Genomic DNA, 48491 nt, shown 5'->3' with positions numbered 1-48491 from the left:
CAACGGTTCCAGCTTCGGACCACGACGCGGTGCTGGCACACCCGAAGAAGCACTCATGCATGAACTAACGACGAATCTCGGGCGCAGGACACTAGTTGGTGGAGGGCAGAGAAGCGGGTTGGCAAGCCTTCAAGCGGGCGAGGCGCTCCCGCGCCTGGTCGGCGATGGGGGCGATGTGCCGGCCGATCGAGGTCTCCGCATAGTCCTTCAGCAGGTACTGCCGATTCTTCAGCTGTGTCCCGCCCAGCCCGTCAACCAGCGCCACCAGCTGCTTGGTACGGGTTACGTACCACTCCAGGGCCGGAGCATCAGTGGTCAGACCGCTGGCCACCTCACGTCCCAGCTGCAGCAAGAAGTAGAGGTGCTCTGCCACTCAATTCGTCCCAAGAACCTGCGTCTTGCGCACCAATCCCCGTTCCACCAGAGGAGCCAGGGCCTCATCCAGCTCCTCGAACGCCCCGAAGCGGTGCCTCAGCATGGGGAAGCGTCGGAGGTCCGGTTCCTCAGAGCCAAGGATCTCCTCAGCCAGATCCAGCAGGCCGCTGTCGTCCGGATGCGTCTCATACTCGTTCATGAGTTCGTACGCCAGGTAGTCGGGATAGCGGAGCCAGAAATCCAGCTTCTGCAGACGCACCTGCGTCCGCACCACTCCCACTGCCGTGTCAGGGCAGTCGAGGCCGGCAGGTACCGGCTGGGCCGAAGCGTTGATCAGAAGCAGCAGCCGTACTGCGTCCTGCCACCGGCTCGCCCGACGGACACCGTCTGCCAAGACCATCAGCCCCCAATTCGGTAGATCAGCGCACCCATCATCCCAGCCCGGCCACTTTGCCGCGCCCACGTTGCCGTACCCCGAGCCTCCAGGAACATCACAAGTTCACGAAGTGGGGAAGGTGCGCAGGAATCCACCGGGCCTGGCGCCCTGGCGTTCGCGGCCCCCTCGACGAGACTGTGCGTCCACGATGCCGCTCGCAGCTGCATACGTTGGCCGCTACTCGTCGTCGGGGATCTCCTCCATGACCTGCCCGAGGTACTTCCGGGTGACGCGGTAGCGCTTTGGCTTCGGCTTCGGTGGTAGGGCCCAGCCGTTGGCCTTCGCCTCCGCGATGGAGTCAGCAGCCCATCCCCGCATGACGCTGATCCAGACTGAGTCAGATGCTCGATGTCCCCAGTAGCGCTCGAAGAACCAGTCACTCCGGCGGCCATCTGTGATCTCGGCCTGGACCAGGTCAAGGTGATCCAGCAGGTCCGAGCAGACCTGCTGTGCTTCTTCGAACGCGCCTCGGAGCGTTTGGCTATTCCGTCGCCTCGTTCGCAGCGGCCAGCGCTCCCTGAACTCCCTCTGCACCGCCCATTCGATCGGGGTCTTGTCGTTCTTCGTATCGTTGCACCTGTCGCAAGCCGGGACCATGTTGTAGTAGCTGTCCAGCCCACCCCTGGACCAAGGTATGACGTGGTCCATCGTCTCGGCCGCGCCGCCGCAGTAGACGCACCTCCCGTCATTCGCCGACAGGACCATGAGCCAGACCCACGTGGGGTGCTTCTTCCTCCCCACCCCTTTGCCCCCTGAATCAGACACTCGAAGCGTTCGCCGCGCGGGCAGCCTCGCTGCTGTCCTCTAGGATCGCCGCCGCACCATCCAGAGGACCGCCGGTTCGGCTGAGGGAATACGTGCTCGCGGTTGCCGTCACTGCACCCTCCAGTCCGGCTTGAAGCCGGGCCGGTCAGCGAAGATCTCGGCGGCCATGCGGAGCAGCGGCTCGCACTCCGCTCCGTCGATGGGACAGGCTTCCACGGGGATCGTCTCGCCGTCCTTCTCCGCCGCCACGAGTGCGGGCTCGTGCTGTTTGACAGTCCACCGCAAGTAGTCGAGAAAGCTGAGCGCGTGGACTGGGTCGTTCAGCACGACGAAGGTGGCCCTCTCCGGGGTACCTGCGTCGAAGTTAGGGCCTTCCGGCCCCGCGAGGATGAGCGTCGAGAAGTCCGGGCCGACGCCCTGCCACCACGATGCCGGCCATTCGCCGTCCAGGTTGGCTTGCACCGCGTGCGCGATCTTCCCCTCTGCGACGATGCACTTGACGACGAAGTCGTGCACTTCCTGCAGCGAAGCCACCGCTGCCTCCTTCTGATCTTGGGGTACTGAAGCCACCAGTGCGACAGTGAAGAACAAACCGGAACCGTTCGTGCGAGCGGCCGGTGTGGTTCAGCGGATACGAGCCCTGGCTCTCGCCTGGGCGCGCGCGAAGGTCGGCCTTGCGAGATCGAGGGTGTTCCCGAGAACCGTGACGAACCCGTTCACCTGCTGCCGGGCAGCCTGCTCCTGGTCCGTGGGCAGCTCAAAGATGTCCGCCATGGCGCCGGCCTGCGAGGCCCAGTCGGTGCGAACACCCTGGTACTCCTGCCAGTTCATCCGGTGCTCCTCGCGAGCGCGACGGAGGAGGTGCTCCGGCGCTCCCTCGAAGGCCAGGATTGCGTTGACCTGCAACTGGAGTTCCCACATCGCCACGGCCTGGTCCGTGGTGATGGGCGCGGCCGCAGGACCGAAGCCGCGAGCGATCTCGGGGAGTCCCCGCGACCGCCACGGACTGGCGACGGTACTGAGAGCGTCCGCGATGTTGTCGAAGTCCGGCCTGCGGCTCTCCTCCCCAGCGCGGATCCACTGCTCCGCGATCCGACGCTGACCGCTGGTCGCCGCCGGATCCGCGAACTGAGCGACGACCTTGTTCGCGATGCTCCTACGGCGCGGTCCGGAGCCGATGCCGACGCTATGCGCCCAGGTCCGAAGTGCCCTACGGGCTTGGACGTCCGGGACGACGGTGTCGTTCATGCACCAGGCGTACAAGACCACGGGGATCATGGTCCGGTGCGGTACCCGGGCGAGTGGTGACCTGAGCTTGGCCGCGTTCAGCTCGTAGAACAGCCGACGCTGCTCCGGCGGATAGAGCCGGCGGTCGCTGCCCCGCTGCGTTGTCTTACGGAAGAGCGGAGGCGCAAGGAGACCCACCTCGACGTAGTCGGTGACCGTCCGCGGACTCACTTTGATTCCCAGGGAGCGGGCATCCTCCACCAGGTCGTCAGCCGTCCCGGCCGACCACTCCCCCGGCTGGTCTGTCATGGGCTGGAACTTACACCGGGATTGAGCCGTTCGAGCGGGATTTCTCAGGCTTCGCTGCCCCAGAATAGGGAGCAACGAAACGCCCTCGCGCCGCTCCCTCTCGCAAAGTCGGCGGCACGAGGGCCTGGAACCCAATGGAGGGCCCATGTACCACCGTACGCGCTATCCCATCCGCCGCCGACCCATCCGGGACCGCCGTCCGGCATGGCGGAAGGGCATCCTCACGCACCTCCTCCGTGTCGCCGGGGGCGCCGCTGTGACCACGACCGTCACTGTGGCGGTCAACCACCTGATCCGCTGAACCGACGACTCCCCGGGGCGACCCAGAAATCGTCAAACAGCCGGCGGCGGGGGCCAAAGCGTTGGATTCCCTCGAATACCCTCGGGCGTCGCGTAGCCATCACCCTGCCAGTCCCCTCGCAGCGTGGAGACGATCTATACGGCGAGTCCCTCAGCGCGGGTGGCTCAGTGGTCACGTTCGCAGTCGACCGGACTCTTGTACCCGGACACACCGTGCAGCCGAAGGGTGTTGCAGAAGTCGGCAACGCAGGTGGCGATCCGGATCCTGGCCTCGCCGCCGGTGCGGAATGCTATCGGTTGAAGCACTCGACTCTGGCAGCGCTATTGAACGCCTCACTCACGGCGTCACGGCGCGTACCGCTCCCCCGCGCGACTAGGCAGTGCGCCTCCGGTGCCTCCCTGTGATGACAACCAACGTCCCCTACAGCCAGGGACTCCACGCTACGCGAGGACCTCACATTCGCGAGGAGCGCGCCCAGCAACGGGATTGGCTCTCCGTGTGGCCCACTACTCAGGCACTGGGCCAGGTGCTGTGCAGCAGCGACTTGGCGCTGGATGGACAGTGACTGCACGGCCACGGCATCCATCGCAGGGGGCATTGTGTATTCAGGTCAGAACGTCAACAGACAGCCGCCGGCAGGTGCTCTGGACACTCTCAGGCTCCGCTCGGCAGAGATGTTCGTCGAGGTGCAGCGCGCGGACACCAAAGCGGCCGCGCTCTTCGGAGTGGCCGGTGGCCTGCTCGCGGCTGCAGTGGCCTGCACCTTGTCCGACAGTGCCCACCGGGCCGGATGGCCCCTGCTCGCACCCTTGGGAGTGCTGTCCCTGCTACTGATGGCCGCTGTCATTGCGGTGCTGGCAGCATTGCGCCCGGCACTCGGCTGGCGTTGCGACCCGCCCAATCCAGTGGAAAGGGGCGTCGACAACCACTCGGGTGCCTTCGGCTGGATCCAGTCCTTGGACGAGCAGGGGCAACTTCGAGCCGAGGCGACGCGTTTGGTCATGCTACGGACCCTGGCGCGGCGCAAGTACTGGCTCATCAGACTGGCCGTGGACCTCACCGTGGCCGCTCAAGGTGTGGCCGGATCGGCGCTATTGATCACCCTTCTCACCCTCTGACACTATCCCACCACCGTCAGTCATATCTTCTTGGGGGAGCATGTATCAGCCGCACCGTGCACTCATCGGAGAACAGCTCTGGTCGCAGATGCTCGACCTCGCTCCCGCCCATCTCCGTCCCGCGCGTAGTGTGCTCCTACGCCAAGGCGATCCAGCTACCCACGTGATCCTCCTGGACACAGGATCGACTCTCGTGACCTTGACGGGACCGGGCGGTGACCGCACACTGCTCGCGGTCCGGGGGCCGGGCGAACTGCTCGGCGAACTGGCCGTACTGGACGCGGAGCCCCGGTCCGCCTCAGTGATCGCTGCCGAAGCCTGCCGTATTCATCTCATCCCTGCGTCCGATTTCCTCGTCTTCGTCGAAGACCACGGTCTGCTCACCTCCCTGCTACGCCACGCGATCGCCCGTGTAAGGGAGTCGGAGGAAGTGCGGCTGGAGTTCGCCACCGCCGACGTCCCGCTCCGTCTCGCCGGAGCCCTCACCCGGCTGGTGCGGGCGGGGGCGCAGACTCCCGGCGGGCTGAGCGTCCGGCTCACCCAGGCAGAGCTCTCCCAAATGATCGGGGCGTCTCGCAACGCCGTGGGCTCAGCCATCAAGCCGTGGAGAGAGCACGGATGGCTGGAAACGGAAGCCGGAGGCGGGCTGCTGATCCATGACATGCAGGCCATCGAGGAAGACGCCCGCCACGCGACGTGACCGGCCTTACGGCGCCGGTGCCAACTGCTGGGCACCGGCAAGGGCGCCGCCACATCAGCATGGGGCCTTCCCGATCGACGCCCACGTCCAAAAGGCAGGTCCGACCGTGTCCTATACCGTCTCTCCACCGTCCAATGTCCCGCCGGAGCACGCACTGCTGGCAGTGGACATGCAAGGCTACAGCCAGATCCCGGAAGTCCGGATGGCGCCGGTCCGTTCCGACCTGGACCTCGTGCTCACCACCGTCCTCGCCCAGAGCGGACTCGAACCTCCTCATCCCGCAGACCCCGCCTTCAAGGACACCGGGGACGGCGCCATCTTCGTACTACCAGCGGGTGACGTGGCCCGGCTGGTTGACCCGCTTCTCGGGCACTTGCACTCCGCTCTCGCCCGCTACGACCGCGAACGCCTCGCAGCCTCTCCGCCGCTGAGGCTGCGGGTCGCAGTCCACGTCGGTCCCCTGTCCCTGCCCGATCACCGCGGCGCCGCCATCAACGAGGTATGCCGACTGCTGGACAGCACACCGCTGCGTACCGCACTGTCCGCCGCGCGCGACCACGACGGCTTCCTCGCGGCCGCCGTATCGGACCCCGCCTTCCGACGGACAGTGCGCGCCGGCCGGACGTCCGAACTGGAAGTGAACCACTTTCTGTCGACCATCGCTCATGTCGAAGGCAAGCCGGACTTCGCCGAGCCGTGCCACCTGTACGTGCCGCGCCTGGTCCCGCAGCTGCTGGCGCCCTACATCTCCGCCGTCTCCTCTCTGGCGACAGCTCAGGACGCAGAGCCGGGCACGACTCCGAAGCCCGGCTCCGCCCAGCCGCCAGCCCCGGCCGCTGCGCCGGCTCGGCCCCCTCACGGTCCCGCCCCGGTGTTCCAGTTCAACGGGGCCATGCAGGACACGACGGTCGCCCAGGAAATCCAGGTCCTGCGCATCGACCGGCGTGGCCGTTGACCTCGCTGTCCCTCTCTGCATCAGCCCTGCACAGAAAGGACCTGCACCCGTATGTCCGACGACCCTATGCGCCCCACACCCGACCTGGACGAGTTCCATGCACCGGATGCAACAGCACCCGTGCCTCACAGCGGAAGCCGCCAATGGCCGGGCTTCCCATGGCAGGCGGGCACGCCGACGACGGCTTCCGCCGACAGCTCCGGCCCGCCCGACACCGCACCTCCGCCTCCGGATCCAGTCCGGACGGCTGTGCAGCAGTCCACGCCAGTGTCACCGGAGCTGGTACTACCGCCTCCCGTCGCATCGGTGGCGGTCCATCAGGCCGATGTAGTGGCCGGTACCGTCCACACGCTCCACATCGAGAAGCGTACGCGTGACGTCCTGGACGGGGTCGACCTCGACCGGAACGAGATCCGTCAGCAACCGTTCGTGCGCGACAACGAATGGAGCAAGGCCTGGGGCAAGGCGGTCGACCCGGTGACTTCGCGCCCCCACTGGCGTGTTCTCCTGGTCGTCGCACCGGGCTCTTATGGCTCCACCACCTTCGCCCTCCAGCTCCTGGCACGCCACACGGGCGACCAAATCGACCTGGTCAAACTGGATGCGGACTGGATGACCCCCAAGGTCGGCAGGCTGCCGCTCGCCGAACAGCGTGCCTATCAACTCGACCTCAAGGACCCGGACCGCGACCGCCCGTCAGCCGACTTCGTGTCCGCTCTCGACCGGTACGCCCAGGACCTCGAGGCCTGCGACTCCTACCTCGTCATCAATGTGGCGGAGGAACTCTACGACCACGGAATCCTCCTGCCCGGGTCAGGCGTGCACGTCGTACGCCTGCACACCCCGCCGCCCGCGCGTCAGGTCGTAGAGGCCCATCTACGCGCGCATGACTGCCCAGGGCTAACCCCATACCTGGCTGCTCTCGATCCTGCGAGGGTTTCGCTCGACGGGCTCGACGCGGTCGAAGCAGTGCGGGCCACCGACACCGTCATCACCGCATGGCAGGAGCATGAGCGCGCCACCCGCACTACCGTCCCTGTCACCGACCCGCACGCAGTGGCATCCGACAGCGAGCTCGCGGAACGGATGACGGATGCACTGTCCGACTGGCGCGACAAACTCGACCACCTCTTCGGTGAGACGGCGACCATACACGGCGGGAAGGAATCCTCTCTCACCTTCGACGACCGCTGTCTGCTGCTGGCTCTTGCCGTCCGGCAGTCCTCATCTCTCCCGGAGGTCGCACGGACCGCACGCACGCTGCAGGACACCATCACCTCGGCCGATCCAGGACGGACCGCATTCGGCACCGGCGCCCAGGCCGTCTTCGCCGGTCGGGGGCTGCGCCGCCGCGTCATCGACGTGGGCGGTGCCGTCAACTCCCACGACGCGGTCACGTTCGATCGGCCCGGCTACGGGAAGGCGGTCCTCGCCTACGTCTGGGACAACTACGAGGTCATGCGTCGGCCGCTTTTGCAGTGGCTGGTCAAGGATGGGGGCCCCTCTGTCGCGGCGGAACACACCGTCGACGCCCTGTCAGCTCTGATCCTCCGTCACGGGTCGTCCGAACATCTCAGCCTGCTCGGCAGCGTCGCCGGCGGAGCGAAGAACGACCTGCTGCCAGCCGTGATGCTCCGGGCCGTGCACGACGAACACATCGGCAGGCGCGCGTGGAGCACCCTGTACCGGTGGGCGGGCACTCAGGAGTTCGCCGGTTCGGTCGTCGCCATCTGCCGCCGCATCCTGAGCGATCCGGAGGCCAGCCCCTCCATGGCCAAGATGGCCATGGTGCGGCTGCGCCGCGTCGTTCACACCTCGGGTGCGGAGGACACCCGAGACACGATTCTCGACGTGTTCACCGAACTGTCCGGGCAGCCCGGCGGGATCGAACGGTTGGCTGAGGAGGTCCACGCCTGGCAGGACGCAAAGGCAAGCGGCCGGGCCGGCGGCCTCGCCTTCCTGGCCATGATGTCGGTCCATCAAGGACCGCTACCTCACCTGCTGACAGATGGTGAGGCACTGGGCATCGATGTGGACCGTGCTCTGCGGGATCTTCTCGGCGACATGGACACTGCGCCGGACGTGATCCCTCGCCTCACGGCATGGATCGCGGCGTGCGCCTCCGATGCGAGTGCCTACGGCGAGGTGGTCGCCCGACTCGTTCCCGTACTGCGAGGACAGCGCATGTTCCAGGCGGCCATGGACCTGATGCAAGCGCTGACAGATGTCCGCACGGCCACCGGCGAGAACGCCGCCGGGGACTTCTACCAGCACCTCGTGGACAAGCGGGTCCACCCCCTGATCAGCATCGACGGAATGGGAGCCCCGGCATGAGGCCGTTCTGGCGCCGAGGCGCACGAACCACCCGATGCCCTGCACCGAGGCAGCTGCCCAGTGCCACCGAAGGCATAGCCTTCGAGGCTACGTTCACCATCATCTGGCGTCCGTCGTGGAGAGGTCGGCCGAACCTCGAGGAGCTGGTGCGGGAACGCACCGTCACCGACGCGGCGAACGTCCTGCTGCGCATGCCGGCCACTGACCTTCAGACCGCGCAGGACACGGTGAACGCCATGCTGGGCGAGCCGAAGCGGTGCCGTACAACTCACTACCGCCTCCTGTACGTGCACACCGACCTACGACTGGCGGCGGCCTTCCGCGAGATCCTGGCACAGCGCCGGGAGGACGAGGAACGGGTGCGGCGGCTGCGCTTCCTCAAGGACAACCTGTACGAGCACCCGTCACTGCTGCTTCTGGACCGCATCGAGCGGCACCCCGGCTCCCTGGATCCCCGGCAGGTTGCGGACTGGCAGCGCGTGGCACGGTCAGTGGCCGCGTCCGAGGAATGGTGGCGCCCACTGCTCGAGCAGTGGGAACTCGTGGGCCGCGGCTTCACAGACACCGAGATGCAGAACCGGGCGATCCTCGTGCTGCACGACGCACTCGCAGCCCTCACTCGCGGGGATACGGAGCGTGAAGAAACGGCACATCCGTCCGGACGCGCCCATCTGCGCAGTACGGGGTGAGCGAGATGAAGCTGACACTGTGGCGCCTCGTTCTCGCCCCCGTGACCAGCTGGCGGGCACGTCGTCTGCAACGCGCGCACCCCGGTACACCATTCGACGCAGCCTGGCGCAGCGCACGCATGCTGTCGGCGCCCGACGAGATGGTCTACCGGTTACACGGTCATGCCATGACCCCACTCGAATGCGACAGCGACATGACGGCATGGGAAGACCGATGAGCTCAGGCTCCTTGGGGGACACCAGCGTCGTCCCCCAAGGAGCATCACCTACAGCTCACCGGTCAGGAACCACCTTCCCGGTCACTTCCGGCGGAATGCTGCATCGATGGCGACTCGGGGGTCCAGTCCAGGAGATCCGCGTGTATTGAGCCGTGATGGACTTGCTCGCGTTACCTGTCCGGTGTGCATAGGCAGCTGGCGGCATTGAGTCCGCGACCGGGTCAAGAACCTGGCTTCCGCATCCCCAAGCTGGGCCGTGCCTTCTTGACGGGTTGCCAGTTGATCAGTCGCCCCTCCAAGGTGCCGTCGATGGCACACGCAATGAACCGTCTATGTGCCGTCTGGAACGAGCCGAGCTCGTCTGGCGGTCCCGCCAGGCGAGCAAGTGCGGTACTCACAAACCGGTGATGGTCATCGCCAGCTCACACGCTCCCCATGCGTCATCAGACTCGCATCGAAGGTGCAGGTGATGTCGATGTCCGGCAGAACGTACAACGGCGGTACCACAGTGCCCTGGTAGTCCCCCAGCGCACACACAGCGCGTTGCCAATGCCCGTCCTGCAGGTATCTCAGGGCGCGCTGGTAGACACTGCGCGCACGCTGCCCCTGCAGCACGCGCTCCGGGAGGGCATCCCACTGGATGCCGTGGCGCACCTTGTACAGCGACGCTTCGAAGGCCACTCGCGGTGGCACCACACGCAACCTCTTCCGCGGCCCTGGGAAGCACGAGGCCAGCTGGGCCCACTGCTCATCAGTCAGCGGCGGAGGCACCGCACGACGGTGCTCGTCGAACCACGCCTCAAACGGGCATCCCGCACCCCGTACCGCACCCCGTACCTCCGTGACGGTACGCACCTCAACGTCCAGCAGGTCCAGGAGCTCGAACCGCTGCTCAACGCTCAGCAGGTCCAGGCGACGCCGCACGTCCAGGCCGTTCTCCAGTGCTTCCTTCGCTCGGGCCTCCTGCTGCTGCGCCGCCGCCAGGCGACCCGCGACAGCGTCGCGCAAGTGACGCAGCCGCTGGTCGCTGCCGACGGCGTCGTCTCTGATCTCGGCGAGGGCCGCCACAAGCTCATCCTCGAAACACGATTCGTCGCCGTCTCCTGAGGAGACGGCTCCAGCCAGCGCGACGAGCTTCTTCCTCCTCACCCGTCGACTGCGCTCGATTCGTGCGTCGAGATCCACGAGGCGCGCGCCGAGCGACCTCGTCTGACCGGGAACAAGGCCAAGCCACTCATCCGCTACCACCCGGAGCTGGACACAGTCGGCGAGAAGCTTGGTGATCTCACGCCACACCACGTCCTCAAGCGGGCCCGCCACAATCTCACGACAGCTACAGGGCGGGTCGAAGCGACGGCCGGTACACCGATAGGCGGTGCGGCCGCGGCCTTCCCTGTGCGCCCCGGTGTAGTGATGACCACACAAGGAGACGACCCGGCCCGACAACAGGTAGTCCCTCTGCTCCTCCCGCACGTGGGCGCGACGGGCAAGCTCTTGACGCACCTGCCGAACACGAGCCGCTGGCAGCGGCATCGGTACGGGGATCCGCGCAGCCTCCTCCCGCACCAACGTCCCGTCGGGCCCCCGGCGGACATGGCCGGCCCGGGGATGCCGGGTGAAGCGAAAGACGACGTACCCGTCCAGGGCCGTTTGCCGGAACACACGGGCAAGGTTCTCCCCTGTCCACTGCAGGCCTCGTGCCGTGACGTACCCCAGTGCGTTGAGGCTCTCCGCGGCCTCTGCCGCGATCTGTCCCTCATCGGCGATCAACCAAGCGGCGACTTCGAGCACCTCCACTCCCTGGGCCCGCAGGGTGGGCGCCTCGTTGGATCCCCGCGCCGCCAGCATCAGCCAGAACGGTGCCACTCCCCCGGGCCAGCCACCCGCAGCCAGCTTCATCTCCCGGCCACTCAGGGTGCGCTCCAGGATCAGTATGTGCTCCAGCTCGGCCACGTAGGCGAGCAGGCTCAGCTGGATGCCGAACATGGCGTGCTCGCTGTCGATGCGGCCGTCCGCAGTCGCCACGCGGACTCGCCGCCCTCGGCCGGTCTCGATGTCCGTGGTGTCGTAGACCCAGCGGTGGATCTCCCTCATCGTGCGGCCGATGCGGTCCAGCTTTCCAAACACCACCACGTCGTAGCGACGTTGCACGAGATCCGCGTCGAGCACCGTCAAGTCCGGCCGACGCGCCAACTTCCCCGATACAGCGCCATCGGTATACACCTCGTAGGCATACCGCGCCTTCCCCACTGCGAAGTCAAGCCAGGCAAGGCATTCCTCCAGCTGGGCATCGAGGCCATAACCGCGCAGCTGCTTGGCTGTCGAGACCCGAAGATAAAGGGCTACACGAATGAGGGGGATTTGCGTTTCACCAATCTCGTTCACTCTCCCCAAGTCGAACCAAGCGGCATGAAAGAGCTAGGGGGCGCCGAGCCAACGAGGTACATCCACCGGTCACCCTTCAGGCAGGCAGACGTCCGGATCGACATCCGCCCCGCTATCGCCGAGAAGGATCGCCGTCAACCGCCGCCGCTCCTCCGCACCGAACGGACGCGCTTTCAAAATCACGTTTACTACCGGCGGCCGGCAGCAGCCATCGGTCAGACACTTCTCGACGTGCATCGACTCGCCGCCCCTTTACCGCACACAGGGAGATGGATGGATTCCACTACATAGATCGCTTGCGCAACGGAGAATCGGTTGAGGTGAGCTTCCGGTTCGCTGCCATTGGCATCCACTTCATGCCCACGCACTTCTCGCACTACACGTCTTCGAACCCGTCTGGCACGATGTCGAATGCAAGGCCGGTGGGCGCGAACATAATTCGTTTCCTGTTCGATCCTTACACGTGAAAGGTTCCCGCACCCACGTCAAGCGCGCCGACGGGACGCAGGGCTGACCGGCAAGGGGAGCCAGCGGCAGCGCGCAGGAGCCGGTGCCCGTGGAGTGTGGCAGCTCAGCCGTCCACCCACTGGTCGTTGACGTCGTGGATGCTCCAACCTTGGCCGACAAGCGCCTCCGCGTAAGGCGCGGCATGCTCCCGATGGGTTGCCAGAACGAGCAGGTGGGTGGGGCGGGTTGCCCCCACGAAGATGAGCTGCGCCGCGCGCTGCACGGTCACCTTGGCCCGTTGGATATCTCCCCCGACAAGCAGTTTAAGCGTCTCGTGGACGTCGTGCTTACTGCCTCGCCTGTCCAGGCACTCAAGAAGCAGCGTTGCGGCGTGGGTCTCTCCCTTGGCGCTCTGGATGGACCCGGCCACTGAAGTCACCTGTAGCGTCACATCCGTTTGCTCCCGCTCAGCTATCACGCCCACGACCTCGCTCTCCACGCGTGGTGTGAATGTCAGACCTTCGGCCAATGTGGCGGTGTCCCTGAATGGCGACTGGATGATTTCAGGCACGAGGTCAAGGAGGCGTGCGGTCGCAGAGTTCCAAGCGGATTCATTGACGTCGCAAGCCCCCATGAGCAGATCTCGCAAGACCAGCCGGAGCCGGCCGCCTGCCGTGGCCATGGAGCGTTCGAGCCGGCTCAGCGGCGGTAGGGGGACTGTGAGCGCGGGTCTCAAAGCTGTACGAACCCCTTCCCACAGCTCGGCCACGGCTTCGTGATCGCCGCCGCCGGCCACCCACCGTGCTCCTGCAGTGCGAACGGTACTGATCAGGTCCCTCTGCGCCGGTACTCGTCCGGCTGGAGCATGGTTGGGAAGGTAGCAGCTGAGGGACTGTGGGTACGCGGCCGTCGTTCCCTTGCTCAGCCGCGCGCCGAGCACGCGGGGCGGGTTTCGGACGAGTACCTCACGTGGGACGAGCGCATTTGCCATGCGCTCGAACGCCGGTACGACCTCGAGAACGGAACGGTCGTCGAAGAGGAGGAGGCCGATCTGGGTGTCTCGGCCTGCACCATTGATCCGTTGCCGTCGGCGAAAGGTGAGATCGCTCGCCAAATCCGCGATCTTGGGTCCGAATCTCCGGCTGACGGGCAGCTCCGCGGCCAGTAGGGCTGGAAACGCTGACGCCCTCACGGAACCCGTCGCCCCGTCCGCGAAGATCCCCTGGTTCACGTCCCCCACGCGCTGAACGACGGCACCGGAAGCGAAGACCAGGTCCAGCAGATGTTGTTGCACATCACTGGTGTCCTGCATCTCGTCCAACAGCACGAACGGGAAACGCTCCGCTACCGCTGCAGCGATCGTCGGGTTCCGGGCGAGATACCACTCGGCGATCGCGTACATGTCGTCGTACCGGAACACTCCTTCCTTGGACAACTGCTGCTTCAGACGGACGTACTGCTTGCCAGTGGGAGTCGTTTCCGGGTCGGCAGGCACGCGGCCGCCCGGGCCGGTCACCTTCAGCTTTCCGGCCTCGCAGACGAAGACCCCCTTGGCGGCGATCTCGACCCCATTGCGGCGTCGGCCCAGGAAGTTCCGCAAGGTGGTGAACGCGGGCCGCTCCAGCAGACGCAGGGCCGCGGCCTCGTAGGCTTCGTCATCCACAACCTGCACTTCGTGCCCCAAGGCACGCACGGCCGGCAGGGCGAGATACGTGTTGGTGAAGGACTGAATCGTCCCGATGAAATGGGGATACTGCAGGAACCGCCGGCCAGCGTGAACTGCCATGAGACGGTCGGTGATCTCGTCCTTGGCCGTATTCGTGTGCGAGAGGACGCAGATACCCCGAGTCGGGGACGTCCATGCATTCGCGAGGAGGGCCAGCTTGAGGCCGATCAGCGTCGTCTTGCCGGAACCAGGCGCCGCCTGGAGATCCTGAGAGATCTCGCTCTGCACGAAGTCCCATTGCTCCGTGTATGGCAGGTCAAGGCCAAGCACCTGGGCAAGCGCTTCGACCTTGTCCTTCGCGAGGGCATCAGACCGATAGGAAGTCGTCACCGATTCACCTCGCCGCAGATGTGGTCGAACGCGTCAACGAGGTAGGGCGGGAGGTCGCCTTCCGTCAGCGTCGTGGATTCCAGAAGGTCAGCTGCGTGTTGTGCCGTGATGGTCTTACTGGCGTTGCTCAGTTTCAGGGGTTCGTAGATCCGAAGGGCGACGGCCTCCAGCGAGGCCCCGTTTGCCTGCCAGGTCTCCACCTCCTGCCGCGCGGCATCGGTCAGTGTCTTGAGCTTTTCAGCGCCTGGCCACGAACTCTCGGAGGAACGTGCGGCACGGACCGCTTGGTGCATGAGGATGGCCATGGGCCAGGACGCCACCGCGAGGTCGTATTCCAGAGTCCAGTGATCCGAGACGCAAGTCTTCACCGGGCCGTCGTCACCGACCTTGAGTCCGGAGACGTGCTTGTCAATCTCCGCCTGCGTCATGTCCGCCGAGCAGCGCAGCTTGCCCCTCATCTCAGCGGGGGTGTCCTTCGGCACAAGGTCCCGGTCCCGGATACAGACCACAGGGACGGGAATCTGTCGGCCCTGCCGTTGGAAGATCCTGCTGTAGCGGAACAGGCCCACGTGCCCAACGTTCACGACGCTGATGCCGTGCTCATTGAACGATCGACCCATGGCCCTTGCAAGGGCCGGCAGGAAGATAGCCTCAGCATCACCCTCGACAACGGCGACGCCGCGGGCAAAGAACATGTTCGCCTTGGTCACGTCCAGGAAACGGGACAAGAAGGCATAGTCTCCGTCGTCCAGTCGGGTGCACTCTGGTGCCAGACTGAAGGTGCGGCCGCGGGCAACCAAGGTGAGGGACTCGACCGGCATGGCCGAGGCCAGGTTGGGACTGTGTGTGGTGAGGATGACCTGGACGGGAGCCGTGCTCGATTCCTCGGTCTCTTCTGCCCGCTCGCGCAGCAGGTCCATGATTCGGGTTTGTAGCTGTGGGTGCAGGTGTGCTTCCGGCTCCTCAATGAGCAGTAGCGGCGCGATGTCGCCCTTCCCGAGCAGCAGGAGCTCCGCGGCCATGAACAAGGCATTGTTGTAGCCCAGGCCCCGTCGGGTCCATTCGTCGGAGGCCGAGAACAAGGCCAGCTCCAGCCGCTCCAGCGCCCTGGGCAGCGTTGCGTCGCCGGCAACCCCGATCTTCCCTCGAAGTACGTCCGAGCCAATCGCAAACTTCTGCAGGTAGGCGGTGTTGATGTCTTCTCGGGCCGCAGCGACGGCGGCGTTCTGCCCGATGTGATGTTCGGCGCGGCGGAGAATCCCTACGAGGGTGGAAGCCGAGTCGTTCTCCGCGTCGAAGTCGTCCTTGCCCTGGTCCTTCATGGCCGGGTAGCTGGCCAGGATCTGAGACAGCCGAGACCCCCGGCCCGACCTGAGTTCAGCCTCGGCGTCTCGAAGCGGGCGAAGGTAGGTGGCTTTGAGAAGCTCGCGCGCCGCCCCATCCAGTGCGGGGCCCTTTCCTTCGGGTCCTGTGCGCGTGGTCACCGACACACGGTTTCTCAGCGGGTCCATGAGCTGGGCCTTGAAGGACACGTACAGGACGGCGTTCCCCTGACCGTCGTTCGTGAGCAACTCCAAAAATGCGGCCTGCTCATCTGTGGAGAGGTTCTCGAACCGGCAGGTGATGGTGAACGTGTCCTCGCGGCCGCTGTCGCCCGCATGGAAGTCGTCCCGCGATATCCGGTAGAAGTCTGCCGCCGCAGTCTGCAAGCACAGGCGGATCGCGTCGACGATCGCGGTCTTCCCGCTGTCGTTCTCCCCCACCAGGACATTTGTCCCGGGGCTGAACGAGATGTCCAGCGATTCGTCCGGCCCGTCACCGTCTAAAGCTGCTACGCCAAATATTCTGAAGTTCTCGGCACGCAGTCGCGCCAGGTACATGGCCGCCCCCGTCGAAGAGGTCCGCACCAGAGTCGGCGCAGGCGAAGTGAAGCGCCTCCCCACCCGTAAGCGGACTACCCACCGATCATATGCTCAGCCGTACAGCTGGTGGGGGAGATCTCGGCTCCACGCATAGTGGGTAGTCGCTGCCTGCGACACCGAGTCAGCGGCCGGGTCGAAAGCCTGGCCTCCACATCCCCGGCTAAGCCTCGATCCACCGAGGGGCGCCTTGTGGATAAGGCTCGTGAAAGTAAGAACGTGCCTTGTGACCTGCGATGATGGGAGTTCTTGAGGCTTCCAGCACGCACAATCAGCAAGGCACTTCTGAGATGCAAGTTTCTCATACACCAGCGGCGGTCTCGGCTGCGTTCGATGACCGGAGTCTGGTCGCGCATGCTGGGCTGGTTTCGGTGATGTGGCTGGCCGAGCGGTGCGGTCTGTCCCGGCTGGTGACGGAGAAAGTGAAGCTGACCCGGGCAAAGAACGGTGCGGGTGCGGCAGCGGACGCCAAGGTCACCAGCATCGTGGGCGGCATGGCCGCAGGCGCGGACAGCATCGACGACCTCGACGTGCTGCGCCACGCTGCTATGCCGACTGTGTTCCGAGGGTCCGCGCCCCGTCCACCCTGGGCACCTTCCTCCGCTCCTTCACCCATGGTCATGCCCTGCAACTCCACGCTGTCCACAGAAGGTTCCTCGGTGAACCGGCTGCGCGCACCCCGTTGCTGCCCGGCTCCGGAGAGAAGGCGTTCATCGACGTCGACTGCCGAGTAGCCGAGGGGATTCTCACCCCTCGGTTCTCTCGACTCGGAGATCATTTACGGGGCGGCCCTTGGGGCCGACTCCCTAGTCGGCCCCGCGCCCCCGGCGAGAGTCAGCTGAACGACGGGATGACGTGGGAGCCGTACGCGTCGATGGTCGTCTCCCGGGCGTCGTGCATGTTGTAGACGGCGAACTGGTCGACGCCGAGGTCCCTCAGGTGCTGGAGTTTCTCGATGTGGGCCTCGGCGGGGCCCAGGAGGCAGAAGCGGTCGACGATCTCGTCGGGGACGAAGTCGGCGGACGGGTTCCCGGCGCGGCCGTGGTGGCTGTAGTCGTAGCCCTGGCGGGACTTGACGTACTCGGTGAGCTCCTCGGGGACCATCGAGGAGTGCTCGCCGTAGCGGGAAACCAGGTCGGCGACGTGGTTGCCGACCATACCGCCGAACCAGCGGCACTGGTCGCGGGCGTGCTCCAAGTCCTCACCGACGTAAGCGGGGGCCGCCACGCAGATGGTGATGGCATCCGGGTCCCGGCCGGCAGCGGCGGCGGCCTCGCGGACCGACTTGACCATCCACTCGGTGAGGTAGAGGTCGGCAAGCTGGAGGATGAACCCGTCGGCCTTCTGCCCGGCCAGGGCCAGCGCTTTGGGGCCGTACGCGGCCATCCAGACGGGCAGCTTCCCGTCCTTGATCCACGGGATCCGCAGCGCCTTGCCGTCGACAGTTGCCTCACGGCCCTCGGCGAGGTCGCGGATCACTTCGATGGCCTCTCCCAGCCGGGCCAGGGTGTTGGGCTTGCGTCCCGCGACGCGCATCGCCGAGTCGCCGCGCCCGATGCCGCAGACGGTCCGGTTGCCGAACATGTCGTTGAGGGTGGCGAAGGTGGAGGCGGTGACCTCCCAGGTGCGGGTGCCCGGGTTGGTGACCATGGGACCGACGACGAGGTGTTCGGTGTGTTCGAGAATCTGGCTGTAGATGACGAACGGCTCCTGCCAGAGCACCGCCGAGTCGAAGGTCCAGCCGTAGCGGAAGCCGTTGCGCTCGGCGCGGCGCATCAGGCCGACGACGGCCGAGGCGGGCGGGTCGGTCTGGAGGACGAGTCCGAAGTCCATGACGGGTGCTCCTAGTCCAGGTACTGACAGGTGGCGCGCGGGGTGTACATTCCGTGACCGGCCCGACCGGTGAACTTCCTTCCGTCGATGACGACTTCACCGCGCGAGAGAACCGTTTCTACCCGGCCGGTGATGCGCTTTCCTTCATACGCCGAGTAGTCCACGTTCATGTGATGGGTCTCGGCGGAGATGACCTGCTCGGCGTGCGGATCGTAGAGGACGATGTCGGCGTCGGAACCCGGCGCGATGGTGCCCTTCTTCGGGTAGAGGCCGAACATCCGGGCCGGGGTCGCGCAGGCGATCTCGATCCAGCGGCGGCGGGTGAGGTGACCGTCCAGGACGGCCTGGTGGAGGAGGTCCATACGGTTCTCCACCCCCGGCAGCCCGTTCGGGATCTTCGAGAAGTCCCCGCGTCCCAGCTCCTTCTGACCGCGGAAGCAGAACGGGCAGTGATCGGTGGAGACCACCTGAAGGTCGTTGGTCCGCAGCCCCCGCCACAACGCCGCCTGGTGCTCCCTGGGGCGCAGGGGGGTGGAGCAGACGTACTTCGCGCCCTCGAAGTCGGGCTCCTCCAGGTTGTCGGTGGAGAGGAACAGGTACTGCGGGCAGGTCTCCCCGAAGACGGGCAGCCCCTTGTCCCGGGCGGCGGCCAGCTCGGCCACGGCCTCCTCGGCCGAGACGTGGACCACGTAGAGCGGGGAGCCGGCCACCCGGGCGAGCTGGATGGCACGGTGGGTGGCCTCGGCCTCCAGGAGGACCTTGCGGACCTCGCCGTGGTGGCGGGGGTCGGTCTCCCCGCGCGCCAGGGCCTGTTCGATGAGGACGTCGATCGCGATGCCGTTCTCAGCGTGCATCATGATCAGCCCGCCGTTGCCGGAGGCCCGCTGCATGGCACGCAGGATCTGCCCGTCATCCGAATAGAAGACCTCCGGATACGCCATAAACAATTTGAACGAACTAACGCCTTCTTCGACGAGTCCGTCCATTTCCTTGAGTGTGTGTTCATTGACGTCCGACACGATCATGTGGAATGCGTAATCGATCGCGCATTTTCCATCGGCCTTGGCGTACCAGGCGTCCAATCCCGCCCGGAGCGAATGCCCTTGTGACTGCACCGCGAAATCAATGATCGTCGTCGTCCCACCCCAGGCTGCGGCTCGCGTCCCGGTCTCGAACGTGTCCGACGCGAAGGTTCCACCGAACGGCAGCTCCATGTGCGTGTGCGCGTCGACCCCACCCGGGATCACATACTTCTGGGAGGCATCAATCACGCGATCGGCAGTCCAGTCCTGGCTACCCGTGGTCGCCATCGCCACGACACGGCCGTTCTCGATCAGAACATCCGCGTGCAACTCTTCGGCAGCAGTAATCACAAGGCCACCGGTAATGAGAGTTCGAGTCATGTCTGAGAAATCCCTTCCCCTCGCAATGCGGGACTCGGAAGGCCGCCGACCGGAACGCCGCAATGAAGGCGGTGTACCGGTCGGCGGCAGAAGCCAGTACGACGCCAGCAACCCACGCCGCTACGCCTTGCGTCGTTCACCCCGCGACACGGGTGCACGCGGCGTCCGCACCCACTAGGTCTCCGAGTCGCCGTGAAGATCTCTGGTCACGCGAGCCAATGAAACCCTTGAAGGAGGTGACGCCCTCCGACACCAGCAGGTCCATCTCCTTGAGCGACGACTCGTTCACATCGGAGAGGATCATGTGGAAGGCGTAGTCGATGGCACAGTTGCCGTCGGCCTTCGCGTACCAGGCATCGAGCCCTTCGCGGACCGCGCGGCCCACGGACTGGATGGCGAAGTCGACGATCGTGGTCGTGCCGCCCCAGGCGGCCGCGCGGGTGCCGGTCTCGAAGGTGTCGGCGGCGTAGGTGCCGCCGAACGGCATCTCCATGTGCGTATGCGCGTCGACACCGCCGGGGATGACGTATTTGCCGGTGGCGTCGATCCTCCGGTCGGCGCTCCAGCTCTCGGCCGCGTCGGTGCCGTGCGCCGCGAGTGCGGCGATGCGGCCGCCCTCGATGAGTACGTCGGCATGGATTTCGTCGGACGCGGTGATGACGAGACCACCGTGGATGACGGTGCGGCTCATGTACCCCTCCTCACTCTGGCGGAATGGGTCTACGCACGTAGACATGGTGCGTGGTGAAGAACGTAGAAGTGGGTTACCCACTGTGGCAATACCGCTGCGGCTAACCGCTGAAGACGTTTCTGTTTCACCCGCCTGGCACTCCACCGGCCCACAGCACGACGCGGCGCGGCGCCGTTCCCGGGTGGGGAGCGGTGCCGCGCCGCGTCGCGTACGTGCGCCGCCGACGGCGACGGGTGACGTTCGAGGGGCCCTGGCTAGCGTTTGACGCGGATCAGCTTCCTGTTGGCGAACTCGTCCATGCCGTACCTGCCGAGTTCACGGCCGATCCCGGACCGCTTGATGCCTCCGAAGGGGAGCTCGGCAGCGGTGCCGGGGGCGTCGTTGATGTACACCATCCCGGCTTCCAGGCGGTCGGCGATTCGCAGCGCTTGCTCCTCGTCGTCGCACTGGACGACCGCGCCGAGGCCGTACGGGCTGTTGTTGGCGAGCGCGATCGCCTCTTCCTCGTCGGCCACTCGGTGGATGAGCGCGACGGGGCCGAACAGTTCCTCGTGGAAGGCGCGCATCCGGTCGGTCACCCCGGTGAGGACCGTCGGCTCGTACCAGGCGCCGGGTCGGTCGATGCGGTGGCCTCCGGTGAGGACCGTCGCGCCGTGTGCCACCGCGTCGTCGACCTGGGCGGCGAGACCCTCGACGGCGGCGACGGAGGAGAGCGGGCCCAGGAAGGTGGCGGGGTCGGTGGGGTCGCCGGGCTCGACCGTCCGCACCGCGGCGGTGAACTGCTCGACGAACGCGTCGTGTTGCTCGTCGAGGACGATGATGCGCTTGGCGGCGTTGCAGGCCTGGCCCGCATTGCCGAACCGGCCGATGAAGGCCTGCTGGACGGCGCGGGTCAGGTCGGCACCGCCGAGCACGAGGAAGGGGTCGGAGCCGCCGAGCTCCAGTACGACCTTCTTCAGGTGCCTTCCGGCGATCTCGGCGACCGCGGCCCCCGCCCGCTCGGAGCCGGTCAGCGAGACGCCCTGCACCCGCGGGTCCGCGATGACGTCTGCCACCTGCTCGTCGGAGGCGAAGAGGTTGATGTACGCGCCCTCGGGCAGGCCCGCGTCACGGAAGATCTGCTCCATGGCGAGCGCGGACGCGGGGCACTGGGGGGCGTGCTTGAGCAGGATCGTGTTGCCCAGCATCAGATTGGGTGCCGCGAACCGGGCGACCTGGTAGTAGGGGTAGTTCCACGGCATGATCCCCAGGAGCGGCCCGACCGCCTCCTTGCGGACGACGGCGGTGCCGCCCGCGACGACGGCCAGTTCCTCGTCGGCGAGGAAGGCGGCGCCGTTGTCGGCGTAGTAGCGGTAGATCGACACGACGATGTCGATCTCGATCCCGGCCTGTGTGACGGGCTTGCCCATCTCCTGAGTGATCAGGGCGGCCAGGTCGTCCCTGCGTTCGGCGTGCAGATCGGCGACGCGGTGCAGCAGGGCGGCCCGGTCCTCGACGGGGCGCCCGCGCCAGTCGGTCTGCGCGGCGGCGGAGGCGGCCAGGGCCTGGGCGATCGATACGTCGGTGGCCTGCGGGTAGTGCCGGACCGTCGCTCCGGTGGCCGGGTCGACGATGGCGTACTGAGTGGTGGTCATGGCGTGTACTCCCTTACGGCAGGGGAATGTTCTGGTCGACGACGACGTGGATGACGGCTGGCCTGCGCTCGTCCGTCACGGCCTTGAGCGCACGCTCGACGGCCCCGGCCGCCTGGTCGTCGGCGGTGACGGTCTCACCGTGGGCGCCGAAGGCACGCGCGTAGGCGGCGAAGTCGGGGTTGGCGAGCTGGGTGCCGCTGATCCGGCCCGGATAGTGGCGTTCCTGGTGCTCGCGGATCGTTCCGTACTGCCGGTTGTCCATCAGGATCACGAGAAAGGCCGCACCGTACTGCACTGCCGTGGCGATCTCCTGACCATTCATCAGGAATTCGCCGTCGCCCGCGATGGCGACGGTCAGCCTGCCGGGGCTCTCCAGTGAGGCGGCGAGGGCGGCCGGGACGCTGTATCCCATGGAGCCGTTGCGCATGCTGAGCTGACTCGGGAAGACCCGGGTCGGCAGATAACGCTGGGCCCAGATGCAGTGGTTGCCGGCGCCGAAGGTGTAGACGGCGTCGTCGGGGAGCCGTTCGACGAGTTCGGCGACGACGCTCGTCATGTGGGCGGTGCCGGGTGCGGTCGCCGGGAGCCCGGCGCCGGTGCGGGCCTCGGCGGGCAGTGCGGCGTGCCGGGCCTGCTCCTCGCGGGCCTCGGCGGTCCACTGCGTCCAGTCGGGGTGACCGGTCAGGTCGAGGCCGGCCAGGGCTTCGGTGAAGGTGCCGGGGGCTGCGAGTATCTGCCGGGTGAGGGCGCCGCTGCGACCGCGCAGGGTGACATCGATGTTGGCGACGACGGTGGTGCACGACGGGGACTGGCGCAGCGTGTAGCCGTCGCTGGGCACGTCGGTCAGTACGCCGCCGACGCAGAGCAGCAGATCGGCTTCCTCGACCCGGCGGGCCAGCGAGTCGAGCCGCCCGTATCCCAACTGTCCTGTGTTGACCGGCGAGTCGAAGGGAACCCGGTCGGAGGCCCGCCAGTCCTGGGCGACCGGAATGCGGTGGCGCTCGGCGAAGGCGGTGAGCCGGGCGGCGGCGCCGGGCGTCCAGCGGGGGCCGCCGGTGAGGATGAGCGGACGTTCGGCGCGGACGAACAGCTCGCGCAGCGCGTCGAGTTCGGCGGGGGCGACGCCGCCGTCCGTCACCGGGACGACCGGGTGGAGCTCCGGCGGTGCGGGGCGGGTGATGATGTCCTCGGGCAGCCCGACGACGACCGGCCCGGGACGGCCCGAACGGGCGGCGAAGAAGGCCTCGGCGACCAGTTCGGAGGCGCGCTCCGGCTGGTCGAGGAGGAGGACGCGCTTGGCCTGCGTACCGAACCAGGCACGCGGGTCGAAGTCCTGGAAGGCCTCACGGTCGCGGTGGTCGCTCGGGATCAGGCCGACGAACAGAACGAGCGGTGTGGCGTCCTGCCAGGCGGCGTGGACGGCCACATAGGCGTTGGCGGCGCCGGGGCCGCGGGTGACCATGGCGACGCCGGGCTCACCGGTGAGCTTTCCGTGCGCCTCCGCCATGTAGGCGGCACCGCCCTCGTGGCGGCAGACGACGGTGGTGATGTCGGAGTCGTGCAGTCCGTCGAGGAGGTCGAGGTAGCTCTCGCCGGGGACGGCGAAGACACGCCGGACCCCGTGCAGGGCAAGGGACTCGACGATGGCGTGACCGGCGGAACGGGTGCGGGCGGAGCCGGCGCCGGGGCGTGCGGAAGCGGGTGACATGACGGTCACGGACGGGTCCTTCGGGGAGGTGCGGCGCAACTGCGGATACGGATGCGCTCGGCGGGTCCCTCAGTATCGGAAGCCATCGGTCATGCCGTCCAATACACAAATAGCAACTCGACCATAACCATTGAGCATGAAAGCCAGGTGGCGTACGACGTGGCCACCGGGCGAGGGAATCTGCCGGGCGGCACGGAACCGGTCCGGGCCGTGGACGGGGCCCAGTCGGGGCGGTCCCGGCACCGCGCCGGGCAAGGCACGGCAGAGACAACTACGAGAGCTTCGCGTCGCACCGCGACAGGTCGACAAGGGTCTTCGCCGCGTGGGCCACCCGCGGCAGCGGTGAGCGGAAGGCGGTCGCGTACGCGCCGCTTCGGCAAGGGTCGGCGCATACAGCATCGGCTTCGGCTCCCCCACCACGCGGCAGGAGTTCGCACCTCGTCCTCGCCCGCAGACGGCACCGCGAATCCGCGCGCTTCCGCGGAACCGTCAGGGCCGCGGGGGCGCCGGGATCACGGCGTCCCCCTGTCCCACGAGAAAGTCCCGCAGCCGCACCGCCGTCGCGCGAATGGTGTCGGCCGCGAAGTGCCCCGGCAGCCAGGCCACATGGAGTGGCACCTGAAGCACCTCCCTGCGCCCGGCCCCTTCCGCCGTGATCCACAGCGCATGCGCCCCGTAACGCGGCAGATCCGTGCTGACCCCGATCCCGTGCCCTGCCACCGCGAGTGCCTCCACGGTCGGGCCGTCCTCGCATTCGGTGAGCCGCTCGGGTGCGAGATGTGCCGCGCCGAGGGCGTTGTCGAGTACGGCGCGGCTGACGCTCGAGCGCGAGTGGGCGAACAGCCGGTCGCCGCAGATCTCGGCGAGGCCGATCTCCGTGCGGCCCTCCTCGGCCCAGGGGTGACCGGGGGCGACATGCGCCTTCAGCGCGGTGCCGCCGAGGTCGACGGTCTCGAAACCCTCGACCATCGGCGTCGGGGACACGATGAAGTCCGCCTCGTCCAGGAGTTCGTCGTTGAGCGCGAAGTGGCCGGCCTGCCGGGTGATCAGCGGCGGATCACCCGGACCCGTCGTGGCGATGAACGGCGCGAGGAAGCCCCGGATGGTTGCCGCCGTCGCGGCGACCGTCAACTGCGCGACCCGCCCGGAGCGGAGCCCCTCGACCGCGGCCTCCATCTGGCGGGTCTCCGCGATGACCCGACGGGCGAGGGGGACGAAGGCGCGTCCGGAGGCGGTCAGCGCCAGCCGGTTGCCGCGCGGCTCGAAGAGCGTCATCCGGACCTCGCGCTCCAGCGTCTTGAGCTGACGGCTCAGTCCCGGCTGGGCGACATGGAGGGTGGCAGCGGCGGAGGTGATGGTCCCGGCCTCGACGACGGCGAGGAAATAGAGGAGGCGCCGGTAGTTCATCGGCCGATGATAGCGACACCGAAAGATAACAGAATGATGACTGGTCTGGTCCAAATGTTGAGTGCGGTTCATGCGCTCGTCCCGTACGCGGCGTGGTCCGATCACCACCGACGGCAAGTCTCGGACGCATCGCCGGACGCCCCCGATGTCCGGTGTCCACCGACCGATCCGGGAGGATCACGTGTCCCTGTCGCGCTCCGCGCGTACGATGCTGGCCGCCGCCACCGTCACCGCCGTCGCACTGCCGCCGGCCACCACAGCCGCCCACGCCCAGGGGTCCGCGGCCGCAGCCGCTGCCCCGTACGCCGGTCTGCCGTCCGGTACCAAGCAGGCCAAGACCCTGGTCATCGGTATCGACGGCGCCACCTTCGACGCCTTCTCCCGTGCCGACGTACCGCACATCGAGCAGCTGATGGCCAAGGGCCTGACCGCACGAAGCAACCTGTACGCCAACCCGATGGCCCCGACCGTCTCCGGTGCCGGCTGGTCGTCCATCGCCACAGGCGTCTGGCCCGACAAGCACAATGTGAAGGACAACAACTTCACTGCCCCCGACTACGGCCAGTACCCGGACTACGCGACCCGGCTGGAGACCGCCGACCCGGCCACGTCCACCCTGGTCGTCGGCACCTGGAGCCCGATCCCGCAGATCGTCTTCGGCGCGAAGACCGATCTGCGGATCGCGGGCGGCAACGACGAGGGCACCACCGCGAAGGCCGAGGACTACCTCGCGCACGGCAACCCCGACTCCACGTTCGTCCACCTCGACGAGGTCGACGGCGCCGGTCACAGCTCCGGCTCCGCGAGCGATGCCTACCTCAAGGCCCTGAACACCGCCGACGCACAGGTCGGCCGGCTGCTCGACGCCGTGACCTCGCGGCCGACGTACGCCGATGAGGACTGGCTGGTCGTCGTCACCGCCGACCACGGCCACACCCCCACCGGCGGCCACGGCGGCAACACCCCGCTGGAGCGCGGCACGTTCGTGATCGCCCGGGGCAAGGGCATCGAGCCCGGTTCGGTACGCGACGACGTCAAGATCACCGACATCGCGCCCACCGTCCTGCGCCACGAGGGCGTCGCCACCGACCCCGCCTGGAACCTCGACGGCACCTCGCTCGCCGAGCTGAAGCCGGACGCCTTCGACGCGCTGCGCGGCTCGCTCCGTACGCCCGTCGACGAGACCGGGCTCCCGGCCGACGCCAAGGGGTGGACGAACACCGCGCCCGATGGCTGGTCCATCGACAACTCGAAGATGCCGGCCGGTGGTGTCACCGAGTGGCGCGGCTGGTCCTTCGCCACCGACGAGTTCTGGACCAACGCCGAGCGCGGCCAGGGCCGCGAGACGAACGTCCGCGCCCGCAATGTGTTCGCGGTCGCCGACTCCGACGAGTGGGACGACAAGACACACGACGCCGGACAGTTCGACTCCACCCTGGTCAGCCCGGCGTACAAGCTGAACGGGACGGCGAAGGCGACCGTCTCGTACGCCACGGACTATCGCGTCGACGGTCCGCAGACCGGCGATGTGTATGTGGCGTACGACGGTGGCGCCCCGCAGCTCGTGAAGTCGTACCGGAGCGACGCCAACACCGTCGAGCGCCTTGAGCTCGCTGTCCCGGCGGGCGCGAAGTCGGCCCGGCTGAGTTTCCGCTACACCGGTACGAACAGCGCCTTCTGGACCGTCGACCAGGTCGCCGTCGGCCAGCCCGACCCGCCGTCGCAGCTCGCCGTCACCTCGTTGGAGGCCGACACCGAGCTGCTGGGGCGGCCCGGCTCCGACGCGGCCTGGAAGATCACCGCGAACGGTGTGGTGAAGACCGCGCAGGGCAAGCCCGTGAAGGGCGCGAAGGTCACGGCCCAGCTGACGGCCGGCGGCAGGGTCCGGAAGCTGACCGGCACCACGAAGAAGGACGGCTCGGTGCGCTTCAGGGCCACCGTGCGCCAGGGCGTCGCCGAGGCCGCGCTGACCGTCACCGATGTGCGCTACCAGCACCTCGCGTACTACGGCGAGCTCGACCCGGTCCGCACCCTGGACCTCTCCCGCCCCACCGGCCACCGGGGCTGACCGACCGGCCGGGCCCCGGCCTCACCGACCGGGGCCCGGCCGCAACACGCATATGCCGGAAACCGGCCCCGGCCATGCCGCTCCCGCGCCGGGTTACCGTGGCAGTTCCCGCCGGTGCGGCCTCCACAGGCCGCCGGGGCACACAGCACAGCGGCCCCCCAATCCACTGTGCGCTGCGCACAGGTTCCCGCTCCCGGGCCTGTCTACTGTGCCGCCATCCCCACCCACTGAGTGGCGAGTCGGTCGGTACGAAAGCCTGGAGGACAGCCGGTGAGCGCGACAACTGCACGTTCCGGTGCAACCGGAGAACCCCTGGAACCGGGGCCGGGCAAGGTCGAGGCCGCCGGGCTCCGCCCCGTCGGCTCCTACTTCGAGGCCATGCCGTTCGGCCGCGCCCATGTCCTGGCGGCGCTGGCCTTGTTCATGGCCTTCGTCATCGAGTCGTGGGAGCAGCTCGCCCTTGTCTATGTCTCCGACGATCTCGGTGACGCGTTCTCCATCGACGCGGGCCGGATCGGCTGGGTGCTCTCCGCCGTCGCGCTCGGCATGATTCCGGGTGCGCTGGTCTGGGGGCCGGTCTCGGACCGGATCGGCCGGCGCGCGGTGTGTCTGTGGAGCCTGTCCGCGTACGGAGTCATCGCGCTGGCCAGTGCCTTCTCGCCGAACTTCACGGTCCTGCTGGTCACCCGGGTGCTGTCGGGTCTGGCGCTCGCCGGGATCTACACGGTCACCTTCCCGTACTTCCTGGAACTGCTGCCGTCCCGGATGCGTGGCCGGGCCGCGGTCTATCTGTCGATCGGCTGGCCGATCGGTGTGCTGGCCGCGGTCGGCGTGACGCAGCTGCTGGCCGGCCTGGGCTGGCATGTGGTGGCCATCGCCTCGGCCCTGGCCGGGCTCTGGGTGTTCGCGATCCGCGCCTGGGTGCCGGAGTCCCCGTACTGGCTGGCCGCGCAGAACCGGCATGACGACGCGGCGGCCGTGCTGCGCAGGCTGGGTGCCGACGTCCCCGCCGGCACCCGCTTCGAGGTCGTCGCCCCCGAGCGGGCCGGGCGCCCGGCGGAGCTTCTGCGCGGCAGGCTGCTGCGGATCACGCTGCTGATGCTCGTCGTGAACTTCACCTTCAACTGGGGATACTGGGGTCTGCAGACCTGGCTGCCGACATTGCTCCAGGACAAGGGCCTGAGCATGTCGGCAAGCCTCGGCTTCGTCGCCCTCAGCGCGCTGTTCATGATCCCCGGCTATGTGTCCGCGTCACTGCTGACCGGACGCTTCGGCCGCAAGAAGGTCTTTCTGCCCTACGTCGCGCTCGCCGCGGTCAGCGGAATCCTCTTCGCCTACTCCGGCTCGATGACGGAGCTGTACATCACGAACTTCGCGCTCTCCTTCTTCAGCCTCGGCGCCTGGGGCGTGTGGAACACCTGGAACGGTGAGTTCTTCCCGACCGCGCTGCGCGGAACGGGGTACTCCTGGGCCACCGCCGCCCAGCTGGTCGCCACGTCCCTCGCCCCTTCGGTGGTCGGCTTCCTCCTGGCGCAGGCGACCGGGTTCTCGACGACCATCCTGTTCATCACGGCCTTCCTGGTGGTGGCGCTGCTCTTCGCCGCTCCGCTGCCCGAGACGGAGGGCCGGGACCTGGAATAGGTCTCCTCGTACCAGCCCGGCGGGCGGTTTCCACAGCGCGGCGCCCCAGGGCCTGATGGCAGGATGATGCAGGTGAGACTCGGTGTGGACGTAGGGCGTACAACGACGGTCGCCGTTCTTGTCGGCCCCGGCGGCGCCACGTCGGCCCACGCCGTGGTCGACTCGTCGGCCTCCCTCGACCGTTCGCTGCGCGATGTCCTCGACGCGCTGGCTCCCCTCACGAACGCCCCGTACGAGCGTATCGAGGTCGTCTGTCTCACGACCGATCTCGACCGCACGCCCTACACCCCGTCGCCCGTGGCCGTGCTGCGCATATCGCCTCCCAGCCATCCCGCGCTCGGCCCGTCCCCGCACCCGGGCGGGCTGACCCGCGTGGTCGCTGGCGGGTCCTCGCTCACCGGCCGGCCGCTCGCGCCGCTGGACCGGGCCGGGGTCGAGGCGTTCGCCCGGGACGCAGCGGCTGCCTCGATCACCTCGTTCGCACTGTGCGCGGCCGGTTCGCCCGCCCGCCCGGAACCGGAACTGACCGCGGCCTCCGTGATCGCCCGCCACCTGCCCGGTGCGCACATCACCCTCTCGTACGAGATCGGCTCCCCCGGTCTGCGTGAGCGCGAGAACGCCGCGGCCGCCAATGCCGCGCTCGGCCACTGGGCCGAGCATCTGACCACCACCGCCGAACGAGCACTGCGCGCCCGTGGCATCACCGCCCCGCTGTTCTTCGCCCGGGACGACGCCGGTCTCGTCTCCGCCGAGTACGTCCGCCGTTACCCGGTGATCGCCACGGTCTCCGCCACGGCCTGCGCCCTGCGCGGCGCCGCGCTGCGGGCCGGCGCCGAGCGGGCGGTCGTGGTGGACGCGGCCGGTTCCTCGATCCGCTGCTCGACGGTCACGGACGGCGAGCTGGAGGCGGGGGACGCCGGCCCGGGGCCCGGCGGGCTCTGGATGGATGTGGGCAGGCCCCGTCTGGACACCCTGCCGTTCGGCGGCGAGGAGCTGCCCGCCGACGCACGGCCCCGGGTCGACGCGCTGGTGGCCGGGATGCTGGAGCGCTCGCCGGGCAGCACGGTGCTGTACGCGGGCGGCGCGGCCCCGCACTTCGGCGGTGCCCCTGATGCGATCGCGGCGGCGGCGTACGGTGCGGCGCGCGCGGACACCCGGGTGGAGCTGGAGCAGGTGGTGGTCGCACCGGGCCGGGCGGAACTGGACCGGCTCATCGGGCTGGCCCGTGACCAGGCCCTGGCGCGGGTCGTGTCGGCGGGTGCGGCGCCGGGCGGGGCCCGGGTGGCACGTGCGGTCCACACGCCCGTCTCGTATCTGCCGGGCGGGGTGCACCGCATCAGGGTCCGGGCCGTGGGCGCACCCGCGGGAGCGATGTCATGAGCGACGTATCGCTCCGGGTGGACGCGGCCGTGCTGGAGCGGCTGGCGGCCGGGGCGCTGGTGCTGGCGGCGGGCACGGCGGAGTCGGCATTCCGGGTGGCGCTGGACTGGGCGCGGGCGTCGGTGGCCGCGCACGGGCCGGTGCGGCTGCTGGCCCCCGACGAGCTGAGCGGGCTGCGGCTCTGCGTGACCGTCACCCTGGTCGGCTCATCGGCGGCCCTCGCCGAGCAGCTGCCGACGGGTGCGGAGACGGTTCGGGCGGTGCGTGCCCTGGAACGGCTGCTCGGCGCCCGGGCGGACGCGGTCGTCGCGCTGAACACGGCTGCGGAGAACGCCCTGCTTTCGGTGGCCGCCGCGGCGGACTGCGGGCTCCCGCTGGTCGACGGCGACGGTTGCGGGCGGGTGCTGCCGCTGCTGGAACAGTCGACGTTCACACTGGCCGGAGTGGCCGCGGCACCGCTCGCGCTGGCGACCCCTTCGGGCGATGTGGTCGTGGTGGAGTCCGCGGGCGGACGCGTGGAGGACCTGGTGCGGCCGCTGGTTCCGGCGGCGGGCGGCTGGGCAGTGGCCGTCTGCTACGCGATGCCGGGCGAGGTCCTGGCCGGTTGTGTGGTGCCGGGCACGGTGAGCAGGGCGATCCGCGCGGGCACGGCGGCGCCCCGCGATCTGTTCGCACCCTGGTCGCTGCGACGGCTGTGCCGGGGCCGGATCACGGCCGTGGAGCACCCGGCGGACGAGTACGGCTACGGGGCGCCGGAACCGTACAGCCGGCTCGCCGGCCCTGAGGCATCCCCGTGGCCCGCGCTGCCGTCGCGCCCGACGAGCGTGCTGGTCACCGAGACGGAGGGGCTCGGCCGCCACTTCCGTCTGGAGGCGCACAACGAGGTGCTGCTGGCGCTGGCGGACGGGGCGCCGGTCGCCGCGGCCCCGGACCAGATCCTGATCCTGTCGGCCTCCGCCGACCGGCGCGTGGTGGACGTGGAGCGGGCGGTGCCGGGCGTGGAGGTCGAAGTGGTGGTCATCCCCGCCGCGCCCGCCTGGCACACACCCGAGGGCCGTCGGCTGGCCCATGCGGGCGCGGTCGATCCGCACGGCACACAGGAGGACGCATGGTGAACCGACCATCCGGCCGCCCGGTCCGCGAGGGCGCGCTCACCGTCGCGGAACTCGTCCAGCAGGGACGGCTCGCCGGGGTCCGGATGTCCGGGGCGAGCGGCCGGGACACCGAGGTGCGGTCGGTGCGCATCGTGGACCGTACGACGGCGCTCGACACCCTCGAACCACACACGGCGGTCGTACTGACCGGCCGGGTGGCCGCCGCGGGCTGGACCGTGGAGATGGCGCTGCGCAAGGCGTGGGAGCACGCTGCGGCCTGTGTCGTGGTCACCGAGTCGGCGGGCCGGCCGGGTTCGGTGGGGGCGCTCGCCGACCGGCTCGGGGTGCCGCTGCTGGTGATCGACGAGGACGCGCTGGACGCCGCCGTCCGGATCGCCTCCGCCGTCGCCCGCCCGGACGCCGGGCGGACCGCGCTGATGGCGCAGGCGGCCCGGGCGCTCGCCGACGCCGGACCGCACGCCGGGCGGGTTCTGTCCGCGCTGCACGCGGTACTGCCGTCCACGGCGGTGGCGCTGACCGGGCCGACCGGTGAGGTGCTGGCGGGGCGACGGGCCGCGCTCTCGGCGGAGGGCGGTGCGCTCACCGTCCGGGTGGAGGTCCCGGACGGCGACGGCGGCTCGCTGGGCGCCCTGCTCGCCCGGTCGGGCTCGCGCGTCATGGGGTGGGGAGAGACGGTCCGGGATGTGCTCCGCCTCGCGGTCGCTCCGCTCACGGCGTGGTGCGCGGTGCGCCGCCTGGATGACGAACGGACCGGCCACCGCGCGGAGTTGCTGCTGCACCGGCTGCTGGAGGCGGATGCCGGGGCTTCGGGCGACGAGGGGCCCGGGGCGGGGCCGGGAGCGGACGAGCGTGCCGAGGCGGCGGCGCTGGGCTGGCCGGCCCGTGGCCCGCTCGTCGCGTACGCGCTGCGCCCCGTCGCGGGCACAGGCGGCCCCGACCCCGGCCCTGCGCTGCGCGCGGTGTGGGCGGCGGCGGGTCCGGGTGGGCCGCTGGTCGCGTACCAGGGTTGCTGGGTGGCCTGGCAGTCGGTGACCCCGGCGGACGGCGCGGACCCGCTCGACGACGCGGACCGGCATCTGGCCGACGCCCTCTGTGCTCTGGCCGCCTATGTGCCGGCCGCGGGCGGGGTCGCGGGCACAGCGGCCTCGTTGTCCTCCCTCGGCCCGGTCCTCGCCGACGCGTGCGCGGCGGCCGGGGTCGCGGCCGCCGGGGATCCGGGCAGCGTGGTGCGCGGGGACCGGATGGGCGCGGCCCAACTCCTGTCCGCCGTACCGACCGACTTGCTGCGCGGCCCTGCGGAGGTGGTGCTCGCGCCACTGATCGAAGCGGACCGGGACGGCACCCTGCTGCGTACGCTGGCGGTCGTCCTCGACGCGGGCGCGGCGCCGACGGCGGCGGCCGAGGTGCTCGGGGTGCACCGCAACACGGTGGCCGCCCGGCTGGAGCGTATCCGCGCACTGGGCTTCGATCCTGACGATGCGTCACAGCGACTGGCGCTCCACCTGGCGTGCCGGGTGCTGCTGTCCGGGGACGGCGACGGCGAGCACTGAGCGGCTCACCGGCCGCCGTGCCTGCGGGGTTACCGGCTGCTGCGCAGGATCTCGCGCGTCAACCACTCCCGTGCCTCGGCCGGGGCGCCGTCGATCACCCGACGCCTCTCCGCGCCCGCGAGCGCTGCGGCGGATACCGGAGGCCGGATGAGCAGGGCGGCGGGTCGCCGGGCGGGTCGCGTCGGCGCTGTGGCCCTCGGAACACCGGCGCGCCGCGGCACGCCGCCTCCGCGCCACCCGGCCCGTGCCGGCCTCGCGCAGCGGCAGGGATGCGGCTGCGGAGATCCGTCCGTCAGGCTCCGTAGAAGGCCGCCGCATGCCCCGCCGTCAGCAGCCCCTGCCGCACGTCCTCGGCCACCGCCTCGGCGGACCGCTCCCCCGCGGGGCCGAATCCGCCGCCGCCACCGCTCTCGCAGCGCAGCACATCACCCTCGCGCACGGTCAGCGCGTTGACCTTCAGCAGTGAACGCTCGCCGTCACAACCCGGGTTGAGCGTGACCTGCGGCGGTGCACCAGCCGTGCCGCCGAAGACGCCCCAGGCCGGGGTGACCGAGCGCTCCCACCACAGGGACAGCTGCTGGTCGGCGGCGAACCGGTACTGGCGCACCACACCGTTGCCCCCGCGCATGCGCCCCGCACCGGCGGAGTCGGGGCGCAGCGCGTACTCCTCGACGCGCACCGGGAAGAGGGTCTCCAGCACCTCGACCGGCATGTCGCGCAGCGAGCCGTTGACATTGTTGATCAGGCAGGACTCGCCGTCGGATGCCTCCCAGGCGCCCCAGCCGCCGACCGTCGCCTCCTGGGAGACGAAGAGCTTTCCGCTGCGCGGATCGGTGCCGGTGAACTGGACGATCATCGAGTCGCCGTAGCTCGCCGCCGCGGCGCGGTCCGGGACGGCCGGGGCGAGCGCCTTGACGACCAGGTCGATGACCAGACCGAGGTGCGAGTAGTAGTACTGGCAGGCGGCCGGTTCGACGGCGGCGAGCATGGTGCCGGGCCGGGTCAGCACATCGAGCGGCTTGAACGAGCCACCGTTGAGCGGGACTTCGCCGCTGACGAGCAGCTTGTAGCCGACCCTGCAGGCCGCGACGGTCTGCGCGGCACCGCAGTTGACAGGTCCGGTGGCCTGGTCTGCGCAGTCGGTGACGTCCATCGTCATGCGGTCGCCGTCGATGGTGACGCGGACGGTGACATGCAGCGGTGTACCGAGGTCGATGCCGTCGTTGTCGAGATGCCCCGTGGCCTCGTAGACACCGTCGGTGATCGCGGCGATCTCCTGGCGCTCCAGCCGTTCGGTCTGGGCGAAGATCGCGTCACGGGCGGCGAGCACGGTCTCCATGCCCCACCGCCCCACGATCTCCGCGAGCCGTCGCGCACCGGTGCGGGCGCAGGCCACCTGGGCGCGCATGTCGCCGAGGGTGGGGTACGGAAAGCGAACCTGACGCGAGATCAGATCATGGACGAGCACGCACGGTTCGCCGTTCTCGTAGATCTTCAACGGACCCATGCGCAGGCCCTCCTGATAGATCGTCGTGGAGTCCATGGAGCCGCCCGGGTCCTTGGACCCCATGTCGATCCAGTGCGCGCGGGAGGCGGCGAAGCCGACGAGTTCGGCGCCGACGAAGATCGGCGCGTAGACGGTGACGTCGTTGAGATGCGTGCCGCCGATGTAGGAGTCGTTGAGCACCCAGACGTCGCCGGGCCGCCAGACCCCGGCGCCGTACATCTGCTCCGTGGCGCGGGTGCACTCCTCCAGGTTGCCCAGGAAGATGGGCAGGCCGGAGGACTGGCCGAGGACATGGTGGTCGCGGTCCAGGAGCGCGACGGCGCAGTCCTTGGCCTCGTAGATGGTCGGTGTGTACGAGGACCGGATCAGGGTGGTGTTCATGTCCTCGGCTGCCTGGAGCAGCGCGCAGCGGATGATCTCCGTGGTGACGGGGTCGATGGCGACCGGGGTGATCGGGTCGATGGCGACCTGGGCCGTACTGGTCATGCGACGCCTCCGAGCTTGATGACGAGGAATCCGTTGTCGTCCACGGTGACCGTGGCGTCCGGCGGGACGACGGTGGTGGAGGTGGCCTCGACGATGACGGCGGGGCCGGGGATGTGCCGCCCGGGGGCGAGGTGTTCACGGCGCAGCACCGAGGTGTCGTGCGCGGCGCCACCGAAGACGACAGGCTTGACAGGGACTTCGGGGGCTTCGCCCGGTGCTGCGGCGTACGGGACGGCGGCGAGTTCGGGAAGTCCGCCGAGCGCGGTGGTGCGCAGGGTGACGAACTCGACGGGCGCCTCGGGGGTCGCGTGGCCGTAGCGGCGTTCGTGGAGCCGGGCGAAGCGTTCGGCGACCGAGGCGAGGAAACCTTCGGCGACGGGCTCGGCGGGGCCGGACAGCGGCACGGTCAGGGTGTAGTCCTGGCCTTCGTACCGCATGTCGACGGCATGCTCGATACGGTGCCCGGCCGCCGGTACGCCCTGTTCGGCGAGGGCGTCGAAGCCCTCGGCCTGCAATCCGGCGAGGGCGTGCGCCATGGCCGCGCCGTCGAGGTCGGCGCCCGGGGTGAAGAACTGGAGCGTGAGGTCGCGGCGGACCTCGGTGCCGAGCATGCCCCAGGCGGAGAACGCGCCGGGGAAGCGCGGTACGACGACCTCCTCGATGCCGAGTTCACGGGCGATCTCCACGGCGTGCATGGGTCCGGCGCCACCGAAGGCGAGAAGCACGAACTCGCGAGGCTCCAGGCCGTGTTCGACGGTGAGGGTGCGGATCGCCTGGGCCATCTTGGCGTTGGCGACGTCGCAGATGCCGCCGGCCAGCTCGATGGGGTCGAGGCCGATGACGCCGGCGAGTTCCGCGACGGCGCGGTGGGCCGCTTCGGTGTCCAGGGTCATGTGCCCGCCGGCGAACCAGTCGGGGTCGACGCGGCCGAGAACGGTGTTGGCGTCGGTGACGGTGGCCCGGGTGCCGCCGCGCCCGTAGCAGGCGGGTCCGGGTACCGCGCCCGCCGATTCGGGGCCGACGCGCAGTCCGCCCGCCTCGGCGTAGGCGATGGAGCCGCCGCCCGCACCGATGGTGTGCAGGTCGACGAGCGGCATGAGGACGGGGAAGCCGTCGGCTGCGCCCTCGTTGGAGACATTGGGCCGCCCGCCGAGGACGAGCGACACGTCGAAGGAGGTGCCGCCCATGTCGACGCAGATCGCGTTCGGCCTGCCCAGCAGCGCGGAGGCCGCGACGCCGCCCATGGTGCCGCCGACCGGTCCGGACAGCAGGGTCTGGAGGGGGTGGCGACGGGCGAAGGAGGCGTTGACGACGCCGCCGGAGGACTGCATGACCTGTACGGGAACGGTCAGCCCGTGTGCGGCGAAGCGGTCCTCGATCCGGCCGAGGTAGCGGCGTACGACCGGACCGGTGTACGCCTCCAGGACTGCGGACGAGGTGCGTTCGTACTCGCGCCATTCGCGCGCCACCTGATGGGAGAGCACGATCATCACGTCGTCGCCGAGCTCCTCGGCGAGGATCTCGCCGGCCCGCAGTTCATGGGCGGGGTTGACGTAGGAGAACAGCAGCGCGACAGCGATGGCGTCGAAGCCCTCGTCGCGGGCGCGGCGGGCCGCGGCCCGTACAGCGTCCTCGTCGAGCGGGACCAGCTCGGTGCCGCGCGAGTCGAAACGGCCGCCCGCCTCGGCGGTGGCATGCCGGTCCACGAGCGGGACGGGCTTGCGGTAGTGCAGGTCGAACATGCGGTCCCGGTTGCCGCGGGCGATCTGGTAGACGTCGCGCAGCCCGGCCGAGGCGAGCAGCAGGACGCGGGCGCCCTTGCGTTCCAGCAGGGCGTTCAGGCCCTGGGTGGTGCCGTGGACGAAGAAGGAGATGTCGGCGGGGTCGTCGACCGCCCGGCCCAGCGAGGAGAAGACGCCCTCGGCGAGGTCTCCCGGCGTGGTGGGGGTCTTCGCCGCGTCGAAGGTGCCGCGCGTCTCGTCGTACGCGACGACATCGGTGAATGTGCCACCGATGTCCATGGCCACCCGGTAAGTCATGCCGCCTCCCGGCTTTCTCGAGGGAATTGGCGTGACGCTATCGACGGGGCGCGGCCGGCGGCTGTGCGCTGCGCACGGTGCGCAGGGTCCGCCCGTGCGCAGCGCTGGGTCTTGGCCGAGTCAGCCGACGGGGCCCGGCTGCCGCACGTCCTCGTGGAGGTGGACGATCCGCCAGGTTTCCCCGGCCCGGTGCAGGATCACGGTGTTCCGGATGAGCTCGGGGCGGCCTCGGGTGCCGTCCGGGGACGGTGCGAAGTCGACGCGCAGCCAGTAGCGCAGGACGGCGATGTCGCCGAAGACGTCGATGGTGCGGTCGTACGCGGTGAGGCCGGTCTCCGCCGGTCCCTCACCGGCTGCCGGGCGGGCGTCGCGGATCCGGTCCAGGTCGGGTTTGCCGAGCAGGAGCGGGTCGGCGGCGGAGTCCCAGACGGTCGCCCGGGGGTCGAGTGCCTGGTCGATCCTCGCCCGGTCGCCGACGTCGTACGCCTCGTACATTCCGGTGAGGACGGCCCAGACGGCATCGGTGTCGGCCGCCGATGCGCCGGGCCTGGCGGTGGACGGGAGAGGGAGAGTGTTCTCGGGCATGGTGGTGCTCCTGGGCGGACACTGGGGTGCGATGGCTGCACGGGGGTGTGATGGCGGCCAAGCTACACAGCCGCGCACCGGCCGCCGACCACACCCCCGTCGCTCATCCGCCGCTTCTCATTCCACCGATCGAAGAGCCTCGTCCAGGATCTCCGCGCCCTCCTCCGCCTCCGGGATGGTCAGCGAGAGCGGCGGTGCGATCCGCAGCACGCTGGTGTTGTGGCCGCCGCCCTTGCCGATCAGCAGGCCGCCCTCCCGGGCCGCTTCGAGTACGGCGGCGGCCGCCTCCGGGTTCGCCTCGTCGGTGCCGGGCTTCACCAGCTCGATGCCGATCATCAGTCCCCGGCCGCGTACCTCCCGTACACACTCCGAGGCCGCGCCGATCGCACGCAGCCGCTCGATCAGCAGTCCGCCCACTCGCCGGGCGTTGCCCTGCAGATCGTGTTCGAGGAGGTACGAGAGGTTGGCGAGGCCGGCCGCCATGGTGACCGGGGAGCCGCCGAAGGTCGAAATGGAGTTGGCGTCGAGGCAGTTCATGACGTCGGCGCGGGCCACGACACCGCCGATCGACATGCCGTTGCCGATGCCCTTGGCAAAGGTGAGGATGTCCGGCGGCCCGTTCTCGCCGTGCGCCTGCCAGCCCCAGAAGTGTTCGCCGGAGCGGCCCCAGCCGGTCTGCACCTCGTCGGAGATCCACAGGATGCCGTGGCGGTCGAGGACCCGGCGGAAGGCCGCGTACAGGCCGTCCGGCGGTGAGGTGAACCCGCCGACGCCCTGGATGGGTTCGGCGATCAGGGCGGCGGGCTCGCGGGTGTGGCCGAGCAGGTCCTCCAGGTCGGCGACGCAGGCCGCGATGAACTCCGCGTCGCTGAGGTGCGCGTACGGCCCCCGGGTGCGGACGCCGCCGTGCACGTACAGCGTCTGCAGCGGCGACAGATTCGTGGGCGACCAGGCGCTGTTACCGGTGATGGAGACCGCGGAGAAGGATCTGCCGTGGTAGCTGTTGCGCATCGCGAGGATCTGGTTCGACCTGCGGTACGTGGTGGCGAGCAGCAGGGCAGTGTCGTTGGCCTCGGTACCGGAGGTGGTGAAGAAGACCCGGGCGTCCGGGATGCCGGAGAGCGTGGCGATGCGCTCGGCCAGCTCGACCATCGGCCGGTTGAGGTAGAGCGTGGAGGAGTGGATGATCCGCCCGGCCTGCTCACTGACCGCCTTGGTCACCTCGGGCAGGGCGTGGGCGGTCATGGTCGTGAGGATGCCGCCGAAGAAGTCGAGGTAGCGCCTGCCGTCGGCGTCCCAGACATGGCGGCCCTCGCCGTGGGTGATCTCCAGGGGGTTCTTGTAGTAGAGCGCCAGCCAGTCGGGGCTGACGGCGAGATGGCGTTGGTGCAGGCTGCTCACGGCTCGACCAGTCCTTCGTACGCGTCGGGTCGGCGGTCCCGGTAGAACGCCCACTGCTGGCGGACCTCTTCGATGAGCCCGAAGTCGAGGTCCCGGACGAGGAGTTCCTCCTCCTTGTCGCTGGCGACCTCGCCGACGAACTGACCGCGCGGGTCGACGAAGTAGCTGGTTCCGTAGAAGTCGTTGTCGCCGTACTCCTCCTGGCCGACGCGGTTGATCGCGGCGACGAAGTACTCGTTGGCGACGGCGGACGCGGGCTGTTCCAGCTGCCAGAGATAACTGGAGAGGCCGCGCGAGGTGGCGGACGGATTGTACACCAACTGAGCCCCGTTGAGACCCAGTTGGCGCCATCCCTCCGGGAAGTGCCGGTCATAGCAGATATAGACACCGACCTTGCCGACGGCGGTGTCGAAGACGGGCCAGCCGACGTTTCCGGGCTTGAAGTAGTACTTCTCCCAGAACCCCTTGACCTGCGGGATGTGATGCTTGCGGTACTTGCCTAGATAAGAACCGTCGGCGTCGATGACGGCGGCGGTGTTGAAGTAGAAGCCGGACTGCTCGATCTCGAAGACCGGCACGACGATCACCATGCCGGTCTCACGGGCGAGTTCCTGCATCCGCCGGACGGTCGGCCCGTCCGGGACGGCCTCGGCCCAGCGGTAGTGCTCCGGTTCCTGCACCTGGCAGAAGTAGGGGGCGTTGAACACCTCCTGGAAGCCGATGATCTTCGCGCCCCGGCGGGCGGCCTCGCGCGCATGCTCCTCATGCTTGGCGATCATCGATTCGGTGTCGCCGGTCCAGGTCGCCTGGACAAGTGCGGCGCGTACGACTTGGGACATGAGCTGCTCCTTCGACGTGGCGTCAGAGAGCCTCTACGCGTTTCTACGCCCGTAGACACGTGCGTAGAGGAGAACGTAAGCCCCGTCACACAGCGGGGCAAGACCATCGCCGTGAACCGGCGGAGTCGATCATGTTTCACACCCGTGCGGTCCACACGTTCATTCGCTTTCCGGCTCGGAGAGCAGATGTCATGATGGCAAAGTTTGTCGACGAGGGGCCGCCCGCCGCGCCGACCTGCGCGATTCCGCCGGCCGTCGGGCCGGCTGGAGATGAGGCTCTCGGCGCGACGGAGTCATCTCCGGTGGCCCCTGTGGAGCGGGCCGGGTCCGGTTACGCACGGGGCCTGGAGATCAGCGACTCCGTGCGACAGGCCGGACCCCACGCCCGCACAGTCCCGGCTCGGCCTCCCGGCTCCCGGCTCCCGGCTCCCGGCTCCCGGCTCCCGGGCCGTTGGTCCCCCGCGCCGGTTTGTATTCTCGGCAGGCGCCACCTCATCGATGCGGCACCTGCGAGAGGAACCACCATGACCACCGAGCTGAGCCCCGACACCCTGAGCGGGCTCCTTGAGCGGGCCCGCCAGGACTACCGGGACCTCGCGGGACTCGGGCTCTCGCTCGACCTCACCAGGGGCAAGCCGGCACCGGAGCAGCTCGACCTCTCCGAGGACCTGCTGAGCCTGCCCGGGGGGCGGCACACCTCGGCCGACGGCACGGACGTGCGCAACTACGGCGGGCTGCAGGGGCTGCCCGAACTCCGGGAGATCTTCGCCGGGGTGCTGCAGGTGCCGGCCGGGCAGCTGCTCGCGGCCGGTAACTCCAGCCTTGAGCTGATGCATGACTGCCTGGTGCACGCCCTGCTGAGCAGGCTGCCCGGCGCCGGGGCTCGCTGGGTGGAGCAGGAGCGGATCGCGTTCCTGTGCCCGGTACCCGGCTACGACCGGCACTTCGCGCTCTGCGAGCGGTTCGGGATCGACATGATCCAGGTGCCGATGACCGCCGAGGGACCGGACATGGAGGCCGTGGAGCGGCTCGTCGCCGAGGACCCGGCGATCAAGGGCATCTGGTGCGTACCGAAGTACAGCAACCCGGACGGCGTCTGCTACAGCGACGCGACCGTGGCGCGGCTCGCCTCGATGAGCACCGCCGCTCCCGACTTCCGGATCTTCTGGGACAACGCCTACGCCGCCCACCACCTCACCGACGAGCCCGTCGAGATCGCCGACCTGCTCGCCGCCTGCACCGAGGCCGGGAACCCGGACCGGGCTTTCGTGTTCGGCTCCACCTCGAAGATCACAGCGGCGGGCGCGGGCGTCGCCTTCTTCGGCTCGTCGCCCGCCAACGTGCAGTGGCTGCTCGGCAACAACGCCAAGCGATCGATCGGCCCCGACAAGGTCAACCAGCTGCGGCACGTCCTGTTCCTCCGGGACGCCGACGGGGTGCGGGCCCACATGGAGCGCCAACGCGCCCTTCTGCAGCCCAAGTTCGAGTCGGTCGCACGGATCCTGGACGCCCGGCTCGGCAGGACCGGCCTCGCGACCTGGACCTCGCCCAAGGGCGGGTACTTCGTGACCCTTGAGGTGCCGGACGGCTGCGCCAAGGAGGTCGTACGCCGTGCCGCCGAGGCGGGCATCGTGCTGACCCCGGCCGGCGCCACGCACCCGTACGGCGAAGACCCGCGCGACGCGGTCATCCGGATCGCACCCAGCTACCCGGGCCTCGCGGAGCTGGAGCAGGCCATCGAGGGGCTCGCCGTCTGCGTCCGGCTCGTGGGGTACGAACAGCGGGCGCGCTGAGGCCTTTCGCCCGGAGAGGGTGCGTCACTGCTCCGAACCGGGCAGCCGCCAGCCGAAGGGGAACAGATCCATCTGCCACCCCGGCGCTTCGGCCAATGCGCCCGCAGCCCCGGGGACCCGCAGAAGGCAGCGGTGGCGCAGTAGTTCACGTCGCTCGCCGGGGGTCAGCAGCCTCTCCTGCGGGCTGAGGTTCTTGGGGTGATCCGGACTGAGGTCCTCTGAACCGTCGATGTCGGCGTTTCCCGCCGCATTGAGTCGCCGGGATGTCGGCGTCCGGTAGTCGAGGCGAAAATCGGTGGACCACTGCGAATTGTGACCCCAGCCGTGCGACAGGTCGACTGTCGGCCGGTGACGTCGCAGATGCGTCCAGTACAGCGGGGACCGGTCGGCCACGCCGCGCTGCGCATGGTTGACTCCGGCGCGGACACGGACTCCGGCCCGGCTGAAGAGCAGCTGTCCGAGCATCAGGCCCGGCCAGACGAACTGGGTGATCCGGATCGGGGCGTGCGGGTCGTCGGCTTGCTCGACATCGACGATCTCGTGGAGGAACGGGTCGAAGACGGTGTCGTCGAACGGAGTCATGCCCAGCGCGGTGAACAAGTCGAGGTACTCGTGCTGTGAGAGCACCGGCCCGTGGTCCAACGGATCGTGCCTGCTGGACCACGGCCACTCGGGCACCTCGTCGGCAGGAGGCTGGAAGGCGAGGAGGAGCAGATCGCTGACGCGACTGAGAGCGTAGAGCTCTTGCAGCAGGTACTCACTCCCCCGAGGTCCCGCCCCCGACCACCAGGCCCCGTCTCCGGCTGCAGTCGCAAGCAGGGCACGGTAATCGCCCTGGGCCCGGGCGAGCCACGGCGCGACGACCACGTCGTGGGCGCCCGCCCCGTCGTGGTCGCACAAGGCCTTGTAGAGCTCACGGGCATCCACCTCATCGTCCATGCGCGGAGGCTACTTGCGGTCCGCGGAGGTGATCGACAGATTTTGTGGCATGCCGCCGTCGGCCGGCCGCCGGCGCCGATAGCGTCGCCGCATGGACAGCGAGATCACGACCACGGTCGGCACACAGCTCTACTCCTTCGACGGCCGCGTGCTGGAGGTCTTCGGCGGCAGCGCCGTCCGCTTCCACGTGCGCCATATGCACCTCTGCGTCAAGGGACCGGACCGCAAGGGGGCCAGGACCGTGGAGATCTGCCATGGCCGGCCGGAAGCGCCGGGGGTGCGCCACATATGGAAGTACTCCGCCGCGGAGTGGGGCGACCTGCCCGGCCTGGCCGGACTGCTGGAAGTGGTACAGGAGGCCATCGACTCCGCGGCGAAGGAGTAGGGGAGGCGCCTCTCCGCGCCACCGAGCGGACGCCTCGATCCAGGGCGTCTCCGTCCATGCACCGGCGTGCAGGAACGTGCTCGGCGCTCGCGTACCCGTCAACGCCTCCCGCGCTCCTTCCCGTTCGGGTGATGTGCGGCGTGTCGGGAGGATCTCGGAGCGGTCTGGGCAGTCTCCAGGCGACCGATCCTGAGAGGGGAAGTCGTGGGACTGCCACACGAGTACGGGCGCGCCATCAGCGAAGGGCCGACGCCGGCCGATGCTGCGGGGGCGCCTGCCCTGCCCTGTCCGAGCGGCTGGTCCGCGCTGGCCTTCTCCGAGGAGCTGCGGCCGGGCGCTGTGCTCACCCGGCCTCTGGCGGGGCAGGACGTGGTGCTGTACCGGCTCGGTACGGGGGCGGTCCGCGCCGTCCGTCCGTACTGTCCGCACCTCGGCGCCCATCTCGGTCTGGCGAAGGTCGAGGGGGACGATCTCGTATGTCCCTTCCATTTCTTCGCGTTCGGCCCCGACGGCAGGTGCGTGCGGACGGGATACGACACAAAGCCGCCGAGGTCGCCGTTGACGCAACTGCCGGTGCACGAGGTCAACGGTGCTGTCTTCGTCTGGCGGCACCACGACGGCCGGGCACCGGACTGGTTCATCCCCGACTGGCACAGGATCGGCCACCGGCCTGCCCGCAACGCCGCGTGGGAGCTGGCCGGAAATGTCCAGGAAGTCATCGAGAACTCGGTGGACCTCGGTCATTTCGCCACCCTGCACGGCTGGGCCAAGGCCGAGATCGGCGGGCCTGTCGTCTACGACGATGCCGCGTTCCACGTGTCCATGCGGGCCCACGAGTCGGCGCCGCTGCTGGGAAACTTCGTCGTCGAGGTGGAGGTGGACGGCTACGGACTCGGTTGCCTGCACGCGGATGTGTACACGCCTCGGATCGGGCTTCGCATGTGCACGATGGTGATGCCGACAGCGATCGCGCCCAACCGGATGCAGTTCCGGCAGCGCAACCGCATCGCCTTCGCCGAACCGGCCCGGCTACCGGCCCCGCTCGCACGGGTGGTGAGCCGAACCGCCGCCCGGCTGCTGGACCGCGCCGTCTTCCGTTCCAGTTGCGAGTTCACCGCCGCCGACTTTCCGATCTGGAATCACAAGCAGTACCAGCAGCCGCCCCGGCTCGCTCCCGGTGACGGACCGATCGGCCCGTTCCGGCGCTGGGCCCGGCGGTTCTATCCGTCACCGGGGGAGATCGGGAGGATGCGGCTCGACCACAGCGAGCGAAGCGACGGAGCTGAAGTGCCGTGACCGTTCCGGAACCGACCGCCCTGCGGATGTGGCAGCCGTTCGGCTCTCACCGACTGATCTCCAGTACCTAGGGTGCACCCACGATGCCCGCCACCCGCAGCGCATGGACGACATCCCACTCCCGCGCCGGCGACACCGCACGGGCCGCGGCCAGCAGTTGCGGTACCAGCTGGTGCGGATCGCCCGCCGCGACCCGTGCCGCGTCCTGCGGAGTCCGTACGCGGATGAAGGCACCCAGCAACGCCTGTGCCTGCGGCCCTCGCCCCGCCCGGTCCAGCGCCACCACCGCATCGGCGATCTCCGCGGCCGGCCGCGCCACCCCCTGGCGCAGCAACTGGTCGCAGTCGTCCGGGCGTCCCGCAGCGGCCAGCGCGCCCGCAGCCGCGGCGAGTTCGGCGGGCGGCAGCGAGGACACCTCCCACAGCAGGGTCGCCCAGTCCGCGTCGAGGCCCGTCCGGTGCAGCGCGACGGCGAGCACCGGCAGTCGGTCCGCGGGCCAGCCGGCCGCCTCGCAGAGCACGACGTGCGCCTCGCCGCTGCGGCCCTCGGCCCGGAGCCGGAGCAGCCTTTCGACGGCGCCGGCGGCGGCCCGGTGCGCCTCGGGGTCGGGGGCGGCGGAGGTCGGTTCCAAGTGCGTGTCGTCCCCGGTCGGGGCGGCGCCGAAGCGGGCGCCGCGTGGTACGGAGGCCGTCGTCGGCGGTACGGGCAGGACGGGTGCGGCCAGAACTCCGTCGTCATCGGTCTCGTCGATGTCCAGACCGGCGAACCGGGCGCCGCGCGGCTTCTTGCGCTTGGGGGCAGGCGGCCGAGGAGTACGCGGTGCCGCGTCGGGGCCGCGCTCGGGTTCGGGTTCCCGGTCCGGTGCCTGCGCCTCCGTGCGGAACCAGCCCGTCGGCACGGTCACCGCGGCCAGTCGCCTGCGCAGCTCCGTACAGCGGGCGGTGGCGCGTTCGTGGTCGTCCCGGGCCCAGGCCACCTCCTCCGCGTCCGGGGTCGTCCCACCGCCCGCTCCGGCCGCCCGGAGGCGCTGGGCCGCGTACCTCTGCTCCCGCAGCATCAGCTCCAGCCGTTCGACGAGCACCTGCCGTCCGCCGGGCCGTCGGTCATGGGCGGCCACCGAGGCGGAATACAGCTCGGCGGCCCGTAGCGACCCACGCTGTACGTACGCTGTGCCGCGCACGGCCGCCAGGTCCTGGAAGAGCGACTCCACCACGTCCCAGGGCGGAATCTCGGCGCCGTCGAGGCAGGCGCGCATCCCTGCGGGATCTCGTCGGCAGAAGACGCCGTACCAGCCGCTCCCGGGGTCCAGCAGCGCCACCAGATCCCGTAGGTATTGCGTGAACTCCCGTACTTCCCAAGCACCTTGATGCACCGTCATCGTCGCCCTCGCCAGCGTCGACTGGAGCCTTCCAGTCCGCAGGCATTCGACCCCAGCCGTGTTACAGCACGGCTACGCGCGCTTTTCGACTGCGGTGCGGTCGAAGCACGGTGCGGCGCACACCCTCTTGAGCGCCCCTGCGGGGAGACGCGTCCCGGTGGCGGTGCGGCCCTCGGTCGAGCCGGTAGCCCGCCACCACATCAACGCGGGCCATTACCCCTTCCGGCTCCCCGACCAAGCCTGTCCCGGGTCGGCTCATCGACACCTTCGGGCCGCACAGGCTCTTCCTCGTCAGCACGAGCCTTGTCGGGGTCGCCGGTGCCGTCGGCACCCTGGCGCCGAACCTCGGGGCGCCGATCGCCTCGCGGGTCCTGCTCGGGTTCGGCACCTGCGCCGGGTATCCCGCCGCGCTGGCGCTGCTGCGCAGCGTGGCCAAGCCCATCGGGCGGGACAGTCCCGGTGGGGTGCTGACCGCCCTGGCCATTACCAGCCGGACCATCGCCGTGATCGGCCCTCTGCTGGACGGCCTGCCGATCGGGCCGGGCGGCCGGTGCGCCCACTTCGCGCCGAATGTGCCGCCGGCCGTCGCGGCCGTGCTGCTGGGGCCGCTCCGACTGCCCAAGGAGGCCGGCACAGGGGATTCCCCGCAGCGTGGGCACCTCGCCTCCCAGCGCGACCTGCCCGGCAGAGCGCGGGCCTGCCCGCAGGACAGGCGCGCCGGACCGGTGTCCGGGCAGACGTCGCGCGGCCCTACCCGGCCAGCGGCACCACATCCGGCTCCGGGGCGCAGCGGGTGAGCAGTTCGTCCATCGAGAGTCCGAGCGCCCCGGCCAGCGCCGCGACGGTGAAGAAGGCGGGGGTCGGGGCGCGGCCGGTCTCGATCTTGCGCAGCGTCTCGGCGGAGATTCCGGCGCTCGCCGCGATCTCGACCATGCTGCGCCCGCCACGCGCCTCGCGGAGCAGCGCTCCGAGGCGTTCGCCGCGTCGGCGCTCTTCCGGGGTCAGGGGCGTTCGTACCATGCCGTCATTCTAATACCGCTGCGACCGGTATAGTAATTGGCATGGTGCAGCTCAAGACAGACACATCCATCGAAGCGATGCGCGAGACCGGCCGGGTCGTGGCGCAACTGCTGACGGCCGTGCAGGAAGCAGCGGCGGTCGGCGTCTCGTTGCGCGAACTCGACGAGGTGGCCCGCGGGGTCCTCCGCGAGGCGGGCGCCGGGTCGCCGTTCCTGAACTACCGGCCGCATTTCGCCCCCACCCCGTTTCCCGCCGTGATCTGCGCATCGGTCAACGACGCGATCGTGCACGGCATCCCGACCGACCAGCGGCTGCGCGACGGCGATCTGGTGAGCATCGACGCGGGCGCGACGCTCGGTGGCTGGGCGGGCGATTCGGCGATCAGTTTCACCGTCGGGCGCGCCCGGCCGGCGGACACCCGGCTGATCGACACGGCCTTCGCGGCGCTGGAGGCGGGGATCGCGGCGGCGGTCGTCGGCAATCGGATCGGCGACATCGCGCATGCGATCGGCACGGTGTGCCGCAGCGCCGGTTACGGCATTCCGGAGGGGTTCGGCGGCCATGGTGTGGGCCGGTCGATGCACGAGGACCCGGCCGTCCCCAACGAGGGACGACCGGGTCGCGGCATGCCGTTGCGGCACGGAATGGTGCTGGCGATCGAGCCGATGCTGATCGGCAGCGGCAAGGACTCCTTCCATCCGGACCGGGACGGCTGGACGTTGCGTACCTCCGACGGCAGCCGGGCAGCGCACGCCGAGCACACGGTGGCGATCACCGACGACGGTCCGCGCATTCTGACCGCGCTGTGATCGGCATCCCCTCATTCGCGTCCAGGACCTGTCCGGGCGATCACGTGCGGAGCCGGATGACCGGGGCCGCTGTGGTTGCGGTGCGAACAGACCGCGTGCACTTCTCCAGCACCTGGTACGAGTCCCACGCTGCACGGATCGCCTCATCCGCGACTACACCGTCATTGGTCATGAGCCGACCGTAGTGAGACGACGAACTACAGGGGGATCCCCTTGAGGAAACCGCGCCCCTGCCGCAGAGGCCGGATGAGCGCTGCTCCCTCGCGGCGGCCACTGCGGCATTGACCGGACGACGTCCGGCGCTCCGTGGCGGTGCTCGCCGCCCGGGTCCGGGACGCGCACACCGCCTGTGTCCGGGCACCTCTGGGCTACACCTCGTTCTCTGTTGGATCGACGTGTTGAAGCTGATCGAACAGGAGGAAGCGTGCCGGGTCGGTGCTTCGGCCGGCGGGCATGCCACCGGTTGTGGTCAAGGTTCGCCGGGTTACGGGTCTGTCCCAGTGGGCTGCGGGCGTTGACGGGTGCGGGGCGGCGGCGGGAACCGCCGTCCCGGCCGGCCGGCGGCGTGCCCCGGCACGGTAGGGCGCGCCGTGTCCGGCCCCTGTTTCCCTTGCCGGACGGCGGCAGGGAGCGGGTGCGGCAGGGAGCGGTGCGGGCGGGGTGCGCCCGGTGGTGGTGCGCGTCGTGCCTGGCTGTGCGTGTAACAGGGGTGTATTAGCGGGTGGTTGAACGGAACGCCTCGCCGGGCCGGGCGGCTCTTGGTGATCAGAAACGCTCGCTCGTACCGGCTCGTACCGACCGTGCCGAGCGGCCGGCACCCCCCACCGACACCGAGGAAAAAACAATGCGCGTACAGAAGCTCACCTTCGCAGCCCTGGCCGTTGTCGCGGGTCTCTCGCTCACGGCCTGCCAGAACGGCGACGAGGACATGGGACAGAGCGCCCCGTCGTCCACGTCCACCGCGTCCTCCACGAGCGGCGGTCCGGGCTCGGGCGGTTCGGATCAGGACGGCGGGAAGGACTCCGCCGAAAAGGGATCCGGCGGGCAGGGCACGACCGCCGGGACCGGCTCCAGCGAGAACGGCAAGGTCGGCAAGTGCCGCACCGACGAGCTGGAGATCACGGCGATCGACAGCACCATCGACGGCGACCCCGATGGGACCGTCGCGGTGGAGCTGAAGAACGGCGGCGGCCGGGACTGCGTGCTCTCCGGGTACGCGGGCGTCGACCTGAAGACCAGCTCGGGGTCGCTGTCCGCGAAGCGCACCGGCGAGAAGGCCACCCCGATGACCCTCAAGGACGGGAAGTCGGTGTACTTCGGCATCAACTACCCGATCAACACGTCGGGCGG

39 protein-coding genes and 2 pseudogenes (1 of these 41 only partly in view) are annotated in these 48491 nt (G+C 69.3%); 18 read left to right on the top strand and 23 right to left on the bottom strand.

Going from position 1 to position 48491, the window contains the following annotated elements:
* Positions 1-91 precede the first annotated feature (91 nt).
* The 5 genes from ACFVYE_RS05025 to ACFVYE_RS05005 all read right to left on the bottom strand — a co-directional run bounded on the left by ACFVYE_RS05025 (position 92) and on the right by ACFVYE_RS05005 (position 3112).
* The gene (locus ACFVYE_RS05025) at positions 92-373 is read right to left on the bottom strand and encodes a hypothetical protein (protein ID WP_389604124.1); all 282 of its coding nucleotides are present in this window, start codon (positions 371-373) and stop codon (positions 92-94) included.
* Complete coding sequence (locus ACFVYE_RS05020) at positions 374-838, bottom strand: hypothetical protein (protein ID WP_389604122.1); 465 nt, start codon at positions 836-838, stop codon at positions 374-376. It abuts the gene before it with no gap.
* A gap of 150 nt (positions 839-988) precedes the next feature.
* Positions 989-1552, bottom strand: coding sequence for an HNH endonuclease (locus ACFVYE_RS05015; protein ID WP_389604120.1), 564 nt, complete (start codon positions 1550-1552; stop codon positions 989-991).
* A 132-nt stretch (positions 1553-1684) separates the two neighbouring features.
* A complete protein-coding gene (locus tag ACFVYE_RS05010; protein ID WP_389604118.1) occupies positions 1685-2110 on the bottom strand; it encodes a DUF6221 family protein in 426 nt (141 codons plus the stop codon).
* Positions 2111-2200: 90 nt separating this feature from the next.
* The gene (locus ACFVYE_RS05005; protein WP_389604116.1) at positions 2201-3112 is read right to left on the bottom strand and encodes a hypothetical protein; all 912 of its coding nucleotides are present in this window, start codon (positions 3110-3112) and stop codon (positions 2201-2203) included.
* A 145-nt stretch (positions 3113-3257) separates the two neighbouring features.
* Here ACFVYE_RS05005 and ACFVYE_RS05000 point away from each other — a divergent pair, with 145 nt between their 5' ends.
* The 7 genes from ACFVYE_RS05000 to ACFVYE_RS04970 all read left to right on the top strand — a co-directional run bounded on the left by ACFVYE_RS05000 (position 3258) and on the right by ACFVYE_RS04970 (position 9427).
* Positions 3258-3413, top strand: a complete 156-nt coding sequence (locus tag ACFVYE_RS05000; RefSeq protein ID WP_389604114.1) for a hypothetical protein — start codon at positions 3258-3260, stop codon at positions 3411-3413.
* Positions 3414-4087: 674 nt separating this feature from the next.
* A complete protein-coding gene (locus tag ACFVYE_RS04995; RefSeq protein ID WP_389604112.1) occupies positions 4088-4531 on the top strand; it encodes a hypothetical protein in 444 nt (147 codons plus the stop codon).
* A gap of 88 nt (positions 4532-4619) precedes the next feature.
* Entirely contained in the window at positions 4620-5231 is a 612-nt protein-coding gene (locus ACFVYE_RS04990; RefSeq protein ID WP_389604147.1) for a Crp/Fnr family transcriptional regulator, read from the top strand.
* Positions 5232-5337: 106 nt separating this feature from the next.
* A complete protein-coding gene (locus tag ACFVYE_RS04985; RefSeq protein WP_389604110.1) occupies positions 5338-6186 on the top strand; it encodes a hypothetical protein in 849 nt (282 codons plus the stop codon).
* A gap of 306 nt (positions 6187-6492) precedes the next feature.
* Complete coding sequence (locus ACFVYE_RS04980; protein WP_389604108.1) at positions 6493-8520, top strand: hypothetical protein; 2028 nt, start codon at positions 6493-6495, stop codon at positions 8518-8520.
* Between the two features lie 146 nt (positions 8521-8666).
* Positions 8667-9209, top strand: a complete 543-nt coding sequence (locus ACFVYE_RS04975; RefSeq protein ID WP_389604106.1) for a hypothetical protein — start codon at positions 8667-8669, stop codon at positions 9207-9209.
* A gap of 5 nt (positions 9210-9214) precedes the next feature.
* The gene (locus ACFVYE_RS04970; RefSeq protein ID WP_389604104.1) at positions 9215-9427 is read left to right on the top strand and encodes a hypothetical protein; all 213 of its coding nucleotides are present in this window, start codon (positions 9215-9217) and stop codon (positions 9425-9427) included.
* 411 nt (positions 9428-9838) lie between these two features.
* Here ACFVYE_RS04970 and ACFVYE_RS04965 read toward each other — a convergent pair whose 3' ends face one another.
* The 10 genes and pseudogenes from ACFVYE_RS04965 to ACFVYE_RS04920 form a co-directional block, all read right to left on the bottom strand.
* Positions 9839-11812 carry a recombinase family protein gene (locus tag ACFVYE_RS04965; protein WP_389604102.1) on the bottom strand — a complete coding sequence of 658 codons (1974 nt, stop codon included), beginning with the start codon at positions 11810-11812 and terminating at the stop codon, positions 9839-9841.
* Between the two features lie 69 nt (positions 11813-11881).
* Complete coding sequence (locus tag ACFVYE_RS04960; protein WP_389604100.1) at positions 11882-12049, bottom strand: hypothetical protein; 168 nt, start codon at positions 12047-12049, stop codon at positions 11882-11884.
* Positions 12050-12383: 334 nt separating this feature from the next.
* On the bottom strand, positions 12384-14315 hold the full coding sequence (locus tag ACFVYE_RS04955) for a UvrD-helicase domain-containing protein (protein WP_389604098.1): 1932 nt from the start codon (positions 14313-14315) through the stop codon (positions 12384-12386).
* Positions 14312-16195: an ATP-dependent endonuclease gene (locus ACFVYE_RS04950; RefSeq protein WP_389604096.1), complete on the bottom strand. Its 1884-nt coding sequence runs from the start codon at positions 16193-16195 to the stop codon at positions 14312-14314. The genes ACFVYE_RS04955 and ACFVYE_RS04950 overlap by 4 nt, the downstream gene beginning before the upstream one ends.
* A gap of 873 nt (positions 16196-17068) precedes the next feature.
* Positions 17069-18067, bottom strand: coding sequence for a TIGR03842 family LLM class F420-dependent oxidoreductase (locus ACFVYE_RS04945; RefSeq protein ID WP_389604094.1), 999 nt, complete (start codon positions 18065-18067; stop codon positions 17069-17071).
* A gap of 11 nt (positions 18068-18078) precedes the next feature.
* Positions 18079-19470 carry a dihydropyrimidinase gene (gene hydA / locus ACFVYE_RS04940; protein WP_389604092.1) on the bottom strand — a complete coding sequence of 464 codons (1392 nt, stop codon included), beginning with the start codon at positions 19468-19470 and terminating at the stop codon, positions 18079-18081.
* A 217-nt stretch (positions 19471-19687) separates the two neighbouring features.
* Positions 19688-20161 (bottom strand): annotated as a pseudogene (locus tag ACFVYE_RS04935) (amidohydrolase family protein); the annotation flags it as partial.
* A 254-nt stretch (positions 20162-20415) separates the two neighbouring features.
* Positions 20416-21795: an NAD-dependent succinate-semialdehyde dehydrogenase gene (locus tag ACFVYE_RS04930; RefSeq protein ID WP_383959039.1), complete on the bottom strand. Its 1380-nt coding sequence runs from the start codon at positions 21793-21795 to the stop codon at positions 20416-20418.
* 13 nt (positions 21796-21808) lie between these two features.
* Positions 21809-23503, bottom strand: coding sequence for a thiamine pyrophosphate-dependent enzyme (locus ACFVYE_RS04925; protein ID WP_383959159.1), 1695 nt, complete (start codon positions 23501-23503; stop codon positions 21809-21811).
* A 489-nt stretch (positions 23504-23992) separates the two neighbouring features.
* The gene (locus ACFVYE_RS04920) at positions 23993-24910 is read right to left on the bottom strand and encodes a LysR family transcriptional regulator (protein ID WP_383959041.1); all 918 of its coding nucleotides are present in this window, start codon (positions 24908-24910) and stop codon (positions 23993-23995) included.
* A gap of 181 nt (positions 24911-25091) precedes the next feature.
* On the opposite strand from ACFVYE_RS04920, the gene ACFVYE_RS04915 reads away from it, so the two are divergent.
* The 5 genes from ACFVYE_RS04915 to ACFVYE_RS04895 all read left to right on the top strand — a co-directional run bounded on the left by ACFVYE_RS04915 (position 25092) and on the right by ACFVYE_RS04895 (position 32664).
* Positions 25092-26978 (top strand): alkaline phosphatase family protein, encoded by a 1887-nt coding sequence (locus ACFVYE_RS04915; RefSeq protein WP_389604089.1) that lies wholly within the window; start codon positions 25092-25094, stop codon positions 26976-26978.
* A 270-nt stretch (positions 26979-27248) separates the two neighbouring features.
* Positions 27249-28619, top strand: a complete 1371-nt coding sequence (locus ACFVYE_RS04910) for an MFS transporter (protein ID WP_383959045.1) — start codon at positions 27249-27251, stop codon at positions 28617-28619.
* A gap of 72 nt (positions 28620-28691) precedes the next feature.
* On the top strand, positions 28692-29999 hold the full coding sequence (locus tag ACFVYE_RS04905) for a hydantoinase/oxoprolinase family protein (RefSeq protein WP_383959047.1): 1308 nt from the start codon (positions 28692-28694) through the stop codon (positions 29997-29999).
* Positions 29996-31114, top strand: a complete 1119-nt coding sequence (locus ACFVYE_RS04900) for a DUF917 domain-containing protein (protein WP_383959049.1) — start codon at positions 29996-29998, stop codon at positions 31112-31114. Before ACFVYE_RS04905 ends, ACFVYE_RS04900 begins: the two co-directional genes overlap by 4 nt.
* On the top strand, positions 31108-32664 hold the full coding sequence (locus ACFVYE_RS04895; RefSeq protein WP_383959050.1) for a helix-turn-helix domain-containing protein: 1557 nt from the start codon (positions 31108-31110) through the stop codon (positions 32662-32664). Before ACFVYE_RS04900 ends, ACFVYE_RS04895 begins: the two co-directional genes overlap by 7 nt.
* A gap of 292 nt (positions 32665-32956) precedes the next feature.
* Here the strand turns inward: ACFVYE_RS04895 and ACFVYE_RS04890 are convergent, their stop codons facing one another.
* From ACFVYE_RS04890 to ACFVYE_RS04870, 5 genes are all read right to left on the bottom strand, one after another.
* On the bottom strand, positions 32957-34657 hold the full coding sequence (locus tag ACFVYE_RS04890) for a hydantoinase B/oxoprolinase family protein (protein ID WP_383959052.1): 1701 nt from the start codon (positions 34655-34657) through the stop codon (positions 32957-32959).
* The gene (locus tag ACFVYE_RS04885) at positions 34654-36696 is read right to left on the bottom strand and encodes a hydantoinase/oxoprolinase family protein (RefSeq protein WP_389604086.1); all 2043 of its coding nucleotides are present in this window, start codon (positions 36694-36696) and stop codon (positions 34654-34656) included. The genes ACFVYE_RS04890 and ACFVYE_RS04885 overlap by 4 nt, the downstream gene beginning before the upstream one ends.
* A gap of 120 nt (positions 36697-36816) precedes the next feature.
* Positions 36817-37281 (bottom strand): nuclear transport factor 2 family protein, encoded by a 465-nt coding sequence (locus ACFVYE_RS04880; RefSeq protein ID WP_383959056.1) that lies wholly within the window; start codon positions 37279-37281, stop codon positions 36817-36819.
* Positions 37282-37398: 117 nt separating this feature from the next.
* Positions 37399-38682: an aspartate aminotransferase family protein gene (locus ACFVYE_RS04875; protein ID WP_383959058.1), complete on the bottom strand. Its 1284-nt coding sequence runs from the start codon at positions 38680-38682 to the stop codon at positions 37399-37401.
* Positions 38679-39521, bottom strand: a complete 843-nt coding sequence (locus ACFVYE_RS04870; protein ID WP_383959060.1) for a nitrilase-related carbon-nitrogen hydrolase — start codon at positions 39519-39521, stop codon at positions 38679-38681. Before ACFVYE_RS04870 ends, ACFVYE_RS04875 begins: the two co-directional genes overlap by 4 nt.
* 524 nt (positions 39522-40045) lie before the next feature.
* Here ACFVYE_RS04870 and ACFVYE_RS04865 point away from each other — a divergent pair.
* On the top strand, positions 40046-41314 hold the full coding sequence (locus ACFVYE_RS04865; RefSeq protein ID WP_383959062.1) for an aminotransferase class I/II-fold pyridoxal phosphate-dependent enzyme: 1269 nt from the start codon (positions 40046-40048) through the stop codon (positions 41312-41314).
* Between the two features lie 24 nt (positions 41315-41338).
* Here the strand turns inward: ACFVYE_RS04865 and ACFVYE_RS04860 are convergent, their stop codons facing one another.
* Entirely contained in the window at positions 41339-42253 is a 915-nt protein-coding gene (locus tag ACFVYE_RS04860) for a hypothetical protein (protein WP_383959063.1), read from the bottom strand.
* A 91-nt stretch (positions 42254-42344) separates the two neighbouring features.
* On the opposite strand from ACFVYE_RS04860, the gene ACFVYE_RS04855 reads away from it, so the two are divergent.
* Positions 42345-42638: a hypothetical protein gene (locus tag ACFVYE_RS04855; protein WP_383959065.1), complete on the top strand. Its 294-nt coding sequence runs from the start codon at positions 42345-42347 to the stop codon at positions 42636-42638.
* Between the two features lie 204 nt (positions 42639-42842).
* On the top strand, positions 42843-43934 hold the full coding sequence (locus ACFVYE_RS04850; protein ID WP_389604082.1) for a Rieske 2Fe-2S domain-containing protein: 1092 nt from the start codon (positions 42843-42845) through the stop codon (positions 43932-43934).
* A 67-nt stretch (positions 43935-44001) separates the two neighbouring features.
* Here ACFVYE_RS04850 and ACFVYE_RS04845 read toward each other — a convergent pair whose 3' ends face one another.
* The gene (locus tag ACFVYE_RS04845; RefSeq protein WP_389604080.1) at positions 44002-45312 is read right to left on the bottom strand and encodes a hypothetical protein; all 1311 of its coding nucleotides are present in this window, start codon (positions 45310-45312) and stop codon (positions 44002-44004) included.
* Positions 45313-45548: 236 nt separating this feature from the next.
* On the opposite strand from ACFVYE_RS04845, the pseudogene ACFVYE_RS04840 reads away from it, so the two are divergent.
* Positions 45549-46004, top strand: a pseudogene (locus tag ACFVYE_RS04840) (MFS transporter); the annotation flags it as partial.
* Between the two features lie 58 nt (positions 46005-46062).
* Here the strand turns inward: ACFVYE_RS04840 and ACFVYE_RS04835 are convergent.
* Positions 46063-46332: a helix-turn-helix domain-containing protein gene (locus tag ACFVYE_RS04835; RefSeq protein WP_114247546.1), complete on the bottom strand. Its 270-nt coding sequence runs from the start codon at positions 46330-46332 to the stop codon at positions 46063-46065.
* Positions 46333-46373: 41 nt separating this feature from the next.
* Between ACFVYE_RS04835 and map the strand changes: the two genes are divergently transcribed.
* The gene (map, locus tag ACFVYE_RS04830) at positions 46374-47141 is read left to right on the top strand and encodes a type I methionyl aminopeptidase (protein ID WP_383959070.1); all 768 of its coding nucleotides are present in this window, start codon (positions 46374-46376) and stop codon (positions 47139-47141) included.
* A gap of 844 nt (positions 47142-47985) precedes the next feature.
* On the top strand, positions 47986-48491 hold the 5' portion of the coding sequence (locus ACFVYE_RS04825) for a DUF4232 domain-containing protein (RefSeq protein WP_389604077.1). Its footprint extends 157 nt past the window's final position; the window shows 506 of its 663 coding nt (coding positions 1-506); its start codon is at positions 47986-47988; the stop codon falls past the right edge of the window.

The organism is Streptomyces sp. NPDC058239 (genome assembly GCF_042882185.1).
In the GTDB taxonomy this organism is placed as follows: Bacteria; Actinomycetota; Actinomycetes; order Streptomycetales; family Streptomycetaceae; genus Streptomyces.
Note: the sequence above shows the minus strand (reverse complement) of the source record. Positions and strands in the feature narration are given on the sequence as shown.

Bases quoted from the DNA above. Each gene is read 5' to 3' on its own strand.
- ACFVYE_RS04885 (WP_389604086.1), bottom strand. From the start codon at position 36,696: ATGACTTACCGGGTGGCCATGGACATCGGTGGCACATTCACCGATGTC.
- ACFVYE_RS04945 (WP_389604094.1), bottom strand. From the start codon at position 18,067: ATGGACTTCGGACTCGTCCTCCAGACCGACCCGCCCGCCTCGGCCGTC.
- ACFVYE_RS04860 (WP_383959063.1), bottom strand. From the start codon at position 42,253: ATGGACGATGAGGTGGATGCCCGTGAGCTCTACAAGGCCTTGTGCGAC.
- hydA (WP_389604092.1), bottom strand. From the start codon at position 19,470: ATGACTCGAACTCTCATTACCGGTGGCCTTGTGATTACTGCTGCCGAA.
- ACFVYE_RS04930 (WP_383959039.1), bottom strand. From the start codon at position 21,795: ATGACCACCACTCAGTACGCCATCGTCGACCCGGCCACCGGAGCGACG.
- ACFVYE_RS04865 (WP_383959062.1), top strand. From the start codon at position 40,046: ATGACCACCGAGCTGAGCCCCGACACCCTGAGCGGGCTCCTTGAGCGG.
- ACFVYE_RS04990 (WP_389604147.1), top strand. From the start codon at position 4,620: ATGCTCGACCTCGCTCCCGCCCATCTCCGTCCCGCGCGTAGTGTGCTC.
- ACFVYE_RS05000 (WP_389604114.1), top strand. From the start codon at position 3,258: ATGTACCACCGTACGCGCTATCCCATCCGCCGCCGACCCATCCGGGAC.
- ACFVYE_RS04950 (WP_389604096.1), bottom strand. From the start codon at position 16,195: ATGTACCTGGCGCGACTGCGTGCCGAGAACTTCAGAATATTTGGCGTA.
- ACFVYE_RS04880 (WP_383959056.1), bottom strand. From the start codon at position 37,281: ATGCCCGAGAACACTCTCCCTCTCCCGTCCACCGCCAGGCCCGGCGCA.
- ACFVYE_RS04895 (WP_383959050.1), top strand. From the start codon at position 31,108: ATGGTGAACCGACCATCCGGCCGCCCGGTCCGCGAGGGCGCGCTCACC.
- ACFVYE_RS04925 (WP_383959159.1), bottom strand. From the start codon at position 23,503: ATGTCACCCGCTTCCGCACGCCCCGGCGCCGGCTCCGCCCGCACCCGT.
- ACFVYE_RS04995 (WP_389604112.1), top strand. From the start codon at position 4,088: ATGTTCGTCGAGGTGCAGCGCGCGGACACCAAAGCGGCCGCGCTCTTC.
- ACFVYE_RS04855 (WP_383959065.1), top strand. From the start codon at position 42,345: ATGGACAGCGAGATCACGACCACGGTCGGCACACAGCTCTACTCCTTC.
- ACFVYE_RS04870 (WP_383959060.1), bottom strand. From the start codon at position 39,521: ATGTCCCAAGTCGTACGCGCCGCACTTGTCCAGGCGACCTGGACCGGC.
- ACFVYE_RS04890 (WP_383959052.1), bottom strand. From the start codon at position 34,657: ATGACCAGTACGGCCCAGGTCGCCATCGACCCGATCACCCCGGTCGCC.
- ACFVYE_RS04835 (WP_114247546.1), bottom strand. From the start codon at position 46,332: ATGGTACGAACGCCCCTGACCCCGGAAGAGCGCCGACGCGGCGAACGC.
- ACFVYE_RS04900 (WP_383959049.1), top strand. From the start codon at position 29,996: ATGAGCGACGTATCGCTCCGGGTGGACGCGGCCGTGCTGGAGCGGCTG.
- ACFVYE_RS05005 (WP_389604116.1), bottom strand. From the start codon at position 3,112: ATGACAGACCAGCCGGGGGAGTGGTCGGCCGGGACGGCTGACGACCTG.
- ACFVYE_RS04920 (WP_383959041.1), bottom strand. From the start codon at position 24,910: ATGAACTACCGGCGCCTCCTCTATTTCCTCGCCGTCGTCGAGGCCGGG.
- ACFVYE_RS04845 (WP_389604080.1), bottom strand. From the start codon at position 45,312: ATGACGGTGCATCAAGGTGCTTGGGAAGTACGGGAGTTCACGCAATAC.
- map (WP_383959070.1), top strand. From the start codon at position 46,374: ATGGTGCAGCTCAAGACAGACACATCCATCGAAGCGATGCGCGAGACC.
- ACFVYE_RS04960 (WP_389604100.1), bottom strand. From the start codon at position 12,049: ATGCACGTCGAGAAGTGTCTGACCGATGGCTGCTGCCGGCCGCCGGTA.
- ACFVYE_RS04970 (WP_389604104.1), top strand. From the start codon at position 9,215: ATGAAGCTGACACTGTGGCGCCTCGTTCTCGCCCCCGTGACCAGCTGG.